This window comes from Bacillus sp. DWP3-1 (assembly GCF_049896565.1).
Classification (GTDB): domain Bacteria; phylum Bacillota; class Bacilli; order Bacillales; family Bacillaceae; genus Bacillus.
The window spans coordinates 1-45,455 of sequence record NZ_JAFCUN010000011.1 but is presented as its reverse complement, the minus strand read 5'-3'; the positions used below and the strand labels follow the sequence as shown (position 1 = coordinate 45,455).

Here is a 45,455-nt window from a genome sequence, read left to right as displayed (position 1 = left end):
ACACCTAGCGAAGCTAGGCTAGGTGTGTGGGAGGCCTTTTTCATTAAATCCCATCCATCATAATTACGATGAAAATAAAAAAGATTGTAGAAAAACATGAGTTTCTCTACAATCTGAGCCCCTATATATAGGGGCTTTTTTTGTTTGTCTTTATTCGGTTCGATGTCTTATTTTATAGATCGTTCTAAAAGACGCTTCAACGCCAATGAATACGACAAATAATAATACTATCCAACTAACCAAATATTCGAGAGAGTCTTTTGTATTTCTCAGTGTTGGTCATTATCCTGTTTTCACAAACAGGGAGTTACATAAAGCAGCTCACTGACAAGTAATCAATCTTTCTTTTTTTTGTAGTCTTTTATTAAGCTTGAAACAGTTAAACCCATTACACCAAAAGCTACTACATAAAATAAAATATTTGTTACAGGTGTATCAATTTTTCCTAAAATCAACACAATAGCGATAATAGCGGCGGGTAAAGTAATTAACAAACCTTTGGATGCCTTATTTTCCTGTGTCACTAACCAAGCACCTCCTTGTTGTTTTCCATTTAGGTGTGTTTTAGTTCATTTTAAAAAACGAACAACATGATGGTTTTAGCAACCCACCATGCTGCATTTTCACTTCCAGTCACTTTAAGAGCGCCTAAGTAAATACCATGTTCAAGAGCGCCTGTATAGTGTTCGAGAGTGATTAGAATGGTTTCTAACCCTGTTACACCGCCTATCATTACTTTCAGTTTAGTTGGTAATTGGTCATAAGCTCCTTTTATTGCTTTTATAGCCGAAGTGAATTTACCGTGTAAAGTAGCTTCTCCGTATGTTTTTGACTGAGCTTCTTTTATTACTTTTTTGAACTTTACTGTTTCTTCTTCATTTAGATTCCAATACTGTGCAATCTCATCTATTGTAGGCTCTTTTGATTGTTCAAAAGAAAATTTTACAGATGAATAAGAAAAGGACTGTTCTTTTTCGAGAGCTTTAGTAACATTTGCTTCTGCAAAAGGTGTGAATATAAAAACAGAAATTCCTGCAACTGTTGATAAGATTAAACCTTTAGAAGAACTTAGTTTTTCCATAATAAACTCCTACTTTTGAATATATTTTAGACATTAGGCTTTCAAGGAATGTAAGGCTTATTTAGTAATGCAATATTTTGTTTTAGCTGTTAGAAATATTCCTCCTACTCTAATGAATGTTATCATTTGTAAATAAAAGAAGTAAATAGGTTATTTGTTATAAGGTTTGAACGGTACAATATGTATGCATATTGATGAAAAACATGATTAACAAAGAATCAACAAAGATTAAGAATAAAGAGGTAACATTTTTAGTTCTTAAAAAACGAAGGAATACCGGAGGATAAAAAGCTTCTGTAGTAACGGTAGAAGTGAATTAGAGGGTGTCACTGGTAATGACAGAATTCTATACCTCTACCTTGACTGGGTAGAGGTGACAGTTCGATCCAGCTTAATTAGAGACCATCGTAAAGAACCCTTCTTGTTAAAGATTAAAGAAGCAATAAGTAAAAAATATGAAACTATTTTATTTCCTCATCCATCACTTTCTTATATTTTTCAAATTCAGAATCCTTCATTTCTCCGTTCATTTGAAGCAGGAAGTTCCCTTTTGAATATGTGTGAGAGAAGAACATAGATCCAGCATTGCCCAACTCATCATAATAAGATTTGGCCTGGTTAAGGTCAGTTTCATTTCCAAATTTAAAAATCCTTCCACCAGCATTTTCACCTAAAGAAGGAATGAGAATCCTTTTTCCTTCTTCTCTTATATTTCCAAACTCTTTTTGTTCAAGATCAGTTGGTTTTTCTGCTTCAAGCCCTGCACTTTGGAAAGCTTCAATAAGGTTGTCTGTGGTGAGCTGTTTTTTAGTAGATGCTGCGCTGCTGCAAGCTGTTAACAATAATAAACATGTAAAAAATAATACAAAATATTTCTTCATAGTCGATCCTCCTGATTGATAGATGCATAAGGATCTTACACTAAGTAATTTCTGTTTACTATCCTTTCGACAAAAGTAGACAAACATGAATCTAAAAAGGGAATTTCAAGAGATTGTTTAAATTCTAGAAATAACAGTGGAAGGGTAAACTGATAACGTTCAGGAGAATACACATTTGATAAAATATTTAGTGGAGGAGAGAAAGATATGAAGTCACTTTTACTAATTGGACAATCAAATATGGCGGGGCGCGGCTTCAAGCATGAAGTGCCTCCGATTTATAATGAAAGAATCATGATGCTGCGAAATGGTAGATGGCAAATGATGACTGAACCCATTCATTTTGATAGGCCGGTAGCTGGCGTAGGACTGGCGGCTTCCTTTGCGGAGGCTTGGTGCAAGGATCATGAAGGAGAGAAGATTGGTCTTATTCCATGTGCCGAAGGTGGCAGTTCCATTGATGAGTGGTCGCTAGACGGAGCATTATTTCGTCATGCAATAAATGAAGCTAAATTTGCAAAGGAAAATAGCGAATTGGTCGGGATATTATGGCATCAAGGAGAAAGTGACAGCCAAGATGGGAAATACAAAGAATACTATGAAAAAATACTAAGATTATTTCATGAACTAAGAACTGAATTATCTGTACCTAACATTCCGCTTTTAATAGGAGGTTTGGGCGATTACTTGGGAAAGGTGGCATTTGGCCCAGGGGGTGTGGAATATCAACGTATTAATGAGGAACTACAAAAATATGCACATCATAATGAAAATTGTTATTATGTTACTGCGAAAGGTCTTATATCTAACCCAGACGGAATTCACATCAATGCGATGTCCCAGAGAATATTTGGTATAAGGTACTATGAAGCATTTCGAAAAAAAGAACATATACATGAGCCATTACCAAATGAAAATGAGTTAGTCAATGAATGTCATAATAGAATGAATACCTCAGCGGAGAAAAAATACATAGCACTAGAAAAGTTCACGTTGGGCAAGATTACTTACGAAGAGTTGCTGGAGGCTTTATCGTAGGTTAAGCTTATGGTAGCCTTTGAATGAAACCGTTATAACTCATAGTTGTGATAGACAGAAACATAACATATCTCTTGAAAGGATGATTGTGGTGGTGAAAACAGATAAAGTCTCCTCCTGAATACATGAAATCACATTCAGGAGGAGATAAAAAATGTTTAAACAAATAGACGAAAATTACCCGCGAAAAGAGCACTTTCATCATTATATGACTCTAACCCGATGCTCATATAGCCTGGTGATCGATCTAGACATCACGACATTGTTTTCAATATTGAAAGAAAAAAAGTTAAAAGTATATCCTGTGCAAATTTATTTATTAGCAAGAGCTGTGCAAAAAATACCGGAGTTTCGAATGGATCAATTGAACGATGAACTTGGTTACTGGGAACTTCTCCATCCTAGTTATACGATTCTAAATAAAGAAACAAAGACATTTTCAAGTATTTGGACGCCTTATGACGAAAACTTTGCTCAGTTTTATAAAAGCTGTGTAGCGGACATTGAAACATTTAGCGAAAGCAGCAAACTATTTCCGAAACCTAATATGCCAGAAAACATGTTCAATATTTCAAGTCTGCCGTGGGTTGATTTTACTTCTTTTAACCTTAATGTATCTACAAAAGAGACTTATTTACTGCCAATATTTACGATAGGCAAATTTAAAGTGGAAGAAGGAAAAGTCATTTTGCCCGTTGCGATTCAAGTACATCATGCTGTTTGTGATGGCTATCACGTCGGTCAATATGTGGAATATTTGAGGTGGCTTATAGAACATTGTGACGAGTGGTTAAATGATACAATGCAAATTACCTGAAGACAACAGGTACTCCCATGGAAATCTAGAAGATGAAGGCAGACTGAAATGAGTCTGCCTTTTTGTTTTGTGATGATCATGAAATGTGCCAAAGGTTTACGATGCTACATTTGTTCTTTTTGCGGTTTCTTTTCGGTGCTTTGTAAATTATTGTATGTGATAATAAATGTAATATAAGGGAGTCTAGTGGAAGGGGAATAAGGGATGGAGAAAGTTATTTCTTCACATGTAGGTGTGAAAATAAATGAATGGTATAAAATGATTCGGCAATTCAGTGTACCTGATGCAGAGATTTTGAAAGCTGAGGTAGAACAAAAAATTGAACGGATGGAAGAGGATCAAGATCTGCTCATTTATTATCAATTAATGTGTTTTCGACATCAGCTTATGCTCGATTATATTAAACCTTCAGAAAAACGATCGCCTTCTGTTTCTGATTTGGTTGATAAAATCGAAAATTCAAATCATCAACTTTCTGGTATGCTGCAATACTATAATGCTTTTTTTAGAGGAATGTATGAGTTTAGTAAAAAAGAATACATACAGGCTATCCAATATTATAAGATCGCTGAAAGGCAGCTCGCATTGGTTGTTGATGATATTGAGCAAGCAGAGTTTCACTTCAAGGTGGCTGAAGCCTACTATATTATGAAACAAACTCATGTTTCTATGCATCATATTATAAAGGCCTTAGACATCTATAAGCAGCATGAACAATATAAAGTTCGCCAAATACAAAGCTTGATTGTTATTGCAGGAAATTATGATGATTTCAAGCGATATGACAAGTCATTAGAGCATCTAAATACAGCTTTTTCTATAGCAGAAGAGCTCGCCGATAATATGTTAATTGCTAAAATTCTATTGAACATAGCGAATACATATGATCGACAACAAAAGTACACTGAAGCAATCATACGCTACAGAGAAGTTTTAGACATTATTACACCACGAAGTATTGATATAAAACCAATCACCCTATTTAGTTTAAGTTGGTCGTTGTATAAGTCTAGTCAACATGATGAAGCCGCTCCACTCATAGAAGATGGTCTTAAGTGCTCCTTAGAGAGAAATGATTCGTTGTGTTTGATGTTATTTAAAGCTTTAAAAGCGATTTATATAGATGGTAATGAGAAAGCAATTCAAGAAGTGCTAGATTATTTTGAGGAAAAGCAACTATATGTCTATGTCGAGGCATTTGCTCAAAGTATAGGATTATCTTCTGAAAAAAAGGGGGACTTTGAAAAAGCTGCCGAATATTATAGAAAGGCTCTTAAAGCTCAAAATGATATTCAAAAAGGAGAGTGTCTGTATGATTATTAAAAAATTACTAGTCATTGTATCCATTGTATTGTTAAGTGTTTCAACAGCAGAAACTTTGAAAATCATTGGAACAAAATCAATTCGGAATACAACAATGGAGGAACAACAAAAATCAAATCGAAACACGACTATGATTGATCGAAATACAACCTCTGAAAACGTATAGACAAGATTAAAACAGACTTTAATAGTCTGTTTTTTTATGAAGTAGAATGAGCAAATGAACAGTTGGTCAATGTTATACTTATCTCAATAGATATAGGGAGGCACCCACTTTGAAGCCATTTTGGGAGAAAGAAGAAGAGAGTCCTTTCACGTTAGAAAAGGTAGATGAGGAAAAAATTCGTGAAGCAGAAGGAAGACTTGGCGTCACTTTACCTGATACATATAAAAAGCTCATTTTAGATTGGAACGGTGGTTTTACAGTTCGTAATGCTTTTCCAACCGAACGGCCAAATTCTTGGGCAGAGGATCATGTTCAATTTGACCATCTAAGAGGAATCGCAAAAGGTGTTGGAATTATGAACAGTCCTCAGTTAAGTGATGAATTGGATCTGCCTGAGGGACTTATTTTCATCAGCGGGGAAGAAGATACATGGATCGCAATGGACTACCGAGAATCGAAGGAACGTCCTCCTATTCACTATTTTGATTTAGAGCTGGAAGTAGATTTTAAGCTGGCAGATACTTTCGATGATTTTATTGAGAAGTTATATACAGCTGAAGATGCGATGGTCGAAGTAGTAGAGATTGAGGAGGAAGCTTCGGATTTATATGTCTGTAAAGAAGAGCTTGAACACATATTTGATAGGCAGGACCTTCGTCAGCAGAATCTATTCAAAATGGCACATTATCCGATGGAAGAAACAGAAGAGATCGAATGGTTTTTCAATCGTATGAAACAATGCATCCAACAGATAAAAGATCAACATGTTTTGTATGAAGCAGCGACAACGATTCACTCCATCCTTCTGTTAAACCCGGATATGCCAAGGAATGACCGTATCAATCAAGAGTTGAAAGAAATAGCGGAGTTTCTAGAAAATAGTGGTGAGCCTAATACCGCTTTTTTGGGAGAAGACATTCATCCAGTGAAAAAACGATAGTGAAAGAATAAAAGCCCCTGAAAAGGGCTTTTAAAATGTAGTTTAAGACCTCTTTTTATTTAAAGTTTTCATGATGAATAATGCTATATATGAAGCAATGAATGAGCCTAAAGTGTAAACAACTGGCCACCCTAAGAAAGAGCCATTAAAAAGTGTAAATGTCAGGATGAGCAAAAGATAAAGCTCACAACTGGCATGAAATAAACCTTTTGTACAAACAATGTGACGATAAAAGAAGCGATGATCGTACTTACTGGAAGCAAGCCGAATACGAATTCTAAATGAGTCATACCAATTCTCCCTTTAAATGACTTAGCTACATTTGATTTGTTCTAATTGCCTCTCATACACTCAAAATTCATAGTACATCGGGTTTTTGAGTTTAATAAATTTATTAGACAAAAGAATCAATAACCATATCATAACATAAGTAAATGCATTTATTACATTATATGTAATTCGATGGGAAGTCGGATGATTTTAAATCCTTTTTTTTGTAATCTTATTGAAAGTCATATTTAAATAAAGTATAGTAACTTTATATGACAAAGAGGAGGATGGTTAAAGATGATGCATGCAGGAAGATTACGCCAGCAAACTTTGAACAATCAATAATTTCATATGTTCAAAGGCTCTGTTTTCATCAAACAGAGTAAACGGGGTAGTCTGCACATTTTTAAACATCTTCAGCGGTCAAGTATGTAACTTTACTTGAAGACAGACAGATATCGTTTCTGTCTTTTTTTGTAATTTTTTATTGATATAAAGAGAGATATGAGTCTAGCCGTGTTTACTCTAGCCACAGATAGCAGCCTATTTGTGGTTTTTTTGATGATTTTCTTAACGCCTGTTGATCATGAATAAATGAGCAATTGGAGGAAAAGAATATGAATAGACTAGATTTAAAGCAATTAGCCAATCATCACGGATTAGAGATTTTAGAGAATACCATCAAAATAAATGAATCAGGTGTTGATTTCCGTGTCGCACATGTCGAAGATTTACATGGTGATCAATGGATATTAAGAGTGCCTCGCAGACCTGAATCAATGAAACATACCTTACAAGAAAAAAAGACATTAGATCATATTAGTAAGCAGGTTCAATTTCAGGTCCCTCAGTGGTCTATCTTTACAGAAAGTCTGATTGCTTATAAACAATTAGAGGGGGTACCGGCGGCTAGTATTGATGTGGAGAAGCAATCGTATGTGTGGAGTTTTGACCAAACGAATGTACCGCAAGCCTATTACGAATCATTAGGAAGAGTTTTAGCGAATGTACATTCCTTAGATCAACAGCCTTTTAAAACGCTCGGTGTGGAGATGCTCAGTGCTCATGAATTAAGAGAATCAATGAAACAGCGAATGGAACGTGTCAAATCGCAATACACCATTAACAGCGGTTTATGGGAGCGCTGGCAAGCATGGCTAGCAAAAGATTCTTTATGGCCGCCTTTCGTGGGGGTGAAGCATGGAGATTTACATCCTGGCCACATTCTGATTGATGAAAATCAATGTGTTACGGGTGTGATTGATTGGTCTGAAGTGGGGGTTGGTGATGTATCTGCAGACTTTTTGTCGCATCAACTTCTCTTTGGGAAAGAAGGATTAACAAAACTTATCCATGCGTATGAAAAAGCAGGCGGGAGAACTTGGCCAGGAATGGATGAACATATAATAGAACTTCTGACTACAAGTGCGATCACTGTGGCCGAGTACGCACAGAGATCAGGTTTGAAAGATATGCATCAAACTGCAGCATACATGTTGGCAAACGAAAGCTAATCAATCAGAACGAATCCAAAAAAAGCCCTGAAAAGGGCTTTTTTTTAATCTAATTCATGAAAAAACTGTTTGAGTTGATCGATGAAAACTGATTTGGATCTTCCTTTTTTATAAATGAACTCGATATTGATGTTGAAATTGATGGATGGATCGATTGAAATTTGTTTTAATGTTCCTTGTTCTACCTCATTTCTAACACAATGATGAGGAAGAAACGATAGTCCCATTCCTTAAAGCACTAAATTTTTTGCGGTTTCCATATGATCAACCTCAATGGAAATGTTCGGTGTGATGTTGTTTTTTTGAAATAATCGGTGGAGCATCAACCAATCAAATGATCCATAGTCAAAGAAAATAAAAGGCTGTTCTTCTAGTTCTTTCATATTGATGTTGTCAAGGCTGGCAAGCGGGTGATGAGTTGGCACGAACAGCCCGATTGGATCACTGAAAATAGGGATCGATTCAATTTGAGAATGTGTTTCAGTCCTGACAATGCCAAAGTCTACTTGGTTGTTAATCACTTTTTGGACAACATCCTTTGAATGTCCTGTTACGATTTTCACTTTCAGGTTTTCGTATTTTTCTTTTAGTGCGGGTAATATGTTAGGCAATAGATTATTGGAAATAGAGGATGCGCATCCAATCGTCAATTCATAAGGGATCATCGTTTGTTTGAGACTATGCTTTGCTTCTTGATAAGAATGGAGGATCTTTTTGGCATGTGGGTAAAACTGTTCACCTTTTTCCGTCAGAGATAGTTTATTTCTCTGTCTATCAAATAATTTCAGGTCTAATTCTTTTTCTAATGATTGAATACGTGCCGAAACAGAAGGCTGGGTTAAATACAGTGCTTCCGCAGCTTTATTGATACTGCCTAGCTGGCATACATAAATAAACGCTTCTATATTCTCAATATTCATTTTATCCCCTTATGTTACGTACTTTAAATGTTTAGCTTTTCAAGCTCATACACTAATTTTACAGCTTCTTTCGCCAAAATGACAGTAGGGTCAATCACTTTCACAGCTTGGGTTGACCTTAGGACTAAGGGGATTTCTGTACAGCCGGCAATGATGGCTTCTGCCCCTTGATTGATTAATATTTCTGCAGCTAACGCCAATTCACTTTCGCCTTTACTTAATTTTCCTGCTTTCACCGCATATATCCCATTCATAACGTTTCTGAAGATTTTCACTAGGAGTCATGACGTCAATCTTGTGATGAGCACAAGCCCTTTGATAGAGCTGGGTTTTTAATGTTCCATCAGTACATAGTAAGCCCACAGATGTATAGTGATGTTTGTTTAGATAATTTGCGGTTTCTAATGGCATATTCATAATAGGGATATGGGTGGAATGTTGTACGTTTTCTAAAAAGAAGTGAGCGGTATTGCATGCAATGAGAATAAAGTCCGCTCTTGCACGTTCTAATCTCTTAGCTGATGCAATCATATCATCTGTAGGATCTTCGCTTTTCCCAAATATGGCATTGGTTCTATCAGGGATTTGAGGATAATTATCAGCAATCACATGGATATGATCCTGATCTTTTATCGCTGGTGTATGAGAAATGATTTTTTTCATCAGATCAATCGTTGCTAAAGGACTCATCCCGCCCATAATTCCGATCGTTGTAGACATATACGCCACCACATTTCTTTTTTTCTATTATAAAAAAAGAAAGCATGGTGAGCGTTATAGAAAAGTTCTATATGTATATAGAAGGTTTATCAAAAGCGTCTTTTAATAGCGCTTAGCGGCCCTCTCTGATTGAAATTGGCGAATAACAACCCGGTGTGTCCTTGTAAATATGCTGTTTGCACTCATGTTTTACCCTCATTTTTTAGTTTGTTTTTGATTTGAAAAAGTCTATCAGCCATTCAGATAGCTGCTGCTGTGCTTTACTGACAAATCGATCTGCATAATAAGTTAATTCCAAGTGACGAACAGGTGCTGGCTCAGCAATAGGAATCGAAACAATATTTGGCCACGTCGAATGGTATTGCAGCAACCCTCGCGGCTGAATGGTTGCACCGATCCCAGCTTCAACCAGCTGCAATAGCGAAGATGCGGACCCAACCTCCATGACAGTGTCCAATTCAACACCTTGTTCTTTACATACGTCATCTACTAGATCCCTTCCTAGATATCCCTTCGGATACATGACCAAAGTATGCTGCGTCAGCTCTTCCAATGTCACTTCACTCTTTTGGGCTAGATCACTTTCTGAATGAACAAATAATTCGTAGGGCTCACTTCCAAGTGGAATTAGAACGAGACGCTTATCCGCAGGCCCTCGCAGCCCGATGCCGAGATCCACTTTATGCGACAGTACTTCTTCACGAACGAAGATCGTTGAATATGCTTTCAGATTGGTTTCGGGATAAAGTGTTTTAAATTCTACAAATAGCGGAACAAGCTGAAAGTCAAGATCGGAGGGGAGTACTGCAAGTCGTACGGTTCCTCGTTTTTCAGATAACAGTTCTTTCATCGCATTTTTTGCATCTCTTTCAGCTTGAAGCATTTTCATACCATATTGATAAAGCAGAGAACCCGCTTCAGTTGCAACGACTTTTTTACCGATTCGATCAAAGAGCGGCATCCCAACTTCTGCTTCAAGCAGCCGGATCTGTTGGCTTAATGTAGGCTGTGATATCCCTAATTGCTCAGCAGCTTTTGTGAAATGTAAATGGTCGAATACAGCCATGAAATATGTAATATGACGAGTATCCATTTGTCATCCTTTCATAAATAATAGTTTTTTACTATCATCATAATACGAATTATTGTATTGATCAATGAATGCGGCAGATTTATACTCAAAGTAACTTCAACAAGATGAGAGAGGAAGAAGAGCATTGATGAAAAAAATATTTTATTTAACCGCTTTATTTTTAGCTGCACTAAACTTGCGCCCAATTATTACGTCCGTGGCTTCTATGATGAGTATGATCCAAACAGACCTTGCTGTCAGTGCACTGACAGCAAGTCTTCTAACTACTTTACCGGTCTTGTGCATGGGGGTCTTTGCACCTGTAGCAACTAAACTAAGCCGCCGTTTTGGTTTAGAGAGAACCCTCTTTTTCTCGATTCTTCTCATCACGATCGCTACTGGATTACGTGGGACGAGTCAAACGGTTGCCATCCTTCTCATCACTGCATTTGCAGGAGGAGTTGGAATTAGCTTTGCAGGACCATTGTTGTCTAGTTTTATCAAAAAGTATTTCCCGAAAAACCCGGGGATTGTGAGTGTCTATTCTATTTCGATGACGATTGGTGCAGCACTTGCTTCTGGCTTCACCATTCCGATATATCTTCGCAGTGAGCATAACCTTCCGCTCGCCTTGTCTTGCTGGGCGGTTTTAGGGATCATCGCATTGATCTTATGGCTAGGGCTGGCTCGGAAAAAACAACAGGCTGATCATGCAGTTTTACCGCTAAGGCTACCGCTGCGAAACAAAAAAGCCATTCAATTCACCTTGTTCTTTGGCTTTATGTCCAGTATGTTCTATTCGTTAACAGCATGGATTTCACCCATCGCCCTTAGTTTTGGAAATAGTCCACAGTATGCCGCCATGCTGCTAACGATATTTACACTGATTCAGATTCCGGTGGCACTACTCGTTCCAGGAGTCGTCACTCGCTTAGGAAAACCGAAATTATTTCTGATTTTATGCAGCGTGTCAGAGCTGATCGGCCTTATTTTCCTTCTACTTCCAATGCCTATTTTGCCAGCCGTCATTTTTCTAGGGATTGGGGCAGGTGGATTATTTCCTTTAGCACTTATGCTGCCCATTATTGAGACGCGTACACCGGAGGAGGCTGGTACATGGTCCGCTATGTCGCAGATGGGCGGATACATCATGGGCGGGTTTGGTCCGTTTTTCATTGGCTTGGTTTTCGATCTAAGCGGACATTTTCAAGCTTCCATTGTCGCAATGCTCGTCATTGTCTCATTGATGATTGGTGTTCAGTTATCAATGAAATTAGGTAGAAAAGAGGAAGAAGTGTCGAGTTAAATCATGCTGCTTCACATTTCAATCAAAACGGGGAGGTTTTATTGCTTAAGAAGGGGAGCCTGGGGAGAGATACTGGGTGCTTGTTTATGATGGAACGTAAGGAATGTCTTCATTTTTCGCAGCCGCTTTTATAGCTTTTCTTTATTGAGTTTGCGCAATAATGGAATATTTCACAAAATAATAGAGTCACCTAAAGGAGGCAAGTATTGTCTCTCTTTTGTTGTTTTAGGAGTAAACACCAGTGATACTTTCATTTAACCAGAAATGCTATTGCTTTTTTGCTCGATTAAGAGTTTGATTATAATAGAGACTGTAAAACAGAAGGCGATAGAATAATTCAGTATCATGAGCTCCAGTTATTTTTGCAAGATATGTTCCGAGAAAAATTTGCATAAAAGAACTAGAGGTGAATAATATGACAAGCTATGAGTCGAAAGACATTTTAAAGCAAGCAATCATGAAGACGTACAATCAATACGATGAAGAATTCAATATGATTCCAGAAGAAATGAAAGATGATCGAATAGAGGATGTAAGCCGAACTCCTGCAGAAAATTTGGCCTATCAAGTTGGTTGGACAACCCTGCTGCTTCAATGGGAGCAACACGAAACTGAAGGAAAGGTTGTCCATACGCCAGCAGAAGGTTATAAATGGAATCAGCTTGGCACATTATATTCTCTTTTTAATGAGAAGTATGCCTGCCAATCACTAGTCGCATTAAGAGCTCAGCTCAAACAGAATGTTTTAACTATTTGTGATATGTTGGATCGTATGAGTGAAGAAGAAGTGTTTGAACCTCATCAACGAAAATGGGCGGATGATGCGACAGCAAAGGCTGTTTGGCCAGTTTATAAATTTATTCATGTGAATACCGTTGCTCCTTTTAAAAATTTCCGTACTCAAATTCGTAAATGGAAACGATTAAAACAAGTATGACGTGAAGGATATACGATGTACATATTTCGTTAGAACTAAACTTGATTGTATCATCTTATTTTAGAGAGAACAGGGGGGCGCTGATTCGAGCCCAGTTATTCCTTCTTATCAAAATTACGATCACTCACATGGCTTCTTTACAGGAGCTTTTTTTCTTATTTTTGCGGTTTCTTTTCGGTGTCGGACGATTCACAAAATGATAATATATGTCATTATAGGGAAAATAGAGGGAGGGGTAAGGACGGATGGAGAAAGTGCTTTCTTCTCACGTCGGCTTGAAAATCAATGAATGGTATTATCATATTCAAAGATTTAACGTACCGGACGCCGAGGCATATAAAGAAGAAATCAAATCAATGCTTGATCATATGGAAGAGAATCAGGATTTATTATTGTATTTCTCACTTATGGAGTTCAGACATAAATTAATGCTTGATTACTTGAATCCTTTAGAAAATGGAAAAGAGCGGGCGAACTTTAGGGAACTCGCAATGAAGATCAAAAGGGATCAAGAGAAATTAACAGGATTGCTCGAGTATTACTTCAATTTTTTCTACGGCATGTACGAATTTGAAAACTACGAATACCTCAATGCGATTACCTTCTATAAGCGGGCAGAAAAAAAGCTGTCTCTTGTCAGCGACGATATTGAACGTGCCGAGTTCAATTACAAGATGGCAGAAATCTATTACCACATGAAACAAACCCATATGTCGATGCACCATATCGCACAGGCAATAGAATGTTATCGAGAAAAAGATACATACACAGTAAGAGAAATCCAATGTTCTTTTGTCATTGGATTAAACTATATAGATATGGGCTGCCCCGAAAAAGCAATACCCCATTTTCAACACGCACTAGAAAAAGCCGCCGACAACTCAACAAAACGATTAAAAGGATCAGCACTTTATAATTTAGGGTTGAGTTATTTTCATAACAATGATCTTTCAACTGCAATTAAATATTTTAATGAATCTATTCATTCGTTTAAAGAACAGGGATATGAGCATTTAAATAAAATTCTTGATCCGCTGGTCATGTTGACAAAATCATATTTTAAAAATGATCAGAGAGATTTAGGTTTATATGCATTAAACTATGGACTTGAATTAGCTGAAAAATTAAAGGATGATATTTTTATCAATACATTCGTTATGTTGAGATCACTTTATATTGATAACAATGAAAATCGTATAAAAGAGTCAATGGCTTATTTGGAATCAAAGTCTTTTTTTGCAAATCTTGAAGATTTAGCGAAAGATGCAGTGAAGCATTATAATAAAGCAGGAGATATAGAACGCTCAAACGAATTTTATGAGAAGATTCTATATTTCCAACACCAAATTAAAAGGGGAGACTGTCTTTATGAAATTTAAGTCAGTAGCAACCGTATTAATAATTGTCAGTGTGTTAGGTGCTTTTAGTTATGTTTCATCAAACGATATCCATAATGAAGCCCAAAGAGGACATACATCAAGTATCGGTTATTTTGCTTAAACTTAAAAAGCCTGTTCAATGGCTTTTTTTATTTAATTGTCGCTTTTCTCAATGTTAAGTCTTCAGAAAAAGCAACTAGGCGGACAATGTCCGTTCTTTTTTGTTTTAAAAGATTGAAATCTTGTTATGTTTTTCCATCATACATTCAATTATTTTTAATCACCTGCTGTATTATATTTTAAAGGATGTTACCGTTGTATGTAAGGAATGATTGGCCAATCTTCCAATAAGAGTTGGAGGGAAATCATGAATTGCAAAATTGAAATATTAAGCAATATGAAGATGGTGTATATGAGAAATATAGGACCATATGGAAGCAAAAAGAATATAGAGATGATGAAGCATTTTAAAAAATGGATCAACCAACATCAATTAAATGATGAATTAAAGAAACATGGCATATACGGTGTTCCTCAAGATGATCCTGCAAGGACTTTACCTGAAAAATGCAGATATGACCTCATGATCATGACAAATAGAGATTTCTCTAATGATCAAATGGTTCAGACTGGTCATTTTGAAGGGGGAAAGTATGCTGTTTTTACAATGAGGCATACATCTGAAAAAGTGAATTTGTTTTGGAGTCAATTACCTGACTATATTCAGAACAATCAATTGAACATGCGTCAGGCACCTACTATAGAGCGATATAGAGAAGAGGAAGGCGAAGATAAGGTGTGTGAATTCTTACTGCCTATCTTTTAGACAATTTATCGAACGTCAATGAAAACAGACCTTTATGGTCTGTTTTTATGGTTAAATCATCTAGGACTCGTTGCTTCAAATGCTATACTAAGGCTAAACTATAAATGAAGGGTCATGATAGGAGGAGCATTGTGTGATATTCATCATAGGCATTGTCATTGCTTTTATGATTGCTATTTTAGGTTTTACTGTTTTCGTAGAAGTAGGAAATGGACTGGGGACGGCTCTCAGCATCATCGGAGGACTGGTCATTTTATTCATAGCCGGTAGATTACAAAGACGAAAAGAACAGAATGATCCCAACATATTATTAGATAAGATGATGATGTTTTTTCACGAAGATGGATTTCAGGCATCTGCATATATCTTTTCAGAGCAAGTTGATAAGGGATTTGCGATTGATGATGAGTTAGAGAAAATGCGCTTTATTGAACATCAACCTGGCGGGTCATCTAGAAAATATAGATTTGCAGTCACTGAGCTTTCCTTGAAAGATTTGAAACAAGTTGAGATATTAGAAGATGGTGTGCCGATTGATTATTCAGCTGAGAGTGATGATAAAGAAGAGGTCTCGACGCTTGAATTAAGGTTAACAATGAATGACCAAGAATCATCCACGATTACAATCAACTTCCTGCAATTTGATGTGCCTGTTCGTAAGAGCAATGCTCAATACTTAACTGAACGGGAAAATTTGCAGGAGATTTATCATGATATTGATGCAATGATGAAATCTGCGGATGAAATTGAATATCATCGCTCATAGAGAAGAAATCACAGTTTGATGTGGTTTCTTTTTTTTATGTGTACCCAAGAAAAGCTGGTCCGGTCATTGTAGTTGAATGTTTTTCTCAAAAATGAATAAAGATAGACTAGACGCGAAAGCGAACATGGAGATAGAAAGAACTCTCATGTGATGAGGAGGAAAAATAAATGAAAAAGCTTTGCAGGGAAGTTTGGATCGAAGTCAACCTTGACGCGATTAAAAGAAATATCGGGGCCATTCAAGCGCATATTCCGAGGAAAAGTAAGATCATGGCTGTCGTGAAGGCGAATGCTTATGGACACGGTTCAGTGGAGGTAGCGCGGCAGGCACTGGAAAGCGGTGCGACGGAGCTCGCAGTTGCTAGTTTGGAGGAAGGCATTGTATTGCGAAGAGCAAAAATTGAAGCGCCGATTTTGGTTCTTGGATTTACCCCGCTAGATTGTGTGAAAAGGGCTGCGGCCTGGAGAATTGACCTCTCCGGCCTTCGAGAAGACTGGATTGTTGAAGCAAATGAGATCTTAGCGGAAGAAGATAGTCAGCGCCGGCTTGGGATTCATGTCAATGTCGACACAGGGATGGGGCGATTAGGTGTACGAACGAAGGAAGAGCTGTTAGGAGTGGTGGAAGCACTTGAAAAGAGTGGAAATCTTAGATGGGACGGGATTTTTACTCATTTCTCCACAGCAGATGAGCCTGACCCTGATTTCACGCTGCTGCAGCACAGTATTTTTATTGATTTTCTTCGGTTTTTGAAAAAACAAGGAATTAAGCTGCCGACCGTACATATGAACAATACAGCGGCTGCTATCGCGTTCCCTGAATTTAGCGCCGATATGATTCGGCTGGGCATCGGGCTATATGGGCTGTATCCCTCGCAATACATTGAAAGCTTAGACGCTGTTCAGCTAGAGCCCGCTCTCAGTTTAAAAGCAAGGATTGCGTTCGTAAAGGAAATGGTGACAGAGCCAAGGACCGTCAGCTATGGTGCAACTTATGTAGCAAAACCTGATGAAATCATTGCCACCATACCGATCGGTTACGCAGATGGGTACTCACGCGCCTTATCAAATCGAGGGTTCATGCTTTTCCGCGGAAAACGAATGCCGATTGCTGGCCGAGTCACAATGGATATGACGATGATCAGTTTAGGAGAAATGAAAGCAAAGCAAGGCGAGGAAGTGGTCATTTACGGCCGTCAAAAGGACGGAGAAATTTCTGTCGATGAAATCGCCGAAATGCTCAATACGATCAACTACGAAGTCATCGCCACCTTAAGCCGCCGCGTCCCAAGGTTTTATCGTCGAGGCGGGAAGATTATTAAAATATCGACGCCGGTGATGTATGTGTGAGGGGAAATAGAGGGAAATGCTTATTATGATAAAAATTAAATTTTATTACAAATATGTCGATAAAAGGAGGGAAATTCAAGATATGGGGGAAAGAAACGATGAAAAAAGGATTATTGTTAGTGCTTTTGACCATTTTTATGATGGTTACAATTCATCCGTTAAAAGCTCATGCAGCAGAGACAAATGGCTGGACGAAGCGAGCGGACTTACCAGAAGAGAGACTTCATTCTAGTTCCGCAGTAGTAGATGGAAAGATTTTTGTTTTTGGGGGAAGTAGTGAAAAATCACATAGTAATAAAAATACCTACATGTATGATCCTCACAAAAATGAGTGGATCTCAAAAGCTGATATGCCAAGAGAAAGAACAGATAGCGCGGCAGTGGCGATAGGTAAAAAAGTATATGTCATTGGAGGAGCATATCAAGATAGCACAAAAACGATTGATATTTATGATACAGAATCCGATACATGGTCGGAAAAACCAATCCTAATACCAACTTTTGCTGTGACAAATGGAGATATTATTGCGACTGGAGAAAACGGAAAAATTTATATTCTTGCAACGAGTAAAAGTCCTCATCAAGAACATAATTTTTACAGTTATGATACAAAAACGGATAAATGGCAACAATTAAAAATGTTTCCTCAGAGTTTTACTGGGATGTCTATGTCAGAAGTCATTAATAATAAAATTTATGCTACAGGCGGATATAGAGGAACCCAAAATACCCAAATATATGAATATAACATTGAAACAAATCAGTGGGTACGAACAAAATCAAAGTTGGAGTTTTATCAAGTAGGAGCAGCGTTTACAACATATCAGGGAAAATTATTTATGGTAGGCGGTCAGCATAGCGTTGACAGATCCAGCCCAATATTACCATATACACAGTATTATGATGTGAATTCTAATTCTGTAAAAAAAAGTATAAATGAATTGCCTGAAGCTAGAGTTGGATCAAGTGCTGTAACACTTGATGGGATGATATATATCATAGGTGGAAGGAATTTCAAAGAATATTATAATTTTAAATACGTTAAAAGCAACTTCAAATCAGTAATCTCTATCTCATTAAAAGACTTGCAAATTGCTGAAGGTGAAACAAAGCCAGACGATGGTTCAGCAGAAGAACCGAAAGATCAGGACGGAACAAAGCCTGATGACGGAACAACAGAAGAACCGAAAGATCAGGACGGAACAAAGCCTGATGACGGAACAACAGAAGAACCGAAAGATCAGGACGGGACAAAGCCAGGTGATGGTACAACAGAAGAACCAAAAGATCAAGATGGAACAAAACCAGATGATGGAACAAGCGAAGAACCGAAAGATCAAGACGGAACAAAACCTGGTGAAGAAGCAACAAAAGGTATACTTTCAATTACCATGATAAACGGACTGCAAAAGGATTATTTGCTATCAACGAAAGAAATCAACGATTTTCTTAACTGGTATAAAGAAAGAAGCTTTGGAATTGGTATGAACTTCTATGAAATCAATGATGAACACAATAAAGGTCCTTTCGCAAGTAAGAAGGATTATGTGGTGTATCCAAATATCTTAATGTTTGATATCAAGCAATACTGATATCATAAAACGATAGAGCTGCTGATTATAGATCAGCAGCTTTTGTTTTTATAGGATTGTTAAAATTAGGATTAACGTCATGAGAAAAATGCGATATTTTTTTAAAAATCTGCTAAACATCCTATAACAACATCCGATAATAGAATTGTCAGGGTTGATAAGCCCTAGAATAAAGGACTTTTTTCAGACAAGGACGTCTGTCAGGTCCCACATACATGGAGGTAATAGGAAATGAGAATTAACCACAATATCGCAGCACTTAACACATTGAACCGTTTGTCTGCAAACAACGGTGCGAGCCAAAAGAACATGGAGAAGCTTTCTTCTGGTCTTAAAATTAACCGTGCAGGAGATGACGCAGCTGGTCTTGCAATCTCTGAGAAAATGCGTGGACAAATCCGCGGATTAGAAATGGCTTCTAAAAACGCACAAGACGGTATCTCTCTTATTCAAACAGCTGAAGGTGCATTGACTGAAACTCATGCAATCCTTCAACGTATGCGTGAACTAACTGTTCAAGCAGGTAACACTGGAACTCAGCAAACTGAAGATTTAACAGCTATTAAAGATGAAATGGATGCATTAATCGAAGAGATTGATGGCATTTCTAACCGTACAGAATTTAACGGTAAAAAATTACTAACTGGAGAATATGCAGTTAATACAACTACTCCTGCAGACCAAAAGGATTTAATCTTCCAAATTGGTGCGAATGCTACGCAACAAATTAAAGTTAACATTGAAGCAATGTCTGCTGATGCTCTAGGAACAAGTGATACTTTAAATGTTTCTTCTTTAGATGTAACTAAATTTGCTACTAATGCACCTGATGTAGCAGCTGATGGTTACGATGCACAATTGAAAATTGTTGACGATGCAATCAATAAAGTTTCATCTCAACGTGCTAAACTTGGTGCAGTACAAAACCGTCTAGAGCACACAATCAACAACCTGGGTGCTTCTGGTGAAAACTTAACAGCTGCTGAGTCTCGTATCCGTGATGTTGACATGGCGAAAGAAATGAGTGAGTTCACAAAGAACAACATTCTTTCTCAAGCTTCTCAAGCAATGCTTGCACAAGCGAACCAACAGCCACAAAACGTACTTCAATTACTACGTTAATGAAGAGCCCCTTTTATGGGGCTTTTTTTTATGCTGTTTTTTTCTTCGCATTTTCTCCAGTCTTATGATTCTTAATTCCCTCTGATAAATCATGAAAAATGACCTTTAAATTTGGCATACTCTAGCGAAACGATCATAATAAATAAGACTTATTCCTTATTTATTCCTTTTTTGTTAAACAAATTCCATAAAGGTTCGATAAATGGATTGTAAGGCTTACAAAAAAATTCTAATTTAGAACTTTTGGACAAGGATGTTCAATTGGTTCAAACACATGGAGGTAATAGGAAATGAGAATTAACCACAATATCGCAGCACTTAACACACTGAACCGTTTGTCTGCAAACAATGGAGCAGGGCAAAAGAACATGGAGAAGCTTTCTTCTGGTCTTCGCATCAACCGTGCAGGAGATGACGCAGCAGGTCTAGCAATCTCTGAAAAAATGCGTGGACAAATCCGCGGATTAGAAATGGCATCTAAAAACGCACAAGATGGTATCTCTCTTATTCAAACAGCTGAAGGTGCATTAACAGAAACACATGCGATTCTTCAACGTATGCGTGAACTAACTGTTCAAGCGGGTAACGTTGGTACTCAACAAACAGAAGATTTAACAGCGATTCAAGAAGAACTCACTGCTTTGGTGGATGAAATTGATGGGATTTCACAGCGTACAGCATTTAACGGAAAGAATCTGTTGGATGGTAGCGTAGAAGATGGATTCCAATTTCAAATTGGCGCAAACATTGAGCAAAATATCAACGTACAGATCGGCAAAATGGACGCTGAAACCTTGACTGTCAAAGATATTAAAGTGAATGAAGATGGTTTTGACTTTGACGTCGAAGTAGCAAAAATTGATGAAGCAATCGGCGCAGTATCTAAACAACGTTCAGCACTTGGTGCAGTACAAAACCGTCTAGAGCACACAATCAACAACCTTGGTGCTTCTGCTGAAAACTTAACAGCCGCTGAGTCTCGTATTCGTGACGTGGACATGGCGAAAGAAATGAGTGAGTTCACAAAGAACAACATTCTTTCTCAAGCGTCTCAAGCGATGCTAGCACAAGCAAACCAACAGCCGCAAAACGTACTTCAATTATTACGTTAATGAAAAAGCCCCATGAAGGGGCTTTTTTTTGTTTCAATCTAATGAAAGCAGGTGCTGCAGGAACCGCTTCATGGAAAAAAGCTCGATTGCCTTCATCATCCTCTTTATCCCACTGACTCCACCATTCAGCAGTTTCTCCAGAGGCGTTGGATTGAATCATGTCATGCAGCTGTTCTAAGTTGAGGATGTCTCTCGGTTCTGTTAAGAAAGAATGCATCCGGTGATACGCTTCAAGACGTTCAGGCTGTTTTGTGACAATGGCGTATTGCACGTAGCGATTTAAAAATCCTTGTACGAACGTCAAGTGGGGAATGGCTGTTTCTCCTTTTAACTCGACGCCGTTCCACGCCAGATCAGCAATCGCGCAAAGCCACCAGCCAAGTTCATTCGCGTGCTGCATTTTTTGTAATGTGTCCTTTTCAAAAGATAGCTGCTTCTTTTTTTGTGCTTGTTTGAGCATACGCTCAAGAATTTGTGCTTCGAGCGCGGCCTTTGTCATTCCTTGCCCATGAATAGGATCTGACGTACACAAGGCAGCGCCCATCACCAATAATTCACTTGGCCAATCGTGCATTTGTTCATAGTGATGTTTCACGCAAGAAGGGACTCTAAATCCTTTTGGTTTTGTATAGGGCGTTAAATGGGTGATGGCTTTCTGCTCAAGTGAGGAAATGACCTTACAAACGCAGCAAACACTTGAAAGCTCATTACAAGGAATTTCCTCCAATATACATACATTACTTGAAAGTATGGACCACATGAAAGGTTCTTCATCGGAACAGGCTTTACTTGTAACAGAGTTTAGCGAAATTGTGGAACGATTGACGATCGTAAGTAAAGAAATGAAAGAATTCATGCAGCATGTGATGTCAACGTAAAAAACGAATCCAAGAGGGATTCGTTTTTTTGATGCGCTATTTTCTCTTGTTCTGATCAAAGCGATAATCATACGTGTCGCCCTTCACCACATTTAAAAACTCATGTCCAATTTGAACAAGCTGTCCGTTTTTCCATTTGATGAGAGGGTCTTTGTCAGGGTATTTCCAGTAAATCGTCTTCTTACGGTGGGTCAGTTTGTTTTCAATTTCTGCTCTAACTGCGTTTTCCTTTAGCTTTCCTCCGCTATGCTGATAGGTGTTGATGATGTACATTCCGTCAGGTGATGACATCGAGCGGATGAATGTTCCGTGAGACACGCCTTGAAGAGAGAAGCATTTCCAATAAATAATGCCAGCGAAGCTAAAGAGTAAGATGATAAGGATGAGGGTGGTTTTCTTTTTTAACATGAAAAATTCCTCCAGATGTAAATCACAATATTTCTAATTTATGAGAGAGAATACAAAAAGATTCATATAGTCCAAAAGTTCTATTCATTTCAATTATCGGTCATTTTTTCTCAAAATTCAACAGAAAGCCGTAAATGTAAGGAAAATTTAAGGAAGAATTCAAGTGGTGTATTTGATTCGAAACCTCTTTACAAAAGAATAAGGGATCAGTAGACTTATGCTCATATAGAGAAATGGGGCAGATGACATGAGACAAATCATCGATACGTATCAAAGTTATGAAGAGCTTTCCGCTCATGAAAGAATAGGAATTGATTATCGAATTCTTCACGAGCGGAAAGGTGACCAGCTTCTGGTTTTGTCGCCTCATGCCGGAGGAATTGAATCCGGCGTGAGTGAGCTCATTCATGAAATATCTAGTGATTATTCTATGTATCTATTTGAAGGCCTTAAAGTAAAAGGCAATCATGTTCTTCATATTACAAGTACACGTTTTGATGAGCCGGTTTGCCTTTCACAGGTGCATACCCATCATTATACGTTTGCACTCCATGGTTACGGAGAAACAGAGGTGCTTCAAACGTTAGTGGGAGGTACGGACAGAGAAAGAGCGGCAGAAACTGTGAAACGTCTAACGCTAAATGGCTTTCACGCATTGCTGCTATCTGAATCTGATCGTTTTTCTGGAACACATCCTGATAATATTAATAACCAATGTCTGACGGGAAAAAGTGTACAACTTGAAATCAGTCAGGCGCAAAGAAGAGCATTTTTTCAAGACTTTAGGCGTCGCTATCGGCGTGATACACAAACTGAACAATTTTACCGGTACACAAATGTACTCAAACAAGTATTAGCCCTTTATGAATAAACTTTTATCGTTTTATGTCCGAGTATTTACGTTTGATAAACGGCTTCTTTTTCTGCGACCCTTTCTGCTTTCATTAAGTAAGACGTAAACTCCTGTTGAAAGCGAATGCCTGCTTTTCGCTGTTCGAATAAGGCAAGCCGCTTTTCAGCAAAAGCTCTGGTGACGTGAAACGTTTGAGCAATATGCAAAATGGCTTGCTGCCGAAGGGTTGGAAGCTTCATTTGCAGCAGCATAAAGGTTGGAACACAAAAGTGATACATGAATTGTTTTGCCTGAAACTCCTGCAGTTCTCGAAAAAGTTTGTTCATTTTGAAATGATTGCCTGTATGCTTTAGCACATGACAAAGCTCGTGGGCAAAATCCTGCCATTGTTCTTCAGGTGATAGGGATCTGTTTAATATAATACTGTAAAGACCTTGATGTTGGATCATCATGCTGCCAGTCTCCTCGTAGTGGACCCATACATGAAATTCAGAAGCGATCCTTTGCATCTCTCTATAAGCAGGACCGCTTATTTGTAATTGAGCATATAACCGCTTAATATCTTCTTCTAAATGGGTTAAAAAACCAGTCATTTAAAAAACCTCCATACAAACGTATGTTCTATTTTTAGCGTAAAAGAAAAGTCCATATAGGACTAAATAGCTAATTGAGCTATTACTTACTTTTTATATCGGCTTATTTTTAACAATTTTAACATAAATTCAAGGAAAAATGGAAGTAATTCCTGTTTTTTTCTGTATTTTTGCACTTTCCACTACTAAAAAGAGTGATTGAATTCAAATTTTACCATAGTCTTCTCATGAAAACAAACAAGTATTGTCTTACGAACGCCACCGATTGATGAGAAAGATCAATTCAATCTAGCAAAAGGGAGTGCAGAACATGGTACAAATTTATCAAGATTTTATTCCAGTTGGAAACGGAAACCGCCCAGGATATGCGATGACACCGGAGTATGTGACGGTGCATAACACAGCAAACACGTCAAAGGGAGCGGATGCGAAAAGTCATGCGGCCTATGTAAAACGCCCAGCGACAGAGGTGAGCTGGCATTTTACAGTGGATGATCATGAAATATTTCAGCATCTGCCGTTAAATGAAAATGGCTGGCATGCAGGGGATGGACATGGGAATGGTAACCGGAAGTCGATCGGAATTGAAATTTGTGAGAATGAAGATGGAAATTTTCAGCAAGCGGTCAAACATGCACAATGGCTTATTCAAAAGCTATTAAAAGAACATCACATTCCGCTAGCAAACGTGGTCACACATCAGTACTGGTCTGGAAAAGCATGTCCACGCCAGCTTCTTTCTACATGGGATGAATTTAAAAAAGGGATTGAAACGGCAGAAGATCCGGAGCCGGTCATCACGTATGTCGTTAAAAGCGGAGATACGTTAACGAGTATTGCGAAAGCTCATGGGGTCACAGTTCAAGATTTACAGAAGTGGAATGACATTAGTGATCCGAATAAGATTCAAATTGGACAGGTTCTCAAAATTTATCGTAACGATGCAAAGAGCATGTATGAGCTGCCAGATGGGGTTTTAAAGGTGACGTCTCCATTGACAAAGGGAGAGCACGTACGCCTCGTTCAACAAGCGCTTGCTGCTGTTTATTTTTATCCTGATAAAGCAGCTGCAAATAAAGGGATCGACGGAGTTTTCGGAGAAAAAACGGCGAACGCCGTAGCGCGTTTTCAGCTGATGAATGGTCTGCCAAGTGATGGGGTATACGGCCCTAAAACGAAGGAAAAGCTTCTGGAGCTGTTAAATAAGTGAGTGTTTCTGTTTGTATGATTGGATGACTGTTTCACTTTGTTCATTTAATCGACGAATATAAGGCGACGACTTATATTCAGCAAACTGAACATATCTCAATTGTTTGATTTTCTTTTTCATTTATTGGCACCTCAATTGTTGCAGCGTATAGATTATTGTATGCAAGTTTATGTAAAAAAGGAAACAGGACGCGGATTTTGTTCCGCGTCCTTTAGTGTAATCAAGCCCTTTTATTTTTATACTCATCCAAGAGCTGTTCATTCTTTTTGAAAATACGCTCTGTATGGGGGCTTACTTTGTAATCCGCCATACTGATATGGTGCTTTTTCTTTAAAATCTTAAAAGGGTTTTTCTTGCGATTGTTGTTATTCCCTTGAAGTGCGTGGTCCATCTTCATCACCTTCCTCTTCGTCAGGCAAGATTAGGTCATAAATTGTTGTAAGTGACGTCATTAATAAATAGTCGAACTCAGTGACAATCTCATCAGAGGTGAGCTTAATGACAAAGTGATCATCTGCTACGGAAAACGGGATGAGCACCAATTTGCCGAAATCATCGTAATAGACTTCCTGCCTGTCAAGCTTCGCCTGAATAAGAGCTCGCTGGTCAAGTGTCCGCAGCAGGTCATCTTTTTGTTCCTGCGTATCGTATGGACAAAGAACCGCTTGAATATTCATCTTGTCGGCAAAAGAATAAATGAGCCGTTCAATTCCCTCTATATATGCCTCTACACTTCCATAATATACATGGATCGGTTCGTTTTTCAATAGGTATTGGTACGTTTTTAGTTTGTTGAGGTAAGAATGAAGTAGATCGTTATTTTGTTCTAGGAGTTGGTGGGTGTCGGTTTCCAGTTCGTGATTTCCGAGTTTTTTAATATAGGAGCTGAGAAAGATGAATGCATCGGTTAATGCAAAAAAAACAGCAATAATCAAGTAGTGCATCCAATCGGTGAAGATTGAAGAAGGGTCATTTGTCCAGTACACAACAGCACCAGCTACATAAATCCAATACCACGTTTTTCGAATGGCAAACATCTTTTCTTTTACTTTTTGTTCAAAACGCCATACGGCAAATACATATACAGCAAGGGCACCTAGCAATAACCACACGGTCAATTGAAAAAATAGTAGCATGTTCTTCTCTCCCATAGACAGATGGATACTTATTTATTTCTATGGATATGATTGGAAACCCTGCTTCATGAAAAAATGGCTTGTAGGAACAAGGTGTTGAAGTGTGCGGGCAAATAAAAAAAGACCTGTCAGACAGGTCTTTGATATTAGATAATCGCATTTAACACAAAGTATATAAGAGCCCCTAGAGTTCCTGAAATCGGTAATGTGATCACCCAAGTGACAAGCATGCGTTTTGCCGTACCCCAGTTTACTCCTTTTACTCTGTGTGCAGAACCTACACCTAGAATAGAAGATGAGATCACGTGAGTGGTACTAACAGGTAAGTGAATAAATGTCGCACCGAAGATAATCGCTGCACCCGTTAAATCGGCAGATACTCCGTTTACTGGACGAATTTTCATAATTTTACCGCCGACTGTTTTAATAATCTTCCAGCCGCCAATAGAAGTACCTAGTCCCATTGCAAGCGCACAAGAGAATTGTACCCAGAATGGAATGTCGTCTGTTGTATGCAAATTACCTGCAATTAAAGCCATCGTAATAATTCCCATCGCTTTTTGCGCATCGTTTGTTCCGTGGGTATACGATTGCAGTGCAGCAGTTAAAATTTGAACACGTCGGAATTGTTTATTTGTTTTTGCGAGATTGTTGTTTCTGAATACAAATTTGATAATGGTATACACGATATATCCCAATACGAAAGCTAGGATAGGTGAAAGCAATAGTGCTTGAATGATTTTAATGAATCCCGAATAGTTTAAAGCGCCAAAACCAGCAGAGGCAATAACAGCTCCTGCAATTGATCCGATCAGTGCATGTGAAGAACTACTCGGAATCCCGTAATACCAAGTAAGCAAGTTCCAAGTAATGGCCGCAATTAAAGCAGCCAAAATGACAACAGAACCGTTTTGAAGTGTAAAAGGATCTGCGATGTCTTTTGTGATGGACTTTGCCACACCTGTAAATGTCATTGCTCCTAAGAAGTTCATGAACGCTGCCATAATAATAGCATGTCTAGGCTTTAACGCCTTTGTTGAAACCGAAGTGGCAATGGCATTTGCTGTATCGTGAAATCCGTTGATGAAATCAAAAGCAAGTGCACAAATGACAATAAATATGGTAAGGATGAGTAATGTGTCCATGTTTAACTAACCCCGTTACGCATTCTTCATAATGATTGTTTCTAGATTGTTGGCAACACTTTGACAGGAATCAGCGATTTCTTCAAGTGTTTCGTAAATTTCTTTGTATTGAATGACCTTGATTGGATCAGTTTCTTTTCCAAACAAGTTCTTTAGTGATTTACGATAAAGATTGTCACAATTATGCTCGATCTCTTTGATTTTGATTGCGTGTGGTTGAATATCTTTTAAGCGATTTTCAGCCAGTAAATCAATTGTAATTAAAATTTCCTTTGCACATTCTCTGATGTAGTGGCTGAATTTGTCGATATGTTCGTCAGAGCTTGTCATTGAATAAATTTCCATTGTCGCTGAAAAATGCTCAATTCCATCTAAAACATCGTCGAGGCTATTCGTCAATTGAAGAATGTCTTCACGTTCAATCGGTGTAATAAAGGCTTTGTTCAGCTCTTTAATCATAGTATGAACATGATTATCACCTTTTGTCTCATATTCCTTCAATGTGTCAGAAAATTCTTTCAGAGTGGTTTGATTTGTTACTTTATAGCTAACAAAATACTCAGCAGTTTCATCTAAATTTTTAGCAATTTCCGTTAACAAGACGGAAAACTTGTCTTTTTTCCTTTTTAACATGTAAAAACCCTCCATTGTATAAATGAGACAATGCACACATCAAATAATTATATATTCTTTTGTCGAAAAAAAACAGGTGTAGTCGAAAATTTCTTCACTTTTTCTATTTGATCTTATTCTGACCTAAAGATGTGTTCTCAACACACCTTTTTCAGAAAGGAGAAAAGAAATGAAAAAAGCGGTCCATTTTTGGCGCCGCTTAAAGCTTAAGAAGCTGAATAAACAAGTTTAAATCGCTCGCAAACAAGGAGCATGTCTTCTTTAAATTCTAATCCGTACGGTTTGAGTGCTTCTGTAAAAAATTCTTGATGGGCTCTGTACCAATAGTTATATGAAAGATCGCCTTCACCTTCTGCTTGTGCAAATGATTCTGGAACCTCATTCATTGGCATGACATCTACATGCGTGATCTCTATGATGGCTTTTGGTTCGTCATGGCTGTCCAAAATGACCGCATATTGTCCTGCCTTTGGAAGCGGCTCCTGTTCCTTTTCGTAAAAAAGGTGTCCAGAACAAGTCGCTGTTTTTTTCCCTCGCAGAACAAGGTCAAGCAAATGATCTGGGTCTGCTCCAAATGCCCAAGCGGAAACAGACGCGTCAATTGGTGCACTTTCTGATTTTTCTTCCCAATATGTTTCCCAAAATAAGGTGCTTTTCTGATTCATCATTCTTCCCCCTTTGTGATGTGTTTATTATACCGTGAAATCAAATACATGGAAGTATAGTGTCTTTATCCCTACTGAGTAAGTATGTCATATGTTTTGAAAATCCGCTTTATATTTGATGAATATAGGATGATAGAATGAAAATTTTAGAAATTTTAGAATAATCTATTGTATTCTGGTCAAGAAGTCGGTATGGTCAAAGTAAGAATATGGAAGGGGTGTTGTGTATGAAACGCATTTCTTTAACTATTTTGTCCATATGTCTGCTGGTTTTCTCGTTTTTTCTGCCTGTCAGTCAGGTCACTGCAACCGAAACTCATGGGAATAAAGTAGCTGTTGGGAAAGATGGCATGGTGGCTACTGCCCACCCGCTCGCATCAGAAGTGGGGGCAGATGTTTTAAAGAAAGGTGGAAACGCTGTTGACGCTGCTGTTGCCATCCAGTACGCACTGAATGTGACAGAGCCAATGATGTCTGGAATTGGCGGCGGAGGATTTATGATGGTTTATGATGGGAAGACTAAAGAAACATCCATCATCAATAGTCGAGAAAGAGCACCACAAGGCGCAACACCAGACATGTTTTTAACAGATGAGGGGAAAGTCATCCCGTTCGCTGAGCGATCCACACACGGTAATGCTGTTGGTGTTCCAGGGACTGTAAAAGGTCTTGAGGCGGCATTAGATAAGTGGGGGACCCGCTCGATGAAGGAATTGATTAAGCCTTCCATTCAGCTTGCAGAGGATGGATTTGAAATCGATTCTGTCCTGGCAAAAGCCATTGATGATCATCAAGGAAAATTGAAAAAAACGGCCGCAGCGCCAATCTTTCTTCCAGATGATCAGCCGCTCAAAGAAGGGGACCTCCTAGTTCAGCCAGGTCTTGCAAAAACATTTAAGCTCATTGCGAAAAAAGGAAGCAAAGCATTTTATGAAGGAAAAGTAGCAAAGGCACTTGCAAATACAGTCCAAGATTTTGGCGGAACGATGACAACTGATGACATTGATCGTTATGAGGTCAAGACTGACAAGCCTATCTGGGGAGACTATAAAGGATATCAGCTTGCAAGTATGCCTCCACCAAGCTCAGGCGGGGTGTTTATGCTGCAAATGCTCAAAATACTTGATCACTTTAACCTATCTCAATATGACCCCAAATCATTCGAAAAATATCAGCTGCTTGCTGAAACGATGCATCTCTCCTATGCTGACCGTGCTGCATATGCCGGCGACCCCGAATTCGTAGATGTTCCACTAAAAGGACTATTAGACGATGATTACATTTCAGAAAGAGCCTCTCTTATTGAATTAGATCAAATGAATCGTAACCCGAAAGAAGGAGATCCATGGGCGTATGAGGATGAAAAAACCCCATCCCCTATTGTCCCGCAGCCAGAAGATAAAACCATTGGTGAGACCACACATTTTACTGTTGCCGATCAGTGGGGAAATGTTGTGTCATTCACAACAACCATTGAACAGTTATTTGGTACAGGGATTCTCGTCCCGGAATATGGATTTTTCTTAAACAATGAACTAACAGATTTTGATGCAAGACCTGGCGGAGCAAATGAAGTTCAGCCGAATAAACGTCCATTATCCAGTATGACACCGACCATCATATTTAAAGATAACGAGCCTGTCATGACAGTAGGTTCACCGGGAGGAACGACCATCATTGCTTCTGTTTCACAAACCATATTGAATTTGCTTGAATATGACATGGAGCTTCAGGATGCAGTTGAAGAACCAAGGATTTATACAAACAGCCCAACTTCTTATCGTTATGAAGTAGGTGTCCCTCTCGATGTGAGAACAAAGCTTAATGATATGGGGCATCGTTTTGGCAGCTCGCCTATTGATATAGGAAATGTTCAAGCTCTACTCATTGATCGAAAAGCAGGAACCTTTACTGGAGTGGCTGACTCCTCGAGAAACGGGACTGCTGTTGGCGTCAATTTAAAACTCTCTGCCGATTAAGAACATTTCCCGGGAAAAGAAGCGCCTCTTGAGGATGGCGTTTCTTTTTTGTCTAAATATAAGGAAAACAGAGTAGAAAACTGAGAATAGTTTGAATCATACATAGCTGATCAGACAACCGAAGGCTCTTGGCCATTTGAAGTACAGGACTGTGATGTATTTCAATGGCTAAGGGCCTTTTTTGCGTATGAATGACAAGGTTGTTGCTGACATCAAAGAGCAAGTACATGAGCTTTTAGAGAGAGGAAGTCACATTTAATAAGAAGTAGAGCAGATTTGAAGAAAGATGAAGCAAAGACTGCATCTTTTTTTATAAAATTTTTCTTAGGAACATTGACTTATAATTTCGAATATTATAATATCTTTACAAAGGTAACAACGTTGAACATTTTTTGGGATGTGTAATTGTAAGCGCTTTATATAAGGTTCTATTCCAAAATGTTCTTTCTTTTTGTTACATGTGTTCATATTTATGCCAAATGAAAGGGGTGGTTGTTTGAACAACTTGTTTGAGTTAGATGAACAGCTGATCAAGCTGCAGTACGATGCATCTTCGAGAGAGGAGGTGACCACATATTTAGCAGAACGATTAGAAGCGGGAGGATACATTAAATCGAGCTTTTTACCTGCCGTGCTTGAAAGAGAAAAAACATATCCTACAGGCCTTCCACTTGCGACCTTTGGGGTAGCGATTCCACATACAGATCCTGAGCATGTGAACAAACCTGCGATTAGTGTAGCCACTTTAAAGGAACCTGTTATGTTTCACAAGATGGGGAGCCCTGATGAAACTGTGCTAGCCAAAATTGTGTTCGTCCTAGCAATCTCTGAACCTAGTAAGCAGCTCGTGATGTTAGAGAAGCTCATGACACTTTTTAGAAAAGAAGAAGTGATGACGAGGCTGTCTCACATGACATCGTATGAAGAAGCGGTTGACGTGCTTGAGCAAGAATTAAACCAATAGCCTTTCACAAAAAAATGTAAGCGCTTTATCTGAAAAATCCAGGAGGTGGATGTATGATCAAGCAAGCTGTCGATTTTATATTAGACCTTGGGCCAACTATTATGCTCCCGATTATTATGACGATTTTCGGTATGATTTTAAGGCAAGGCTTTAAGAAATCCTTCCGAGCCGGTATTACGATCGGCATTGGCTTTGTCGGTGTCAATCTTGTCATTAATTTGCTTGTGAGCGGCCTTGGGCCAGCAGCAAAAGCCATGGTTAATTCCCTTGGGCTAAAGCTCGATATTTTGGATGTTGGATGGCCGATTGGAGCTGCTATATCCTTTGGTACACCCGTTGCCCCTTTGATGATTCCTCTTGTGCTTTTGTTAAATGTCATCTTATTGTCCGTTAACTTTACGAAAACGCTGAATGTGGATATTTGGAACTTCTGGCATTTGATTTTCGCAGCCTCTGTGACTTACTACGCTTATCATAATATGTTCTTGGCCCTTGCTGTTGGTTTAATCGTCTCTGCTATCACGCTTAAATTAGCCGATTGGACGGCACCGACAATCGAACACCATTTTGGATTAAAAGGCGTATCGATGGCTCATGCTGAAACGGTCAACTTCGCGCCGCTTATGTATGCGTCCAACCGTATCATTGACAAGATCCCTGGCTTAAACAAAATTCATGCTGATCCAGAAACATTGAAGAAACGTTTTGGCATTTTTGGCGAACCGCTTGTGATGGGTCTCATACTTGGTATCATTATTGGTCTTCTAGGCGGCTATGATGCGAAAGGCGTCATGACGCTTGGTATTCAAATGGCAGCAGTTCTTGTACTAATGCCAAGAATGGTTGCGTTATTAATGGAAGGTCTTATTCCAATCTCTGAGGGCGCTCGTTCTTATATTCAAAAGCGTTTCCCTGGGAAAAATGTCTATATTGGTTTAGATACAGCGATTGTGATTGGTCATCCGGCGAATATGGCGGTAGCCCTTCTCATGGTGCCGATTACGATTTTACTTGCTGTCGTTCTGCCTTACAATGGCATGCTCCCGTTTGCAGACTTATCGGTTCTTCCATTTACAGTTGTTTGGGCAGTAGCAGCCGCTCGTGGAAATATTATTCGCGGTCTTATTAACAGCATTTTTACATTGATGATTGTCTTCTTTATCGCAACGAATCTCGCACCGCTTGCGACAACAATGGGGAAAGCAGTCGGCTTTGATTTCCCAGAAGGGGCCAACATGATTTCAGGTATTGACCTTGGTTCCCACGTCATTCCTTGGATCATGGTGAGACTTCTTGATCCGAGCAACCCGTACTTTATTGCAGCCATCATCTGTGCTCTGGCTTATGCGCTTCTATGGTACTGGGTGCGAAATGATATTAAAAAGCAGTATGCGAAAGAAATGGGCTTAGATCAGAAAGAACAATAAACGAGCTGGAGGGATTCTTATGGCAAAGAAAATATTGGTTTCATGCGGAACGGCGGTTGCAACTTCAACGGTTGTTGCAAAAAAGGTTGAAGAGACGTTAAAGGAAAAAGGATATGATGTTGTGGTGGAACAGTGTAAGGCATCTGAAGTCCCGCAAAAAGCGGAGGGCGCCGATTTAATCGTGACGACCACGCCAGTGAGTGATACGAAAGGAACGCCTGTGATTCAAACATTATCCTTTTTAACCGGATTTGGCATTGAAGATGATATTGAAAAAATCATCGATCATATTAAGTAAACACTCATTCCATTGAGGAGCTTTCGCGGCTCCTTCCACTGAAAGGAGGACGTCTCATGCAGCATCATGCTTATAGCCGAACGTCTGCAGTGTTGTCTATTTTTCTTCCAGCCGTGCTCATCTGTCTGTTTTTCCTCTGGTCTCTTTATACGTTAATGTCAGCAGGACCTGAGCCGTTAGCTGTGTTAGGCGTTTATACGCTGCCTATCCTCATGCTTTCTAGTTTTACTGGACTGAACCAGCCGACAAACGTCATCATTAGTGAAGATAAGCTGAAAATCGGCGCTTTTGGCAGATGGCACACATATGCGGTCTCTGATATTAAAGGAAAGCTTTTTATCAAGCCATATCCTCATATCGGGAAAGTCTATGTCAGGGTGGGCCCATCGCGCATATTCGGAGGACGTTACTGGATATCCAGTGAGATGAGTGAGTACAAGCAGCTTGTGCAAACGTTGCAGGATTTTGCGAAGGGTGATGAAAAGGAGGATGCAGCTACATGAAATCAGCTGTCTTTTATTCTTCAGAGAACATTCGGTATGAGGAGCGGAACCGGCCTGCGATTGGTGATGATGAAGTGCTATTAAGAATGCGTGCCTGCGGCTTATGCGGAACGGATATTTACAAGGCAACACATGAGACGGTACCCTCTGGAACGGTGCTAGGGCACGAAATAGCTGGTGATATTGTTGAAACCGGAAAGCATGTGACAAATATCCGAACGGGAGACAGGGTTTATGTTGCGCACCATGTGCCTTGCTTTACCTGTGACTTTTGTCAAAAGGGATTTTATACAATGTGTCCGCAGTTTGCAGCCACTAATGTAGAGCCAGGCGGGTTTTCAGAGTATATCCGCGTACCTGCATTGCATGTCAAGCACACAATGGGCAAGCTCCCGAAGGACGTCTCATATGAGCAAGGGGCAATGGTGGAGCCAGTCGCCTGCTGCCTCCACGGGTTTGAACGAGCACCTGTTCATCCAGGAGATTCTGTGCTGATCCTTGGAGCAGGGCAAATTGGCTGTATCCAACTACAGCTCGCCAAACATTACTTGGCTGGGAAAGTGATGATAACGGATGTGAATGAGAACCGGCTGCTGCAAGCGAGAAATTTAGGTGCAGATGTTGCTTTTCATCCAGCCTCTGAGCCGGTGGAAGACCGGGTCATGAGAGAAACAAATGGAAAGGGAGCAGACCTCGTCATGATATCTGTTGGGAGCAGTGCGCTTTTAAAAGAAGCGTTTCAAGCGGTAGCGAGAGGTGGAACGATTTTAGTGTTTGCTCATTTTCCAAAGGGAGACGTCTCCATTCCGGCTGATCGGTTTTTCCATGATGAAGTGAAAGTCGTAGGAGCCTATTCCTCGCATCCTTATCACTATCGTGAAGCCCTTGAACTTCTAAGGGCAAAAGTAGTCAACACAGAAAAGATGGTGACGCACCGTTATCCGTTAAGTCAGCTCCTTCAGGCGATAGAATGCGCAAGGCACCCTGAAGGTGAGAGTGTCAAAATCATGATGTATCCAGATGAATGAGAACGTAAGAGATTGGAAGAGAAAGAGAAGTTCTTTAGAAAAGGGCTTTGCCTTTCTCTTTTTTTCTGATAAAAGATGAAAACGCTTAAAAATGAAAGAGAAATGCTTGACTTCAATGATACTTAAACGTATGATAATTACAAATTACAAATGTAACACACAAGAACAAATGTAAAGGGGAGAGAATAAATGCAAAAACAAATCACTTTGCCTGGACAGATTAGTCATGAGAGATTAGCAGATTTATATAAACAAATGTGGTTGGTGAGATATTTTGATGAAAAGGTCGATCAATTCTTTGCCAAAGGACTTATCCATGGAACCACTCACTTATGTGTCGGACAGGAAGCGTCAGCTGTTGGATCGATTGCCGTATTAAAGAATGAAGATAAGATCGTCAGCACACACCGTGGACATGGTCACTGTATTGCAAAAGGTGCAGAGGTCAATAAAATGATGGCAGAACTATTCGGACGTGAGACTGGCTATTGCAAAGGAAAAGGCGGCTCGATGCATATTGCTGATTTAGAAAAAGGGAACCTTGGCGCAAATGGAATCGTTGGCGGCGGTATCCCGCTGGCAACAGGCGCGGCACTTACATCTAAAATGAAACAGGAAGGCTTTGTTGTTCTTTGTTTCTTCGGAGATGGTGCCACAAATGAAGGCAGCTTTCACGAAGCGCTAAATCTTGCATCCATTTGGGATCTGCCTGTTGTGTTCATTTGTGAAAACAACCAGTACGGCATGTCTGGCCCTGTAAAAGAAATGATCAACATTGAAGACATTTCAACAAGAGCAGAAAGCTACGGAATACCAGGAAAATCGATTGATGGAAATGACATGGTCGAGATTATGAACACAGTAGATGAAGCAGTCAGACGCGCAAGAGCTGGAGAAGGTCCATCACTTATTGAAATGAAAACGTATCGCTGGAAAGGTCACTCTAAGAGTGATGCGAAAAAATACCGTACACGTGAAGAAGAAACAGAGTGGAGACAAAAAGACGGAATCAAACGCTTTAAGTCTCTCTTGATTGAACTGAATGTTTTGACAGAAGAGCAGGCAGCGGTTTTACAGGAAGAAGCGAAACAGGAAATTGAAGCGTCTGTTGAATTCGCCAAAAACAGTAAAGAACCGTCAATCGATACACTATTAGAGGATGTATACGCCTAATTAGGAGGGGAATCACGTGACAAAAACAACAGTGAGAGAGATTTCATATTTAGAAGCCGTTCGAGAGGCTATGAGTCAGGAAATGAGAGAGAACCAAGATGTATTCATTTTAGGTGAGGATATCGGCGTATATGGCGGCGCTTTTGGGGTCACGCGCGGCATGATTGAAGAATTCGGTCCAGAGCGTGTACGTAATACACCGATCTCAGAGGCAGCCATCGCAGGAGGCGCAGTCGGAGCGGCTTTGACCGGTATGCGTCCGATTTTAGAACTTCAATTCTCTGACTTTATTACAATCGCGATGGATCAGCTTGTAAACCAAGCGGCCAAAACACGATACATGTTTGGCGGAAAAGGAAAAGTGCCGCTCGTTGTGAGAACACCAGCAGGATCAGGGACGGGTGCCGCAGCGCAGCATTCACAAAGCTTAGAAGCGTGGATGGCTCATATTCCGGGACTAAAGGTGGTTCAGCCTTCAACAGCTTATGATGCCAAAGGACTTTTAAAAGCAGCAATGGATGATGACAACCCTGTCATTTTCTACGAGCATAAGCTTTTATATAAAACAATCGGCGAAGTGCCTGAAGAGCCTTATTCGATTCCTTTAGGGAAAGCTGATGTGAAAAGAAGCGGGAAGGACGTCACGATTGTAGCAACAGCGATTATGGTACACAAAGCGTTAGAAGCGGCGAAGGAACTAGAAGCAGAGGGAATCGATGTTGAAATCATTGATCCAAGAACACTCGTCCCATTAGATGAAGAAACCATAATCGAATCTGTGAAGAAAACAGGTAAATGTATCGTGGTTCATGAGGCGGTCAAACGAGGCGGCTACGGCGGAGAGATTGCAAGTATGATAGCGGAAAGTGAAGCGTTTGACTACTTAGATGCGCCGATTAAACGACTTGGCGGTCTTGCAGTCCCAATACCATACAACCCGACACTGGAAAAAGCGGTCATTCCACAAGTACCAGATATTATTGAAGCAGCAAAAGAGCTTGTACGCTCTTAAATAAAGGGGAGAAGATCATGCCAAAAGAGATATTTATGCCGAAGTTAAGCAGTACGATGGAGATCGGAACCTTGCTTCAATGGTTTAAAGAAGAAGGAGATTCGGTTGAAATCGGTGAGCCTCTTTTTGAAATTATGACAGACAAGATCAACATCGAGGTGGAAGCCTATGATGACGGCATTTTTCTAAAGAAATACTACGAAGCTGATGATCAAATTCCAGTTAATGCTGTTATTGGATATATCGGAGAGGCAAATGAACAGGTACCAAGCGAGCCGCCAGCACAGGCAGATGAAGATTCCTCAGAAAGCAGCGAATCGTCTTCACCAGACACAGCTTCATCCAGTTCTACTGAAGCCCCAAAAACATCTGATGAAAAAGTACGTGCCACGCCCGCAGCGAGAAAAACGGCAAAGGATCATCATGTGGCGATTCAAGAGGTATCTGGCACAGGGCCAAAAGGCAGAGTCCAAAAGCGGGACGTCGAGGCAGTCGTTCATTCTAGCGAGAAAGACCAGCGCGTCTCACCGCTTGCAGAAAAAGTCGCTGCTCGTGAAGGAATCGATTTAGCAGCAGTTTCTGGATCTGGCGCTCATGGCAAAATCATGAAGAGTGATGTAAAAGCAGCAGCACAAACAGCAGAGGCTTCGCCTGTGAAAACACAAAAACTAGCTGGGATGAGAAAAGTGATTGCTGATCGCATGTCACAAAGTGCCTTTACAGCACCGCACGTCACATTAACAAGTGAAATTGATATGACGAAAGCAAAAGAAGTGCGTCAGCAGCTACTACCAGCGATTGAAAAAGAGACAGGCTACCGATTGTCGTTTACAGAAATCATCATTCATGCGGTCAGCCATGTACTCACGCGCCACCCGCATATCAATATGACATTTGAACAAAATGAGCTCCATTTCCATGAAGATGTACACATTGGTCTCGCTGTTGCGGTGAAAGACGGCTTGATGGTACCAGTCATTTCTCATGCGAATCAAAAAGGATTAAAACAACTGACAAAAGAAGCGAAAGAAATTGGCAAAAACGCACGTGATCAAAAACTGCTGCCAGACCAGCTGAAAGGGTCCACTTTTACGATTAGTAACTTAGGCATGTATGCCATTGATACTTTTACCCCGATTATTAATCAGCCAGAAGTGGCAATTTTAGGTGTAGGACGCATTCAAGATAAACCTGTTGTGGTAGATGGAGAGATTCAGGTGCGGCCAATGATGGGGGTCAGTTTATCGTTTGATCACCGAGTCGTAGATGGCGCACCAGCGGCTGACTTTTTAACAGACCTTAAAAAAGTGCTTGAACAACCATTTGAATTGCTAATGTAGGAGATGAATCGGATGACGAAAACGTATGATCTGACAGTCATTGGCGGAGGACCTGGCGGGTATACTGCCGCCCTTCAAGCAGCTGAGCGCGGACGGAAGGTTGCTTTGATTGAAGAGGATTTTTTAGGCGGTACTTGTTTAAATCGAGGCTGTATCCCTTCAAAGACCCTGCTGAAACATGCAGAAGTGATTGAATCCATTGAAAAGGCGAAAAGCTGGGGAATCGAAACAGGTGACATGATCCTTTCCTTCGATAAAATGAGAAAGCGCAAAGATGACGTCATTGAAAAGCTCAGAGGCGGAATCGCCTTTTTATTAAAGCAAGGAAAGATTGATGTGTATAATGGCAGAGGCACAGCTGTGACAAAGCATCGGATTGAGATTGAAAAACAAGGTGGATCACAATCGATTGAAACGAAAGAACTGATCATTGCCACCGGATCTACACCGGCCATTCCGCCAATACCGGGGCTTAGAGACATTCAATTTGATACAAGTGATACGATCTTTGACATCTCAGATATCCCAGCTTCTGTCGTCATCATTGGCGGAGGTGTCATTGGGCTTGAGCTTGCATGTATTTTCCAGAGTCTTCAATCAAAAGTCACCATTATTGAAGCAGCACCGTCCATTATTCCGCAAGAGGATGAAGAAGCATCTAAGCTGCTAGAAAGAGAATTGAAGAAAAAGGGCATCCATATCGCGAAGAAAACCACTGTGACAGAGGTAACGGAAAGCGAAGGAGTCAAAGCGGTTCATGCAACAGATGATAAAGGGGAGACACACATCTTTACGGCGGAAAGACTGCTTGTCTGCGTTGGAAGAAGACCGAATGTATCAGCTGTTAGCCAGCTTGATCTTCAACTGGATGATCCGTTTATCAAGGTGAATGATCAGATGCAGACAAGTGCTAAGGGTGTATATGCAGTTGGGGATGTCGCTGGCGGCTATCAGCTGGCTCATGCGGCGATGGCAGAGGCAGCCGTTGCAGTCAGCAATATTTGTGGTGAGCATGAAAAAATGAATGCTGATATTATGCCTAGATGTATTTATACATTACCAGAGGTAGCAAGTGTCGGTCTTACGGAGAAAGAGGCAAAAGCCAAAGGGCTTCACGTACAAACAGAACGATTTGATTTAGCGGCTAGCGGTAAAGCGCTAGCGGCAGGTGTTCAATCAGGCTTTATTAAATTGGTGTACGATACAGCATATGGTGAAGTAATCGGCGCGACGATGGTTGGTCCGCACGTCACAGAGATGATTTCAGAAGCTTCCTCCTTTATGTATTTAGAAGGAACAGCAGAAGAGATGGCGAAAATGATTCATCCGCATCCGACCATCTCAGAAGGTTTTTATGAAGCAGCTCTTGATATCGTGAGTAAGCTGAGAAAATAAATGCCAAACAAGGGATAGGGAGGAGATGCATGTGCACGTCCAGCTTCATCAGAAAGCGGCACTTGTGACAGGTAGCACAGATGGATTTGGAGAAGCCATCTGCCTGGCTTTAGCCCGGGCAGGTGCACATGTTTTTTTACACACATTTTATGATGAATCAAAGGCTAGATCCATTTATGAAGACATTCAAAAAATGGGCGGTCAGGCGAGTATCATCATGAACCCGCTAGAAACATCGCGTGATGCCACGCGTATGCTGAGGCAAGTGATCGATACATGCGGGAAACTAGATATTTTGGTCAATCAAGCAGCGCAAGGAGCGGAAGCGGAGCTTGATGCCGCTCACCCTGATAAATGGGTGGACGAAGTGGAATCAGCTGTGAATACTGTCTTTCTTTCCAGTCAAGCCGCCGTATGGCACATGGTGGACCAGAAGCAAGGCTGTATTATTAATATATCGTCATCAGGCAGTATTACAGGTGATGGCGGGATCTCACATGCTACATCGAATTCTATGCTGAATGCCATGACAAAAGGGCTGGCGCGAGAATTTAAAGACAAAGGTATCCGTGTGCTCGCCTTATTACCGCCTCCTCTCCATTTGGTTCCTGACACAGAGCAAATCAAGGAGACTGTGGCCCATATGACGGTCTTTTTAAGTACATCATATGGCGCTTTTACAGATGGTGCAGCGATTATGCTTGATGGGGGTGAGAGTGCTGGATAATGATCAAAAACCAGTTCTCATCGTTGGCGGTGCCCAAGGGATTGGAAAGGAAATTGCCGAGCGTTTTTTAAAAGAAGGATACAGAGTGGCTGTGTCCGATATAGATGAACAAGGACTTTCACTTTTAAAAAAACAGCACTCTGAGCTGCTGACATTTCAAGCTGACGTTTCATCGTGGGAAAGTGTTCAGCAGATGATCTCAGCAGCTGAAAGGGAGCTAGGCGGCATTGCTCATCTTGTGTATTCAGCAGGGATGACAAAATCACTTCCTTTTTTAGAAGTCGATTTTTCACTTTGGAAAAAGACACTGGCTGTGAACTTGTATGGTCTTTATTATTGCATCAAAGCGTCAGCACCTTATATATGTGAGCGGCAAGAAGGAAGCATTGTCATGATTGGATCAGGATCTGCTATAACTGGCTCAGGCGGCGGAATTCAGTATTACGCCTCAAAAGCAGGTGCTTTTGGCCTGATGCGTTCGCTTGTAAAGGAATTAGGGGCACACCAGGTGCGTATCAATGTGATTGCACCCCGTGTGATTGAATCTCAAATGCTTGATACGCTCTATCCTACTGAGGAGGAGAAAAAGCAGCTGCAATCGCTTATACCTGTTGGGAGATTAGGAAGACCTGAGGATATCGCAGGACTCACTTTATTTCTCACAAGTGACGAGGGAAGCTATTTGCACGGACAAATTATCCTGCTAGACGGCGGGAGAACGTATCAGCCAAAATATACGGAGGGAAAAAGAGCGAAGAGGTAATCGCTCTTTTTGTCATTTTCGTAACAATTGTTCCAATTAGAAACGAATGTTTGGTATACTGGGAATCATAGTATATTAAAAGGATGATGTCACATGCTGAATTGGGAAGAAAGACGACAGCTCGTCAAAGTTGCTCATCTTTATTATACAGACGGGTGGACGCAGCAGGAAATCGCAAAAAAGCTCAATGTCTCAAGACCAGTCATTTCAAAGCTCTTACAAAAAGCAAAAGATGTGGGAATCGTTGAGGTGTACATTAAGGACGAAAGTATTCATACGGTGGAGCTGGAAAAGCAGCTAGAAACAACATTTCAATTAACAGATGCTGTCGTTGTCCCAAGTGTCGGGACAATGTCTGAGATGGTGAAACGGGCAGTCGGTCAAGCAGGTGCCTATTATCTATCTAAAAACATGAAAGATGCGGAGAAAATCGGCATTTCATGGGGAACCACACTGGCTGAGCTTGTAAAGGAATACCCGTTTGAGCGAAGAAACGATGTGAAGGTCATTCCATTAGAGGGCGGAATGGGCAGGCAGGCAGTTGACATTCATGCCAATCAGCTGGCATATGAGCTGGCAAAGAAAATGAATGGCACGTGTTCCTATTTATATGCTCCGGCGATTTTAGAAACAGAAGAATTAAAAGAGCGGCTTATGGCAATGCAGGATATAGAAGCTGTGCTTGAAGAAGGTAGAAATGTAGATATTGCCCTCATCGGTATTGGCAACCCGCATAAAGGTTCAACGTTAAAAACAGTTGGTTACTTAAAGGAAGAGGATTTATCTGGTTTAAGGCAATCAGGGGCTGTTGGTGATATTGGCTTTCGTTTCTTTGACGGTCAAGGCAAACCTGTCCAAGATGAACTGAATCAAAAGGTCATTGGTTTATCACTGGAACAGTTAAAGAGCGTCAAAACGGTCATCGCTGTTGTAGAAGGAACCCATAAAGCTGAAAGTATTTTAGGGGCTTTAAATGGCGGCTTTATTCAAGTGCTGGTGACAGACGAACTAACGGCGGCAGCCATTTTAAAGGAAGCTTCCGTCCAATAAACGGCTGATAGCAATCGAATTGTATAAAAAGAGCAACATCAAACGAGAAAGGAGCTGTGTATCTTGAAGAAAACCGAAATGGAAGCAAACCTACATTGTACTCGGTGCCAAGAAGAGACCCTCCACAGCATCGTTTATGTGAATGATCAGATGAAAAGCGTTGAGTGTACAGAGTGTCATCAGAAGATCAGTGTGCAAGTCGACATCATGAAGGAATTTTACAAAGAAGTATACGAAAAAATTGCGACAAAGCCGAAGCGGATGACGCAGGAATATAAGGCGAATTTGAATGGATTTATCTCAAGACTCCCAATCCGCGTGCTTAGTAAGCCATACCGGCTCATGAGATATTTAAACGAATCATACAAAGTGATCAAGCAATATAAAAAATAGCAGAGCGCTGTTTAGCGCTCTGCTTTTTTTTGTGCTTTTTTCATATAATAATAAATAGGCAGTCCAGCAATCCCGATCAGCATGGAGATTAGACAGCTTTTCCAGTCGGTGATCATGGTGCTGATTAAGACGAATAAAGAACCGATAATCGCAACGATCGGTGTGAGCGGGTAAAGTGGTACGCTATAAGCACGCTCCATTCCGCTATTTTGTTTTCTCAGCTTAAAGACTGCGAAAAAGGCCATGACATAAAAGATGTAGATCATGAAGATCGAAACCTCTGACAGCTTTTCTGGATTACTGACGATCATAAACACAATGGCGATCAAAATTTGCACAAATACAGCAATCCAAGGTGTTTTGAAGGTAGGGTGAATACGCGAAATCGCGTTTGCGAAAGGAATTTGCTTTCGTTCAGCCATCGCGAAAATCACACGTGGGAATGAAAGAACCTTTCCGTTCAAACAGCCAAAGATACTAATGATGATTCCGATACTAATGACCTTACCGCCGATTGGTCCAAAGAGCATTGTCGCAGCAGTACTTGTCGCATTTTCACCTAGCTGGACGATTTGATCTGCTGGTAACACGTGCAAAAGAGCGACATTAATAAAGAGATAACAAGCCGTGACGATTAAAATCCCGCCTGCCATTGCACGAGGAAGCAGCTTCTCTGGGTTTTTCATTTCACCGCCAAGTGCTGCAAGCAATATCCAGCCATCATAGGCAAACAACGTAGCCAAAATCGCTGCACCGAAGTTCATTTGAGCGATACTATCGTTGACAGCCATAAAGATATTTTCGTTTCCTTTCCATAAGCCAAACACAATAATAGCGGCAATCGGGACAAGCTTTCCGATGGTGGTCAGCCCTTGTACAAAACCGCCGTATTTCGTTCCCATAATATTGATCAAACATAAAAATAAAACAGTGATAATGCCAATTGTTGTCGACCATAAAGAAGAAAGAGAAAATAAATTGGCTAATAATGAACCAAAATAAAGACCGAGCGCTCCAATGATGGCAGGTCCGTAAATGATAATCTGCACCCAGCCGCATAAGTAGCCCCAAAACTCACCGTACACTTCTTCAAGATAAGCGTACAATCCGCCAGTCCGAGGGATTTGTGTACCAATTTCAGCAACAGTTAGTCCGCCTGCAAGGGTTAAAATTCCACCTAGCAGCCAAGCAAATAAGGCGATGTCTGAGCTTCCTGAATAGGAAAGGACGTTGCCTGGCTTCATAAAGACGCCGGACCCGATAATGGTCCCGATGACAAGAGATAGGGCAAAAAATAAGCCGATGTCCTGTTTTAACGCTGGTTGTTCTTTGTTCATTACACACGACCTCCTGCATCACTTTCGTACGTTACTGTGACATGTATTTTGTTCATTGTAATACGATTTTAGGAAAACAAGAATTAAAAAAATTTTCTGATTTTCGCATTTGTATTTAAAAGTGTTCGTTTATTGGAGATATCAGGATGAACGTTGCTTTAAAAACGAACGATAAAAGATTATTTTTGATTTAATGTTAATTTTATCGTCAGAAACCGAACTTCTAGCCAAATGGTTGACTTTTCTTGAAAAATGACCTATTTTATTCATAAGGGTATTATCTTGAATTCGAGATATTTTGAAATAGGAGGGAACGTAATGAAAATCAATGGGATTCACCACGTATCTGCATTAACAGCCAATGCTCAAAAAAATGTTGATTTCTACCGCCAGATTCTTGGCTTAAAACTTGTAAAGAAAACTGTCAATCAGGATGACCCATCTATGTATCATTTGTTTTATGGAGATGAGGTTGCTTCACCGGGTACGGAGCTCACCTTCTTTGAAATTCCAATGCTTGCCCGTCGTTTGAAAGGAACAAACGCCATCACAAGCACAGGCCTTCTCGTTTCTTCTGAAGAAGCACTTTCATTTTGGGAAAAGCGGTTTGATGAGACAGGTGTGCAGCAAGAAACGGCTTCCTTGAGAGGCGGAAGACCTGCCTTGCGTTTTCAAGATCCAGAAGGGCAGCAGCTATTTTTAACAGTAGAACCGAACGCACAAGAAGCGGGCTCACCGCCAGTGCATGACGATATTCCGGCAGAGTTTGCAATTAGAGGCTTGGGTCCAGTTGAATTAACCGTTGCAGAAGCGGACAAAACGATCCGTGTTTTAACAGACATCCTTGGCTTCACTGAAAGAGCGCGTGAACAATCAAATGATGGTGAGATCGTGACCATTTTTGAGTCAGGAAATGGCGGTGCTGGAACAGAAATTCATGTGATCGAAAAAGCTGAAGGACCTTCTGAGCGTTCCGGCAGAGGAAGTGTGCATCACGTAGCTTTTCGCGTGGAAGATGCAGAGGAGCTGGAAAAATGGTATGACAAAATATCAAAAGCAGGCTTCACGAACTCTGGTGTTGTGGAACGTTTCTACTTTAAAGCCCTTTACTTTAGAGAGCCGAATGGTATCTTATTTGAAATTTCAACAGACGGCCCTGGGTTTACAGTCGATGAAGGGGTAGATGAGCTTGGTGATCAATTAGCCCTTCCGCCATTTCTAGAGCACAAACGAGCAGAAATAGAACAAAGATTAACGCCAATTCAGTCATCATAAAAAAGCAGCTCATTCATGAGCTGCTCAGATTGTAGAGAAACTCATGTTTTTCTACAATCTTTTTTATTTTCATCGTAATTATGATGGATGGGATTTAATGAAAAAGGCCTCCCACACACCTAGCCTAGCTTCGCTAGGT

Annotated in this window: 49 protein-coding genes and 2 pseudogenes; 34 read left to right on the top strand and 17 right to left on the bottom strand. The window is 40.1% G+C overall.

Annotated elements, in window-relative coordinates:
* Window positions 1-335: 335 nt before the first annotated feature.
* From ACP7A0_RS18520 to ACP7A0_RS18510, 3 genes are all read right to left on the bottom strand, one after another.
* Window positions 336-524: a hypothetical protein gene (locus ACP7A0_RS18520; RefSeq protein ID WP_059377832.1), complete on the bottom strand. Its 189-nt coding sequence runs from the start codon at window positions 522-524 to the stop codon at window positions 336-338.
* Between the two features lie 50 nt (window positions 525-574).
* Entirely contained in the window at window positions 575-1,081 is a 507-nt protein-coding gene (locus ACP7A0_RS18515; RefSeq protein WP_060596045.1) for a hypothetical protein, read from the bottom strand.
* A gap of 461 nt (window positions 1,082-1,542) precedes the next feature.
* On the bottom strand, window positions 1,543-1,962 hold the full coding sequence (locus tag ACP7A0_RS18510) for a stress protein (protein ID WP_375567266.1): 420 nt from the start codon (window positions 1,960-1,962) through the stop codon (window positions 1,543-1,545).
* Window positions 1,963-2,169: 207 nt separating this feature from the next.
* Between ACP7A0_RS18510 and ACP7A0_RS18505 the strand changes: the two genes are divergently transcribed.
* The 5 genes from ACP7A0_RS18505 (at window position 2,170) to ACP7A0_RS18485 (ending at window position 6,246) form a co-directional block, all read left to right on the top strand.
* On the top strand, window positions 2,170-3,000 hold the full coding sequence (locus ACP7A0_RS18505; protein ID WP_106031522.1) for a sialate O-acetylesterase: 831 nt from the start codon (window positions 2,170-2,172) through the stop codon (window positions 2,998-3,000).
* A 154-nt stretch (window positions 3,001-3,154) separates the two neighbouring features.
* Complete coding sequence (catA, locus tag ACP7A0_RS18500) at window positions 3,155-3,817, top strand: type A chloramphenicol O-acetyltransferase (protein ID WP_375567267.1); 663 nt, start codon at window positions 3,155-3,157, stop codon at window positions 3,815-3,817.
* Between the two features lie 204 nt (window positions 3,818-4,021).
* Entirely contained in the window at window positions 4,022-5,140 is a 1,119-nt protein-coding gene (locus ACP7A0_RS18495; protein ID WP_426005985.1) for a tetratricopeptide repeat protein, read from the top strand.
* Complete coding sequence (locus ACP7A0_RS18490; RefSeq protein ID WP_060596049.1) at window positions 5,130-5,306, top strand: hypothetical protein; 177 nt, start codon at window positions 5,130-5,132, stop codon at window positions 5,304-5,306. The genes ACP7A0_RS18495 and ACP7A0_RS18490 overlap by 11 nt, the downstream gene beginning before the upstream one ends.
* A 109-nt stretch (window positions 5,307-5,415) precedes the next feature.
* Window positions 5,416-6,246 carry an SMI1/KNR4 family protein gene (locus ACP7A0_RS18485; RefSeq protein ID WP_375567271.1) on the top strand — a complete coding sequence of 277 codons (831 nt, stop codon included), beginning with the start codon at window positions 5,416-5,418 and terminating at the stop codon, window positions 6,244-6,246.
* A 42-nt stretch (window positions 6,247-6,288) separates the two neighbouring features.
* Here ACP7A0_RS18485 and ACP7A0_RS18480 read toward each other — a convergent pair whose 3' ends face one another.
* Together ACP7A0_RS18480 and ACP7A0_RS18475 are read right to left on the bottom strand one after the other, a co-directional pair.
* Window positions 6,289-6,420: a DUF2651 family protein gene (locus ACP7A0_RS18480; RefSeq protein WP_426005982.1), complete on the bottom strand. Its 132-nt coding sequence runs from the start codon at window positions 6,418-6,420 to the stop codon at window positions 6,289-6,291.
* Complete coding sequence (locus tag ACP7A0_RS18475) at window positions 6,408-6,536, bottom strand: hypothetical protein (protein WP_262417145.1); 129 nt, start codon at window positions 6,534-6,536, stop codon at window positions 6,408-6,410. The genes ACP7A0_RS18480 and ACP7A0_RS18475 overlap by 13 nt, the downstream gene beginning before the upstream one ends.
* 597 nt (window positions 6,537-7,133) lie before the next feature.
* On the opposite strand from ACP7A0_RS18475, the gene ACP7A0_RS18470 reads away from it, so the two are divergent.
* Window positions 7,134-8,030, top strand: a complete 897-nt coding sequence (locus tag ACP7A0_RS18470) for a macrolide 2'-phosphotransferase (protein WP_426005980.1) — start codon at window positions 7,134-7,136, stop codon at window positions 8,028-8,030.
* A 44-nt stretch (window positions 8,031-8,074) separates the two neighbouring features.
* On the opposite strand, the pseudogene ACP7A0_RS18465 reads toward ACP7A0_RS18470, so the two are convergent.
* From ACP7A0_RS18465 to ACP7A0_RS18455, 3 genes and pseudogenes are all read right to left on the bottom strand, one after another.
* Window positions 8,075-8,950, bottom strand: a pseudogene (locus ACP7A0_RS18465) (LysR family transcriptional regulator).
* Between the two features lie 23 nt (window positions 8,951-8,973).
* A pseudogene (locus ACP7A0_RS18460) lies at window positions 8,974-9,670 on the bottom strand (aspartate/glutamate racemase family protein).
* A gap of 202 nt (window positions 9,671-9,872) precedes the next feature.
* Window positions 9,873-10,763, bottom strand: a complete 891-nt coding sequence (locus ACP7A0_RS18455; RefSeq protein WP_106036710.1) for a LysR family transcriptional regulator — start codon at window positions 10,761-10,763, stop codon at window positions 9,873-9,875.
* A 127-nt stretch (window positions 10,764-10,890) separates the two neighbouring features.
* Here ACP7A0_RS18455 and ACP7A0_RS18450 point away from each other — a divergent pair, with 127 nt between their 5' ends.
* From ACP7A0_RS18450 to hag (ACP7A0_RS18405), 10 genes are all read left to right on the top strand, one after another.
* Entirely contained in the window at window positions 10,891-12,048 is a 1,158-nt protein-coding gene (locus tag ACP7A0_RS18450; RefSeq protein ID WP_106036711.1) for an MFS transporter, read from the top strand.
* 415 nt (window positions 12,049-12,463) lie between these two features.
* Window positions 12,464-12,985 (top strand): ClbS/DfsB family four-helix bundle protein, encoded by a 522-nt coding sequence (locus ACP7A0_RS18445; protein WP_060596056.1) that lies wholly within the window; start codon window positions 12,464-12,466, stop codon window positions 12,983-12,985.
* Window positions 12,986-13,230: 245 nt separating this feature from the next.
* Entirely contained in the window at window positions 13,231-14,364 is a 1,134-nt protein-coding gene (locus ACP7A0_RS18440; RefSeq protein ID WP_268496166.1) for a Rap family tetratricopeptide repeat protein, read from the top strand.
* Window positions 14,354-14,485 (top strand): hypothetical protein, encoded by a 132-nt coding sequence (locus tag ACP7A0_RS18435; RefSeq protein WP_262417147.1) that lies wholly within the window; start codon window positions 14,354-14,356, stop codon window positions 14,483-14,485. Before ACP7A0_RS18440 ends, ACP7A0_RS18435 begins: the two co-directional genes overlap by 11 nt.
* A 246-nt stretch (window positions 14,486-14,731) precedes the next feature.
* The gene (locus tag ACP7A0_RS18430) at window positions 14,732-15,190 is read left to right on the top strand and encodes an AraC family transcriptional regulator (protein ID WP_268496165.1); all 459 of its coding nucleotides are present in this window, start codon (window positions 14,732-14,734) and stop codon (window positions 15,188-15,190) included.
* A gap of 133 nt (window positions 15,191-15,323) precedes the next feature.
* Entirely contained in the window at window positions 15,324-15,956 is a 633-nt protein-coding gene (locus tag ACP7A0_RS18425) for a hypothetical protein (protein ID WP_426005976.1), read from the top strand.
* Between the two features lie 167 nt (window positions 15,957-16,123).
* The gene (gene alr / locus ACP7A0_RS18420) at window positions 16,124-17,305 is read left to right on the top strand and encodes an alanine racemase (protein ID WP_034663119.1); all 1,182 of its coding nucleotides are present in this window, start codon (window positions 16,124-16,126) and stop codon (window positions 17,303-17,305) included.
* Window positions 17,306-17,403: 98 nt separating this feature from the next.
* Window positions 17,404-18,897 (top strand): Kelch repeat-containing protein, encoded by a 1,494-nt coding sequence (locus tag ACP7A0_RS18415; RefSeq protein ID WP_426005973.1) that lies wholly within the window; start codon window positions 17,404-17,406, stop codon window positions 18,895-18,897.
* A gap of 231 nt (window positions 18,898-19,128) precedes the next feature.
* On the top strand, window positions 19,129-20,019 hold the full coding sequence (gene hag / locus ACP7A0_RS18410; protein ID WP_106031532.1) for a flagellin Hag: 891 nt from the start codon (window positions 19,129-19,131) through the stop codon (window positions 20,017-20,019).
* A 290-nt stretch (window positions 20,020-20,309) separates the two neighbouring features.
* Window positions 20,310-21,131, top strand: a complete 822-nt coding sequence (gene hag / locus ACP7A0_RS18405; protein ID WP_044141245.1) for a flagellin Hag — start codon at window positions 20,310-20,312, stop codon at window positions 21,129-21,131.
* Here the strand turns inward: hag (ACP7A0_RS18405) and ACP7A0_RS18400 are convergent.
* On the bottom strand, window positions 21,040-21,726 hold the full coding sequence (locus ACP7A0_RS18400) for a hypothetical protein (RefSeq protein WP_375567282.1): 687 nt from the start codon (window positions 21,724-21,726) through the stop codon (window positions 21,040-21,042). The genes hag (ACP7A0_RS18405) and ACP7A0_RS18400 overlap by 92 nt on opposite strands.
* Window positions 21,727-21,775: 49 nt before the next feature.
* Between ACP7A0_RS18400 and ACP7A0_RS18395 the strand changes: the two genes are divergently transcribed.
* Complete coding sequence (locus ACP7A0_RS18395) at window positions 21,776-22,009, top strand: hypothetical protein (RefSeq protein WP_375567283.1); 234 nt, start codon at window positions 21,776-21,778, stop codon at window positions 22,007-22,009.
* 36 nt (window positions 22,010-22,045) lie between these two features.
* Here ACP7A0_RS18395 and ACP7A0_RS18390 read toward each other — a convergent pair whose 3' ends face one another.
* A complete protein-coding gene (locus ACP7A0_RS18390) occupies window positions 22,046-22,417 on the bottom strand; it encodes a DUF5412 domain-containing protein (RefSeq protein ID WP_375567284.1) in 372 nt (123 codons plus the stop codon).
* A gap of 247 nt (window positions 22,418-22,664) precedes the next feature.
* Between ACP7A0_RS18390 and ACP7A0_RS18385 the strand changes: the two genes are divergently transcribed.
* Entirely contained in the window at window positions 22,665-23,288 is a 624-nt protein-coding gene (locus ACP7A0_RS18385) for a poly-gamma-glutamate hydrolase family protein (RefSeq protein ID WP_034663100.1), read from the top strand.
* A gap of 26 nt (window positions 23,289-23,314) precedes the next feature.
* On the opposite strand, the gene ACP7A0_RS18380 is transcribed toward ACP7A0_RS18385, so the two are convergent.
* The gene (locus tag ACP7A0_RS18380) at window positions 23,315-23,863 is read right to left on the bottom strand and encodes an ImmA/IrrE family metallo-endopeptidase (RefSeq protein ID WP_034663097.1); all 549 of its coding nucleotides are present in this window, start codon (window positions 23,861-23,863) and stop codon (window positions 23,315-23,317) included.
* A 310-nt stretch (window positions 23,864-24,173) separates the two neighbouring features.
* Between ACP7A0_RS18380 and ACP7A0_RS18375 the strand changes: the two genes are divergently transcribed.
* The gene (locus ACP7A0_RS18375; RefSeq protein ID WP_375567287.1) at window positions 24,174-25,073 is read left to right on the top strand and encodes an N-acetylmuramoyl-L-alanine amidase; all 900 of its coding nucleotides are present in this window, start codon (window positions 24,174-24,176) and stop codon (window positions 25,071-25,073) included.
* 220 nt (window positions 25,074-25,293) lie between these two features.
* Here ACP7A0_RS18375 and ACP7A0_RS18370 read toward each other — a convergent pair whose 3' ends face one another.
* The 5 genes from ACP7A0_RS18370 to ACP7A0_RS18350 form a co-directional block, all read right to left on the bottom strand.
* Window positions 25,294-25,464: a type II toxin-antitoxin system SpoIISB family antitoxin gene (locus tag ACP7A0_RS18370; protein WP_034663884.1), complete on the bottom strand. Its 171-nt coding sequence runs from the start codon at window positions 25,462-25,464 to the stop codon at window positions 25,294-25,296.
* Window positions 25,439-26,209: a type II toxin-antitoxin system SpoIISA family toxin gene (locus ACP7A0_RS18365; protein ID WP_034663092.1), complete on the bottom strand. Its 771-nt coding sequence runs from the start codon at window positions 26,207-26,209 to the stop codon at window positions 25,439-25,441. The genes ACP7A0_RS18370 and ACP7A0_RS18365 overlap by 26 nt, the downstream gene beginning before the upstream one ends.
* Window positions 26,210-26,355: 146 nt before the next feature.
* On the bottom strand, window positions 26,356-27,354 hold the full coding sequence (locus ACP7A0_RS18360; RefSeq protein WP_034663089.1) for an inorganic phosphate transporter: 999 nt from the start codon (window positions 27,352-27,354) through the stop codon (window positions 26,356-26,358).
* A 15-nt stretch (window positions 27,355-27,369) separates the two neighbouring features.
* Window positions 27,370-27,987: a DUF47 domain-containing protein gene (locus ACP7A0_RS18355; protein ID WP_003212390.1), complete on the bottom strand. Its 618-nt coding sequence runs from the start codon at window positions 27,985-27,987 to the stop codon at window positions 27,370-27,372.
* A 206-nt stretch (window positions 27,988-28,193) separates the two neighbouring features.
* Window positions 28,194-28,652 (bottom strand): ASCH domain-containing protein, encoded by a 459-nt coding sequence (locus ACP7A0_RS18350; RefSeq protein ID WP_060596067.1) that lies wholly within the window; start codon window positions 28,650-28,652, stop codon window positions 28,194-28,196.
* Window positions 28,653-28,879: 227 nt separating this feature from the next.
* On the opposite strand from ACP7A0_RS18350, the gene ggt reads away from it, so the two are divergent.
* The 14 genes from ggt to ACP7A0_RS18280 all read left to right on the top strand — a co-directional run bounded on the left by ggt (window position 28,880) and on the right by ACP7A0_RS18280 (window position 42,704).
* A complete protein-coding gene (gene ggt, locus ACP7A0_RS18345; RefSeq protein WP_106037834.1) occupies window positions 28,880-30,631 on the top strand; it encodes a gamma-glutamyltransferase in 1,752 nt (583 codons plus the stop codon).
* A 496-nt stretch (window positions 30,632-31,127) separates the two neighbouring features.
* A complete protein-coding gene (locus ACP7A0_RS18340; protein ID WP_095285042.1) occupies window positions 31,128-31,595 on the top strand; it encodes a PTS sugar transporter subunit IIA in 468 nt (155 codons plus the stop codon).
* Between the two features lie 53 nt (window positions 31,596-31,648).
* On the top strand, window positions 31,649-33,022 hold the full coding sequence (locus ACP7A0_RS18335; protein WP_095285043.1) for a PTS galactitol transporter subunit IIC: 1,374 nt from the start codon (window positions 31,649-31,651) through the stop codon (window positions 33,020-33,022).
* Window positions 33,023-33,041: 19 nt separating this feature from the next.
* Window positions 33,042-33,320 carry a PTS sugar transporter subunit IIB gene (locus ACP7A0_RS18330; protein ID WP_003212259.1) on the top strand — a complete coding sequence of 93 codons (279 nt, stop codon included), beginning with the start codon at window positions 33,042-33,044 and terminating at the stop codon, window positions 33,318-33,320.
* Window positions 33,321-33,376: 56 nt separating this feature from the next.
* Window positions 33,377-33,823 (top strand): hypothetical protein, encoded by a 447-nt coding sequence (locus tag ACP7A0_RS18325; protein ID WP_106037833.1) that lies wholly within the window; start codon window positions 33,377-33,379, stop codon window positions 33,821-33,823.
* Entirely contained in the window at window positions 33,820-34,851 is a 1,032-nt protein-coding gene (locus tag ACP7A0_RS18320) for an alcohol dehydrogenase catalytic domain-containing protein (protein WP_095285044.1), read from the top strand. The genes ACP7A0_RS18325 and ACP7A0_RS18320 overlap by 4 nt, the downstream gene beginning before the upstream one ends.
* A 189-nt stretch (window positions 34,852-35,040) precedes the next feature.
* Window positions 35,041-36,024 carry a thiamine pyrophosphate-dependent dehydrogenase E1 component subunit alpha gene (locus ACP7A0_RS18315; RefSeq protein ID WP_426005965.1) on the top strand — a complete coding sequence of 328 codons (984 nt, stop codon included), beginning with the start codon at window positions 35,041-35,043 and terminating at the stop codon, window positions 36,022-36,024.
* A 31-nt stretch (window positions 36,025-36,055) separates the two neighbouring features.
* Window positions 36,056-37,036 carry an alpha-ketoacid dehydrogenase subunit beta gene (locus tag ACP7A0_RS18310; RefSeq protein WP_034620051.1) on the top strand — a complete coding sequence of 327 codons (981 nt, stop codon included), beginning with the start codon at window positions 36,056-36,058 and terminating at the stop codon, window positions 37,034-37,036.
* A gap of 17 nt (window positions 37,037-37,053) precedes the next feature.
* Window positions 37,054-38,376: a dihydrolipoamide acetyltransferase family protein gene (locus ACP7A0_RS18305; protein ID WP_226509434.1), complete on the top strand. Its 1,323-nt coding sequence runs from the start codon at window positions 37,054-37,056 to the stop codon at window positions 38,374-38,376.
* A 12-nt stretch (window positions 38,377-38,388) separates the two neighbouring features.
* Entirely contained in the window at window positions 38,389-39,771 is a 1,383-nt protein-coding gene (lpdA, locus tag ACP7A0_RS18300; protein ID WP_426005963.1) for a dihydrolipoyl dehydrogenase, read from the top strand.
* A 25-nt stretch (window positions 39,772-39,796) separates the two neighbouring features.
* Window positions 39,797-40,498, top strand: a complete 702-nt coding sequence (locus ACP7A0_RS18295) for an SDR family NAD(P)-dependent oxidoreductase (RefSeq protein ID WP_426005961.1) — start codon at window positions 39,797-39,799, stop codon at window positions 40,496-40,498.
* The gene (locus ACP7A0_RS18290) at window positions 40,476-41,261 is read left to right on the top strand and encodes an SDR family NAD(P)-dependent oxidoreductase (RefSeq protein ID WP_066031001.1); all 786 of its coding nucleotides are present in this window, start codon (window positions 40,476-40,478) and stop codon (window positions 41,259-41,261) included. The genes ACP7A0_RS18295 and ACP7A0_RS18290 overlap by 23 nt, the downstream gene beginning before the upstream one ends.
* 93 nt (window positions 41,262-41,354) lie before the next feature.
* Entirely contained in the window at window positions 41,355-42,311 is a 957-nt protein-coding gene (locus ACP7A0_RS18285; protein WP_034663059.1) for a sugar-binding transcriptional regulator, read from the top strand.
* A gap of 63 nt (window positions 42,312-42,374) precedes the next feature.
* Entirely contained in the window at window positions 42,375-42,704 is a 330-nt protein-coding gene (locus ACP7A0_RS18280) for a hypothetical protein (RefSeq protein WP_008358910.1), read from the top strand.
* Window positions 42,705-42,715: 11 nt separating this feature from the next.
* Here ACP7A0_RS18280 and ACP7A0_RS18275 read toward each other — a convergent pair whose 3' ends face one another.
* On the bottom strand, window positions 42,716-44,041 hold the full coding sequence (locus ACP7A0_RS18275; protein WP_060596076.1) for an APC family permease: 1,326 nt from the start codon (window positions 44,039-44,041) through the stop codon (window positions 42,716-42,718).
* A gap of 318 nt (window positions 44,042-44,359) precedes the next feature.
* Here ACP7A0_RS18275 and ACP7A0_RS18270 point away from each other — a divergent pair, with 318 nt between their 5' ends.
* Entirely contained in the window at window positions 44,360-45,316 is a 957-nt protein-coding gene (locus ACP7A0_RS18270) for a ring-cleaving dioxygenase (protein WP_066031000.1), read from the top strand.
* The last annotated feature ends 139 nt before the right edge of the window (window positions 45,317-45,455 follow it).

What these genes read in the sequence shown, in the direction of transcription:
- ACP7A0_RS18335 (WP_095285043.1), top strand. Translation starts at nt 31,649, where the DNA reads ATGATCAAGCAAGCTGTCGATTTTATATTAGACCTTGGGCCAACTATT.
- ACP7A0_RS18355 (WP_003212390.1), bottom strand. Translation starts at nt 27,987, where the DNA reads ATGTTAAAAAGGAAAAAAGACAAGTTTTCCGTCTTGTTAACGGAAATT.
- ACP7A0_RS18430 (WP_268496165.1), top strand. Translation starts at nt 14,732, where the DNA reads ATGAATTGCAAAATTGAAATATTAAGCAATATGAAGATGGTGTATATG.
- ACP7A0_RS18370 (WP_034663884.1), bottom strand. Translation starts at nt 25,464, where the DNA reads ATGGACCACGCACTTCAAGGGAATAACAACAATCGCAAGAAAAACCCT.
- ACP7A0_RS18285 (WP_034663059.1), top strand. Translation starts at nt 41,355, where the DNA reads ATGCTGAATTGGGAAGAAAGACGACAGCTCGTCAAAGTTGCTCATCTT.
- ACP7A0_RS18435 (WP_262417147.1), top strand. Translation starts at nt 14,354, where the DNA reads ATGAAATTTAAGTCAGTAGCAACCGTATTAATAATTGTCAGTGTGTTA.
- catA (WP_375567267.1), top strand. Translation starts at nt 3,155, where the DNA reads ATGTTTAAACAAATAGACGAAAATTACCCGCGAAAAGAGCACTTTCAT.
- ACP7A0_RS18320 (WP_095285044.1), top strand. Translation starts at nt 33,820, where the DNA reads ATGAAATCAGCTGTCTTTTATTCTTCAGAGAACATTCGGTATGAGGAG.
- ACP7A0_RS18325 (WP_106037833.1), top strand. Translation starts at nt 33,377, where the DNA reads ATGCAGCATCATGCTTATAGCCGAACGTCTGCAGTGTTGTCTATTTTT.
- ACP7A0_RS18290 (WP_066031001.1), top strand. Translation starts at nt 40,476, where the DNA reads ATGGGGGTGAGAGTGCTGGATAATGATCAAAAACCAGTTCTCATCGTT.
- ACP7A0_RS18415 (WP_426005973.1), top strand. Translation starts at nt 17,404, where the DNA reads ATGAAAAAAGGATTATTGTTAGTGCTTTTGACCATTTTTATGATGGTT.
- ACP7A0_RS18450 (WP_106036711.1), top strand. Translation starts at nt 10,891, where the DNA reads ATGAAAAAAATATTTTATTTAACCGCTTTATTTTTAGCTGCACTAAAC.
- lpdA (WP_426005963.1), top strand. Translation starts at nt 38,389, where the DNA reads ATGACGAAAACGTATGATCTGACAGTCATTGGCGGAGGACCTGGCGGG.
- ggt (WP_106037834.1), top strand. Translation starts at nt 28,880, where the DNA reads ATGAAACGCATTTCTTTAACTATTTTGTCCATATGTCTGCTGGTTTTC.
- ACP7A0_RS18495 (WP_426005985.1), top strand. Translation starts at nt 4,022, where the DNA reads ATGGAGAAAGTTATTTCTTCACATGTAGGTGTGAAAATAAATGAATGG.
- ACP7A0_RS18275 (WP_060596076.1), bottom strand. Translation starts at nt 44,041, where the DNA reads ATGAACAAAGAACAACCAGCGTTAAAACAGGACATCGGCTTATTTTTT.
- ACP7A0_RS18270 (WP_066031000.1), top strand. Translation starts at nt 44,360, where the DNA reads ATGAAAATCAATGGGATTCACCACGTATCTGCATTAACAGCCAATGCT.
- alr (WP_034663119.1), top strand. Translation starts at nt 16,124, where the DNA reads ATGAAAAAGCTTTGCAGGGAAGTTTGGATCGAAGTCAACCTTGACGCG.
- ACP7A0_RS18315 (WP_426005965.1), top strand. Translation starts at nt 35,041, where the DNA reads ATGCAAAAACAAATCACTTTGCCTGGACAGATTAGTCATGAGAGATTA.
- ACP7A0_RS18330 (WP_003212259.1), top strand. Translation starts at nt 33,042, where the DNA reads ATGGCAAAGAAAATATTGGTTTCATGCGGAACGGCGGTTGCAACTTCA.
- ACP7A0_RS18510 (WP_375567266.1), bottom strand. Translation starts at nt 1,962, where the DNA reads ATGAAGAAATATTTTGTATTATTTTTTACATGTTTATTATTGTTAACA.
- ACP7A0_RS18505 (WP_106031522.1), top strand. Translation starts at nt 2,170, where the DNA reads ATGAAGTCACTTTTACTAATTGGACAATCAAATATGGCGGGGCGCGGC.
- ACP7A0_RS18475 (WP_262417145.1), bottom strand. Translation starts at nt 6,536, where the DNA reads ATGACTCATTTAGAATTCGTATTCGGCTTGCTTCCAGTAAGTACGATC.
- ACP7A0_RS18295 (WP_426005961.1), top strand. Translation starts at nt 39,797, where the DNA reads ATGCATGTGCACGTCCAGCTTCATCAGAAAGCGGCACTTGTGACAGGT.
- ACP7A0_RS18380 (WP_034663097.1), bottom strand. Translation starts at nt 23,863, where the DNA reads ATGACTGGTTTTTTAACCCATTTAGAAGAAGATATTAAGCGGTTATAT.
- ACP7A0_RS18455 (WP_106036710.1), bottom strand. Translation starts at nt 10,763, where the DNA reads ATGGATACTCGTCATATTACATATTTCATGGCTGTATTCGACCATTTA.
- ACP7A0_RS18350 (WP_060596067.1), bottom strand. Translation starts at nt 28,652, where the DNA reads ATGAATCAGAAAAGCACCTTATTTTGGGAAACATATTGGGAAGAAAAA.
- ACP7A0_RS18375 (WP_375567287.1), top strand. Translation starts at nt 24,174, where the DNA reads ATGGTACAAATTTATCAAGATTTTATTCCAGTTGGAAACGGAAACCGC.
- hag (WP_106031532.1), top strand. Translation starts at nt 19,129, where the DNA reads ATGAGAATTAACCACAATATCGCAGCACTTAACACATTGAACCGTTTG.
- ACP7A0_RS18440 (WP_268496166.1), top strand. Translation starts at nt 13,231, where the DNA reads ATGGAGAAAGTGCTTTCTTCTCACGTCGGCTTGAAAATCAATGAATGG.
- ACP7A0_RS18470 (WP_426005980.1), top strand. Translation starts at nt 7,134, where the DNA reads ATGAATAGACTAGATTTAAAGCAATTAGCCAATCATCACGGATTAGAG.
- ACP7A0_RS18305 (WP_226509434.1), top strand. Translation starts at nt 37,054, where the DNA reads ATGCCAAAAGAGATATTTATGCCGAAGTTAAGCAGTACGATGGAGATC.
- ACP7A0_RS18490 (WP_060596049.1), top strand. Translation starts at nt 5,130, where the DNA reads ATGATTATTAAAAAATTACTAGTCATTGTATCCATTGTATTGTTAAGT.
- hag (WP_044141245.1), top strand. Translation starts at nt 20,310, where the DNA reads ATGAGAATTAACCACAATATCGCAGCACTTAACACACTGAACCGTTTG.
- ACP7A0_RS18360 (WP_034663089.1), bottom strand. Translation starts at nt 27,354, where the DNA reads ATGGACACATTACTCATCCTTACCATATTTATTGTCATTTGTGCACTT.
- ACP7A0_RS18515 (WP_060596045.1), bottom strand. Translation starts at nt 1,081, where the DNA reads ATGGAAAAACTAAGTTCTTCTAAAGGTTTAATCTTATCAACAGTTGCA.
- ACP7A0_RS18445 (WP_060596056.1), top strand. Translation starts at nt 12,464, where the DNA reads ATGACAAGCTATGAGTCGAAAGACATTTTAAAGCAAGCAATCATGAAG.
- ACP7A0_RS18385 (WP_034663100.1), top strand. Translation starts at nt 22,665, where the DNA reads ATGAGACAAATCATCGATACGTATCAAAGTTATGAAGAGCTTTCCGCT.
- ACP7A0_RS18390 (WP_375567284.1), bottom strand. Translation starts at nt 22,417, where the DNA reads ATGTTAAAAAAGAAAACCACCCTCATCCTTATCATCTTACTCTTTAGC.
- ACP7A0_RS18365 (WP_034663092.1), bottom strand. Translation starts at nt 26,209, where the DNA reads ATGCTACTATTTTTTCAATTGACCGTGTGGTTATTGCTAGGTGCCCTT.